The organism is Acidiplasma sp. (assembly GCF_038728925.1).
In the GTDB taxonomy this organism is placed as follows: domain Archaea; phylum Thermoplasmatota; class Thermoplasmata; order Thermoplasmatales; family Thermoplasmataceae; genus Acidiplasma; species Acidiplasma aeolicum.
Genome location: NZ_JAVYSZ010000011.1, coordinates 1 through 47,463 on the forward strand (window position 1 = coordinate 1; position 47,463 = coordinate 47,463).

Annotated in this window: 43 protein-coding genes, 1 other RNA gene and 1 riboswitch; of the genes, 27 read left to right on the forward strand and 17 right to left on the reverse strand. The window is 32.9% G+C overall.

Annotation, left to right across the window (positions count from 1 at the left end; all coding sequences use genetic code 11):
• Positions 1–1,428 (reverse strand): hypothetical protein (locus QXW15_RS05310; protein ID WP_342790088.1); only part of this gene is annotated, 1,428 nt, incomplete at its 3' end.
• A gap of 125 nt (positions 1,429–1,553) precedes the next feature.
• On the opposite strand from QXW15_RS05310, the gene QXW15_RS05315 reads away from it, so the two are divergent.
• From QXW15_RS05315 to thrC, 4 genes are all read left to right on the forward strand, one after another.
• Positions 1,554–2,432, forward strand: coding sequence for a DMT family transporter (locus tag QXW15_RS05315; RefSeq protein ID WP_048101140.1), 879 nt, complete (start codon positions 1,554–1,556; stop codon positions 2,430–2,432).
• A gap of 61 nt (positions 2,433–2,493) precedes the next feature.
• Positions 2,494–3,468, forward strand: coding sequence for a mevalonate-3-kinase (locus QXW15_RS05320; protein WP_048101139.1), 975 nt, complete (start codon positions 2,494–2,496; stop codon positions 3,466–3,468).
• A gap of 54 nt (positions 3,469–3,522) precedes the next feature.
• Entirely contained in the window at positions 3,523–3,690 is a 168-nt protein-coding gene (locus QXW15_RS05325) for a preprotein translocase subunit Sec61beta (protein ID WP_048101138.1), read from the forward strand.
• A gap of 216 nt (positions 3,691–3,906) precedes the next feature.
• A complete protein-coding gene (gene thrC, locus QXW15_RS05330) occupies positions 3,907–4,938 on the forward strand; it encodes a threonine synthase (RefSeq protein ID WP_309221629.1) in 1,032 nt (343 codons plus the stop codon).
• A gap of 5 nt (positions 4,939–4,943) precedes the next feature.
• On the opposite strand, the gene QXW15_RS05335 is transcribed toward thrC, so the two are convergent.
• Together QXW15_RS05335 and QXW15_RS05340 are read right to left on the reverse strand one after the other, a co-directional pair.
• Positions 4,944–6,287 carry a cobyrinate a,c-diamide synthase gene (locus tag QXW15_RS05335; RefSeq protein ID WP_048101136.1) on the reverse strand — a complete coding sequence of 448 codons (1,344 nt, stop codon included), beginning with the start codon at positions 6,285–6,287 and terminating at the stop codon, positions 4,944–4,946.
• Positions 6,274–7,266, reverse strand: coding sequence for a cobalt-precorrin 5A hydrolase (locus tag QXW15_RS05340; RefSeq protein ID WP_048101135.1), 993 nt, complete (start codon positions 7,264–7,266; stop codon positions 6,274–6,276). Before QXW15_RS05340 ends, QXW15_RS05335 begins: the two co-directional genes overlap by 14 nt.
• Positions 7,267–7,348: 82 nt before the next feature.
• On the opposite strand from QXW15_RS05340, the gene QXW15_RS05345 reads away from it, so the two are divergent.
• From QXW15_RS05345 to QXW15_RS05360, 4 genes are all read left to right on the forward strand, one after another.
• Positions 7,349–8,086 carry an enoyl-CoA hydratase/isomerase family protein gene (locus QXW15_RS05345; RefSeq protein ID WP_048101134.1) on the forward strand — a complete coding sequence of 246 codons (738 nt, stop codon included), beginning with the start codon at positions 7,349–7,351 and terminating at the stop codon, positions 8,084–8,086.
• A gap of 80 nt (positions 8,087–8,166) precedes the next feature.
• Positions 8,167–8,268: riboswitch (TPP riboswitch) on the forward strand.
• A 22-nt stretch (positions 8,269–8,290) separates the two neighbouring features.
• Positions 8,291–9,508, forward strand: coding sequence for an MFS transporter (locus QXW15_RS05350; RefSeq protein ID WP_048101360.1), 1,218 nt, complete (start codon positions 8,291–8,293; stop codon positions 9,506–9,508).
• An 87-nt stretch (positions 9,509–9,595) separates the two neighbouring features.
• Complete coding sequence (gene proS / locus QXW15_RS05355; RefSeq protein WP_048101133.1) at positions 9,596–10,987, forward strand: proline--tRNA ligase; 1,392 nt, start codon at positions 9,596–9,598, stop codon at positions 10,985–10,987.
• Position 10,988: 1 nt separating this feature from the next.
• A complete protein-coding gene (locus QXW15_RS05360; protein ID WP_054963887.1) occupies positions 10,989–11,621 on the forward strand; it encodes an HAD-IB family phosphatase in 633 nt (210 codons plus the stop codon).
• A gap of 15 nt (positions 11,622–11,636) precedes the next feature.
• Here the strand turns inward: QXW15_RS05360 and asd are convergent, their stop codons facing one another.
• From asd to QXW15_RS05375, 3 genes are all read right to left on the reverse strand, one after another.
• Positions 11,637–12,662 (reverse strand): aspartate-semialdehyde dehydrogenase, encoded by a 1,026-nt coding sequence (asd, locus tag QXW15_RS05365; RefSeq protein WP_048101132.1) that lies wholly within the window; start codon positions 12,660–12,662, stop codon positions 11,637–11,639.
• Positions 12,647–13,696, reverse strand: a complete 1,050-nt coding sequence (locus QXW15_RS05370; RefSeq protein WP_052656682.1) for an aspartate kinase — start codon at positions 13,694–13,696, stop codon at positions 12,647–12,649. The genes asd and QXW15_RS05370 overlap by 16 nt, the downstream gene beginning before the upstream one ends.
• Positions 13,697–13,842: 146 nt before the next feature.
• Positions 13,843–14,328, reverse strand: coding sequence for a hypothetical protein (locus tag QXW15_RS05375; RefSeq protein WP_048101131.1), 486 nt, complete (start codon positions 14,326–14,328; stop codon positions 13,843–13,845).
• Positions 14,329–14,420: 92 nt separating this feature from the next.
• Between QXW15_RS05375 and QXW15_RS05380 the strand changes: the two genes are divergently transcribed.
• Positions 14,421–15,149, forward strand: coding sequence for a carotenoid biosynthesis protein (locus QXW15_RS05380; RefSeq protein ID WP_342790089.1), 729 nt, complete (start codon positions 14,421–14,423; stop codon positions 15,147–15,149).
• Between the two features lie 161 nt (positions 15,150–15,310).
• The gene (locus QXW15_RS05385; protein ID WP_048101129.1) at positions 15,311–16,789 is read left to right on the forward strand and encodes an MFS transporter; all 1,479 of its coding nucleotides are present in this window, start codon (positions 15,311–15,313) and stop codon (positions 16,787–16,789) included.
• Positions 16,790–17,124: 335 nt separating this feature from the next.
• Here QXW15_RS05385 and QXW15_RS05390 read toward each other — a convergent pair whose 3' ends face one another.
• Complete coding sequence (locus tag QXW15_RS05390) at positions 17,125–17,628, reverse strand: glycosyltransferase family A protein (RefSeq protein ID WP_342790090.1); 504 nt, start codon at positions 17,626–17,628, stop codon at positions 17,125–17,127.
• Between the two features lie 59 nt (positions 17,629–17,687).
• Complete coding sequence (locus tag QXW15_RS05395) at positions 17,688–18,686, reverse strand: NAD(P)/FAD-dependent oxidoreductase (RefSeq protein WP_048101127.1); 999 nt, start codon at positions 18,684–18,686, stop codon at positions 17,688–17,690.
• Between the two features lie 100 nt (positions 18,687–18,786).
• Here QXW15_RS05395 and QXW15_RS05400 point away from each other — a divergent pair, with 100 nt between their 5' ends.
• The 3 genes from QXW15_RS05400 (at position 18,787) to QXW15_RS05410 (ending at position 20,780) form a co-directional block, all read left to right on the forward strand.
• On the forward strand, positions 18,787–19,296 hold the full coding sequence (locus QXW15_RS05400) for an NTP transferase domain-containing protein (RefSeq protein WP_048101126.1): 510 nt from the start codon (positions 18,787–18,789) through the stop codon (positions 19,294–19,296).
• 39 nt (positions 19,297–19,335) lie between these two features.
• Positions 19,336–19,638: signal recognition particle sRNA (gene ffs, locus QXW15_RS05405), an RNA gene on the forward strand.
• A complete protein-coding gene (locus tag QXW15_RS05410) occupies positions 19,629–20,780 on the forward strand; it encodes an HD domain-containing protein (protein ID WP_055032648.1) in 1,152 nt (383 codons plus the stop codon). The genes ffs and QXW15_RS05410 overlap by 10 nt, the downstream gene beginning before the upstream one ends.
• Here QXW15_RS05410 and rimI read toward each other — a convergent pair.
• The 3 genes from rimI to QXW15_RS05425 are packed head-to-tail and all read right to left on the reverse strand — an operon-like array spanning position 20,767 to position 22,752.
• On the reverse strand, positions 20,767–21,216 hold the full coding sequence (gene rimI, locus QXW15_RS05415; RefSeq protein WP_052656681.1) for a ribosomal protein S18-alanine N-acetyltransferase: 450 nt from the start codon (positions 21,214–21,216) through the stop codon (positions 20,767–20,769). The genes QXW15_RS05410 and rimI overlap by 14 nt on opposite strands.
• 58 nt (positions 21,217–21,274) lie before the next feature.
• Positions 21,275–22,036 (reverse strand): L-rhamnose 1-dehydrogenase, encoded by a 762-nt coding sequence (rhaD, locus tag QXW15_RS05420; protein ID WP_048101124.1) that lies wholly within the window; start codon positions 22,034–22,036, stop codon positions 21,275–21,277.
• 5 nt (positions 22,037–22,041) lie between these two features.
• Positions 22,042–22,752, reverse strand: a complete 711-nt coding sequence (locus QXW15_RS05425; protein WP_048101123.1) for a helix-turn-helix domain-containing protein — start codon at positions 22,750–22,752, stop codon at positions 22,042–22,044.
• Positions 22,753–22,971: 219 nt separating this feature from the next.
• Here QXW15_RS05425 and QXW15_RS05430 point away from each other — a divergent pair, with 219 nt between their 5' ends.
• The 5 genes from QXW15_RS05430 to QXW15_RS05450 all read left to right on the forward strand — a co-directional run bounded on the left by QXW15_RS05430 (position 22,972) and on the right by QXW15_RS05450 (position 28,666).
• Positions 22,972–24,120: an enolase C-terminal domain-like protein gene (locus tag QXW15_RS05430; RefSeq protein WP_048101122.1), complete on the forward strand. Its 1,149-nt coding sequence runs from the start codon at positions 22,972–22,974 to the stop codon at positions 24,118–24,120.
• A gap of 146 nt (positions 24,121–24,266) precedes the next feature.
• Positions 24,267–25,022 (forward strand): hypothetical protein, encoded by a 756-nt coding sequence (locus QXW15_RS05435; RefSeq protein ID WP_048101121.1) that lies wholly within the window; start codon positions 24,267–24,269, stop codon positions 25,020–25,022.
• A gap of 189 nt (positions 25,023–25,211) precedes the next feature.
• Positions 25,212–26,588 (forward strand): MFS transporter, encoded by a 1,377-nt coding sequence (locus QXW15_RS05440; RefSeq protein ID WP_048101120.1) that lies wholly within the window; start codon positions 25,212–25,214, stop codon positions 26,586–26,588.
• A 58-nt stretch (positions 26,589–26,646) separates the two neighbouring features.
• Positions 26,647–27,102 (forward strand): HAD-IIIA family hydrolase, encoded by a 456-nt coding sequence (locus tag QXW15_RS05445; RefSeq protein WP_048101119.1) that lies wholly within the window; start codon positions 26,647–26,649, stop codon positions 27,100–27,102.
• A 124-nt stretch (positions 27,103–27,226) separates the two neighbouring features.
• Positions 27,227–28,666 (forward strand): cytosine permease, encoded by a 1,440-nt coding sequence (locus QXW15_RS05450; protein ID WP_342790094.1) that lies wholly within the window; start codon positions 27,227–27,229, stop codon positions 28,664–28,666.
• Positions 28,667–28,717: 51 nt separating this feature from the next.
• Here QXW15_RS05450 and QXW15_RS05455 read toward each other — a convergent pair whose 3' ends face one another.
• The gene (locus tag QXW15_RS05455) at positions 28,718–30,109 is read right to left on the reverse strand and encodes an APC family permease (RefSeq protein ID WP_048101118.1); all 1,392 of its coding nucleotides are present in this window, start codon (positions 30,107–30,109) and stop codon (positions 28,718–28,720) included.
• Positions 30,110–30,470: 361 nt separating this feature from the next.
• Here QXW15_RS05455 and QXW15_RS05460 point away from each other — a divergent pair, with 361 nt between their 5' ends.
• The 4 genes from QXW15_RS05460 to QXW15_RS05475 are packed head-to-tail and all read left to right on the forward strand — an operon-like array spanning position 30,471 to position 35,783.
• Positions 30,471–31,766, forward strand: a complete 1,296-nt coding sequence (locus QXW15_RS05460; protein WP_048101117.1) for an MFS transporter — start codon at positions 30,471–30,473, stop codon at positions 31,764–31,766.
• Positions 31,767–31,820: 54 nt separating this feature from the next.
• The gene (locus tag QXW15_RS05465) at positions 31,821–32,606 is read left to right on the forward strand and encodes a glycosyltransferase family A protein (RefSeq protein ID WP_287950417.1); all 786 of its coding nucleotides are present in this window, start codon (positions 31,821–31,823) and stop codon (positions 32,604–32,606) included.
• Between the two features lie 49 nt (positions 32,607–32,655).
• On the forward strand, positions 32,656–33,990 hold the full coding sequence (locus tag QXW15_RS05470; protein ID WP_342790095.1) for an MFS transporter: 1,335 nt from the start codon (positions 32,656–32,658) through the stop codon (positions 33,988–33,990).
• Positions 33,991–34,019: 29 nt separating this feature from the next.
• Positions 34,020–35,783 carry a S9 family peptidase gene (locus QXW15_RS05475; protein ID WP_342790096.1) on the forward strand — a complete coding sequence of 588 codons (1,764 nt, stop codon included), beginning with the start codon at positions 34,020–34,022 and terminating at the stop codon, positions 35,781–35,783.
• A gap of 1 nt (position 35,784) precedes the next feature.
• Here the strand turns inward: QXW15_RS05475 and QXW15_RS05480 are convergent, their stop codons facing one another.
• On the reverse strand, positions 35,785–37,113 hold the full coding sequence (locus tag QXW15_RS05480; RefSeq protein WP_048101113.1) for an MFS transporter: 1,329 nt from the start codon (positions 37,111–37,113) through the stop codon (positions 35,785–35,787).
• A 522-nt stretch (positions 37,114–37,635) separates the two neighbouring features.
• On the opposite strand from QXW15_RS05480, the gene QXW15_RS05485 reads away from it, so the two are divergent.
• The gene (locus QXW15_RS05485; RefSeq protein WP_048101112.1) at positions 37,636–39,132 is read left to right on the forward strand and encodes a sugar porter family MFS transporter; all 1,497 of its coding nucleotides are present in this window, start codon (positions 37,636–37,638) and stop codon (positions 39,130–39,132) included.
• 454 nt (positions 39,133–39,586) lie between these two features.
• Positions 39,587–39,946, forward strand: a complete 360-nt coding sequence (locus tag QXW15_RS05490) for a hypothetical protein (protein WP_156318705.1) — start codon at positions 39,587–39,589, stop codon at positions 39,944–39,946.
• Positions 39,947–39,956: 10 nt separating this feature from the next.
• On the opposite strand, the gene QXW15_RS05495 is transcribed toward QXW15_RS05490, so the two are convergent.
• Genes QXW15_RS05495 through lysA form a run of 3 tightly spaced genes read right to left on the reverse strand, consistent with a single transcriptional unit; the run spans position 39,957 to position 43,422 of the window.
• A complete protein-coding gene (locus tag QXW15_RS05495; protein WP_055040734.1) occupies positions 39,957–40,301 on the reverse strand; it encodes a Rieske (2Fe-2S) protein in 345 nt (114 codons plus the stop codon).
• Positions 40,302–40,342: 41 nt separating this feature from the next.
• Positions 40,343–42,130: an APC family permease gene (locus tag QXW15_RS05500; RefSeq protein ID WP_055040969.1), complete on the reverse strand. Its 1,788-nt coding sequence runs from the start codon at positions 42,128–42,130 to the stop codon at positions 40,343–40,345.
• A 44-nt stretch (positions 42,131–42,174) separates the two neighbouring features.
• On the reverse strand, positions 42,175–43,422 hold the full coding sequence (lysA, locus tag QXW15_RS05505; RefSeq protein WP_054963861.1) for a diaminopimelate decarboxylase: 1,248 nt from the start codon (positions 43,420–43,422) through the stop codon (positions 42,175–42,177).
• Positions 43,423–43,550: 128 nt separating this feature from the next.
• Here lysA and QXW15_RS05510 point away from each other — a divergent pair, with 128 nt between their 5' ends.
• Positions 43,551–45,299, forward strand: coding sequence for a molybdopterin molybdotransferase MoeA (locus QXW15_RS05510; RefSeq protein ID WP_055040812.1), 1,749 nt, complete (start codon positions 43,551–43,553; stop codon positions 45,297–45,299).
• 10 nt (positions 45,300–45,309) lie between these two features.
• On the opposite strand, the gene QXW15_RS05515 is transcribed toward QXW15_RS05510, so the two are convergent.
• The gene (locus QXW15_RS05515; RefSeq protein ID WP_054964567.1) at positions 45,310–45,885 is read right to left on the reverse strand and encodes a winged helix-turn-helix domain-containing protein; all 576 of its coding nucleotides are present in this window, start codon (positions 45,883–45,885) and stop codon (positions 45,310–45,312) included.
• Between the two features lie 50 nt (positions 45,886–45,935).
• Here QXW15_RS05515 and QXW15_RS05520 point away from each other — a divergent pair, with 50 nt between their 5' ends.
• Positions 45,936–47,144 carry an MFS transporter gene (locus QXW15_RS05520; protein ID WP_055032555.1) on the forward strand — a complete coding sequence of 403 codons (1,209 nt, stop codon included), beginning with the start codon at positions 45,936–45,938 and terminating at the stop codon, positions 47,142–47,144.
• A gap of 66 nt (positions 47,145–47,210) precedes the next feature.
• Positions 47,211–47,463: hypothetical protein (locus QXW15_RS05525; RefSeq protein WP_342790097.1), on the forward strand; the 253-nt coding region annotated here is incomplete at its 3' end.

The window sequence follows — 47,463 nt, forward strand, 5'->3', positions numbered from 1 at the left end:
ACCAATGGCAGATACAGTCCCATTAAAATTAATTGTGGAATTATAACCAATTATATCTGACATATTTATTTTATGATATTTACCGGAGGAATGGAATACACTGGGATTTTCAAATAGTCCGGCCAAAAACCTTTCATTATCACTGGTTTTATTCCCACCCAAAAGTAGGGAATAATTGCCATAACCATATATCAAGGCTGATGACCTGAAATTTTCTGAATCATATTTTTTTATTATATTATACATTGATAAATTAGAATTGTAGTTATTAATAACATTTTTAATATATTTTGATTCATTGATATCCTGACCATAAACATATAATTTATATTTTGAATAATTGTATGCAAGCAGTAACTGCGGATTGATAATTCCAGAGTTTTTTAGGATCCCTGAGGTTCCATCAGAGCCTAAAGTATAATTATTTTTGGAAACAACAACAAAAAGCCCTGATGGTACCATTGATAATAATTTTTTAAGGTTCCCTGATATTGGCAGATGTACTATAGAATTTGAGATGTATGTAAGATTATTGCTTAATATGGATGCTGCAAGAATAATATTTGAATTAATATTAGTACTGTTCTGGGCAAGAATCACCGTGTTTATTAATGATCCATTCTCTGTAATAATGTTAATAGATGCCTGAATACCCACATTATTTAGATTATTAGCCGAATTTGCCTCTGTATTTGCATGGTTTATACCGGCAGGAATTACAAAAAATGATGAGATAACAATTAATGTTATAATTACCACAATTATGGCCTCAGCCCTGGCCATCCCTTTATGCCTTTTTTTAAACAGTGAGGCGATAACACCTGAAACCAGAATAACAATTGCCAGGTTCTCTATAATATTAATTATAATAGGATATACAAGTGAGTAGTTAAAAATGCCTGAGGAACCATAAATGCTTGTTTCTGGATTTAAAGCCACAGCATTATTTTTTCCTATTGCTGCAATAATTATGCTGTAAATTGTTGAAATTAGGGGTTCATTCTTTATATCTATTAAATTAACATTGTATGGAATCATATTTGGTAATATGGATAATATTCTCTCCACCCTGCCTGTTATATCAGGAATTGCAGAGGTATATGATGTTATGTCAAGAACTGATATAAGCACAAGGATCATAAAGGAAAATGTTAAAGAATACAATAAAATGGATGTGCCCATGGCCCTGAGCCCTTTTCTTGTGCTGATTCCAACAATAATGCCTATTATAATCCAGCTTATCATTATTGCATAATAATGTATGGGATTTCCTGCGAGGAGACCAATGATGCCCAATAATAGTGGGAGACCATATCCAAGATATGGACCCAGAAGGTTTATCAGTGGTGAGTAAAGCGGTGATACCATATAATATGAAAGCATGACCACACCGATACCACCGGCGATTAAGCCCAAAAGTTTTCCCATAAATATAAAACTTATATCTTTATATAAATATTTGTTTTAAAAATTATAATAATTTCTGTAAATATTAAAAAAATAATGAACATGGACATAATAATAGTTTTTATATATTGTTGAAATTGACCGGTATGTCCAGCAAAACTGGGAAATGGTTTCTTTACGCATTGGTTGGATCCTCTTTCTGGGGATTCTCGGGCACGGCCTCATCTGCATTATTCATAAGGTACCATTTCAGCGCCATATTATTGTCATCGCTACGCATGTTAATAGGTGGCATTTTTATTATAATAATATTCAGGGCAGGGATACCAAGGAAGGATGTAAAAAATTTTCTGGTATTTACCTTCGCCGGTCTTATGCCCGTACAGATTTCATATATTGAAACAATAAAATATACAAATGCAGCAACAGCAACGCTTATACAGTACCTTTTTCTGCCAATTATTTTCATTTATGAAATTTTTAAAAAAATTATTCGGGTTGATAGATATATAATTATTTCGACGGCCTTTGCAATATTTGGTTTAATTGAACTTATTTCTGGTTTTCCATTTAGCGATAAAAATATTTTAATTAATATTTACGGTATTATTTTTGGAATGATCTCAGCTGTAACTGCTGCAGCATACATAATAATGTCCGGTAATGTAATCTCAAAAAATGGTAGCAGCTCATCAATAGGCTATGCACTTTTAATTGGTGGAATAGTGACGCTTCCATTTTCATTAAATAAAATGTATTTGTTCGATTCGTATATAAAAGCGGAATTTATTGGTGTTATTTCACTTATTCTCTTTATTGGGATTATTGGCACTGCACTTTCTTTCTGGCTGGTAATTTCATCCAGAGAAAAAATAAGCTCCACAAAAACATCCATCGCTGCGACGATGGAGCCATTTATGGCCGCCATTACATCATCAGCGTTTTTAGATATTTTTTTAAAACCTGTTCAGTACATTGGCTTTGCATTAATCATAATATCAGTAATAATTTCAACAAAGAACTGATTTAAATAAAATTTAAAAATATATTACGAAAATACTTTAAATTTGAAGACAATTAGGTCGCATGGATACAAAATATGTTGAGGCAAGGGCATATCCAACAATAGGCATAATACTTCTGGGTGGCGTTTCAGATGAAATAAACAGACTGCCATTGCATACTACAGCCGGAATAGCCTATACCGGACTAAATAATGAAATATATGTTAAAACTGATTTATATATATCAAAAAATAAAAAGGGAATCGTAAATGGCAAGGATATTGATGTGAATTCTGAAAGATCACCATTTAGGGTAATAGATAAGTACAAACATGAGATTTTAATGCGTGCCGGTGAGGATGATGATATGAATATATCATTTATATCAGAGAATGTTAATGTTCTGAGTGGGAGTTCGGATGCCGGCGCTGCGGCCATAGGTATATGCATAGAATCCATTTTTGAATACAATATAAACATATTTACATTCGAAAATGATCTGCAAAAAATATCAGAAAGTGCAGGCAGAAGCCTATATGGAGGACTAACAATTAATCATGCAAATGGAAAGGAATCACTCACAGACCATATTCTGGATGCAGATGCATTTGATGATTATGTTATTGTGGGATGCCACTTCAGTGATAATAGGCAACCGTCGGATGTTATACATAAAAATATAATTAAACATCCAGAATACCCGGAGAGGGTAAAAAATTCTGAAAAAAAGGCAAAGGAACTTGAGAAATTGGCTCAGGAAAGGGATATAAAAAAGATCTTTGAACTGGCAGAGAATGATACTAATGATTACCACAGACTTTTAAACGATGTTGGTGTCCATATTATAACAGGAGAAATGAAAAATTTCATTGAACGTGTAAAGGAGCTGAAGAATAACTTCTGGAACGCATATATAGTAACCGGTGGTACCAATGTATTTGTGGCTGTTGAAAAGAAAAATATGAATAAGGTGGCTGATGAGGCGAAAAACTTTAATGCAAACCCCGTGTTTCTAAAAGTTGCAGGTCCACCCGAGGTAATTTCAAGGAATTTTTGAAACACTAAAAATTAAATTAGAAAAATTTAAATCCCATCAATTACTTATAAAACTATGGCTAAGGATAACCAGAATGAAAATTTTCAGTCTGGGGCAGGTTTAATACGTTACTTTAATGAGGAGGAGATTAAGGGTCCAGCTCTTGATCCAAAGCTTATAATATACATAGCAATTGCCATGGCAGTTATAGTTGAGCTTGCAAGGGTATTCTGGCCCGTTTAAATTTGAATATTTTAAGCATTTAAATAGATAATATTAATAGCAATGCAAAACTATTTTATATTTATAAATATTAACCCTTAGATGCCATATTCTATATTAAAATGCCCTGTTTGCGGCAGTGAGTATCAAATTGATAGAAATAGCTATATTTGTGATAAATGTGGTAATATTCTAGATGTTATCCAGAGAGATATTACAAATTTTAAAATAACGTCCATGAAAGGTGTCTGGAAATATAAAGAAATTGTTCACCCCGGGCTTAATAACAATCAAATTATTACAAAAATGGAGGGCGATACAAATATCTATCACCATCTGAAATTATCCGAATACTCGGGAATTAAAAATATTTATATGAAACATGAGGGTGAAAATCCAACAGGTTCATTTAAGGACCGTGGTATGACAGTTGCAGTTTCTGAGGCAATAAGGCAGGGCTTTAAAAAAACATTATGCGCCTCAACAGGCAATACATCCGCATCTGCAGCAAGCTACAGCGCATATGCCGGAATAGACAGCTATGTGTTTATACCAAGCAAAAAGATATCAAAAAATAAACTGCTTCAGGCATATTCTTATGGTGCAAACATAGTAAACATAGATGGTGATTTTGATACTGCCATGTCCAACCTCCGGGAAACACTAAAAAAAAGATCTGATTTTTATGTTTTGAACTCCCTTAATCCATGGAGAATTGAGGGCCAGAAGACAATCATATATGAAATAATGGAAAAAATGAGGCCTGATTTTATATCATTTCCTGCAGGAAATCTTGGGAACACATCAGCATTTGGGAAGGCACTCATAGAAATGAGGGAAATGGATATGATAGATTATGTTCCAAGGCTTATAGCGGTGCAGGCCGAGGGGGCAAGCCCGTTCTACAATTACATAAACAACCATGAGGAAACACTTCACCCCGTAAGGGCGGAAACGGTTGCAAGTGCCATAAAAATAGGAAATCCGGTGAATTATATTAAGGCAAAAAGGTCCATAGAATTCTCACATGGCATTGTTGAAAGGGTAAGCGATGCTGAAATACTTGAGGCAAAGAAAATTATAGACCGTGCGGGTATTGGCTGCGAATCAGCATCGGCAACATCACTTGCAGGTGTTAAAAAACTTCGGGAAAAGGGGTTTCTTGACGCATCAGATACTGTTGTGGGCATACTTACAGGGAATCTGCTTAAAGAATTAAATACGGACGTTCAAATTAACATGCTTACAATAGATCAGGTAATGTCCTGATCTTATTACCTTTTATGATATTTATGGCACGATGATACAAATCTTTCAGGAATTTTTTTATTTGACGGGAAGTAAAGGTGTGAATATCCTGCCAGAATATTTTCGGTATAAAAGCCATCCGGACCTGAACTGGTATTATAGGCATAATTATTTTCCACATTGTATTTTATTTTTGAATAGTGGAATTCATGACCCCGTATTTTATAACCCTTTTTAAAGAGTATGTTGTCCGATAATGATTCAACAGTGCGGTATCCAAGAACAAGTTTATCCATATAAATATCAGAGTCTATTATGCCGGCCATGAAATGCCTCTGATTATTATATTCTATTGACTTTGATAAATACATGTAGCCTCCACATTCTGCAAAAATTGGCATGCCATCATTACCAAGCTTTTTAATTTCCTTTAATACAGTTTTATTTTTTTCCAGATCGCTGGCATAAACCTCAGGGAATCCGCCGCCTATGTAAATACCATCCACGTCTGGGATATTTTCTGACTCCATGGGGCTAAAATATTTTATTTCTGCACCATAATGCTCAAGCAGTTTTAGATTTTCATCATAATAAAAATTAAACGCGCGGTCATATGCCACGCCTATGGAGACTTTAATATTTCTGTTCTTTCTTTCTTTTACATTATAATTACCTGAATGAGATTTTTTAGATATTGAAAGAACAGAATTTAAATCCACAGATTTTATAATTTCATTGCCAAGTGATTCCAGATAATCCTTATTCCTGTAACCCTCTATATATGGAATAAGCCCCAGATGCCTTGAACTTAAACTTAAATCATTATTTTTTTTAATACATCCAAGAACCTTTACATTTGATAATGACTCTATTGCCTTTTTAACAATTAAGCAGTGATAATCACTTCCCGCCCTGTTTAAGATTACCCCGGCTATCCTGAAACCCCTGGCCTGGGATTTAAGTCCGTTTATGATTGACGCTGCAGTTCTGGCCATTGATGATATATCTATAACAATAATAACAGGAATTTTTAGTATTGAAGCTATTTCGGCTGTGCTGCCACGTATTGAATTATAATCCTTGCCATCATAGAGCCCCATGACGCCCTCTATTATGGAAATATCATAACCCTGTGATTTCCTGAAAAAAATGTCCCTTACAATGGATCTTGATCCCATCCATGAATCCAGATTATCTGATGGATTTCCTGAAACAAATGACTGGTATCCGGAATCAATATAATCCGGGCCAATTTTAAATGCCTTTACGCTGTATCCCAGTTTTTTAAGTGCGTATATTAATCCCATTGAAACGGTTGTTTTACCAGACCCACTGGATGGTGCAGCCACAATAATGCTATTTATTTTCATATTCAAACACCGATATTACAGCATCCTTAAACTTTTCTGCACGTATAATCTCATTGCCATTATTTGATGCCGCCCTTGCGGCGGCATTGGCAACAGAATAGGCACCGGTATACTTATAAACTGTTTCAGACCTGTAGGAAGAATATTTATTTAATGTATTATTATCAAAGAAGAAAATTCTGGCATTAAGCCATTTTGCAATTTTTTTAATATCATCGTTATCTGACTTTATATCTATTGTTGCAATGGCATAAACCGATGAAATATAAAATCCTTTTTGCTTAAAAACAAATTTAATATGGTCCTTAAGTGAATTAAAATTTGCATACGTTGAGAAGCCTATTCCTATTACAAGAACTTTTGGAACCATAACGACAAAATTTGTGCTTTTCTCCTTAATATATGTGATTATAATCCCGTAATTTTTCCCCCCAGACCCAGAAATGTTTATATGGATGCCTGTTCTGTTTATTAGCCTAAAACCGCCATTATTTATTATTTCAGAGGTTACATATTTAATTCTTGATTTATTCATTATTTTCATTCCGTATTTATATGCAATAACCTCCGGAGACATTACACCGGAAATCTCTGATGCTGTTGTAATTACTGCCTCACCTCCAAGCAGGCCGGAAACATATAATGCAAGGTCATTTGCGCCGCGATGTCCGGATATCATGCTGATTGAAAATTTTCCATTATCATCCACAGATATGATTCTTGGATCGTTAAACTTACTCCTTAAAAATGGCGCAATAATTCTTATGGCAGCACCAAGTGCCATAACCATAATAATGCAATCATAATTATTGAATATGGATTTTATTTCCTTTTTAATATCATCATAACAATGAAAATCCCCAGGATATTTTAACCTGCATGGAACATAAACGTTAGCATGCATGTGATTATTAATTATATCTGCAACCCTAATACCGCTTATTGATGCACATACAATAGCCGTTTTACTGCAATCCACATGCGATTATTAATATCTGGTTAATATGCATTTTTATTGACCTGATAAAAAAATATATAAGTAACTCTTGCTATAAATATTCATGTATAACAACATAGATTTGGTATCAGGCGATGTTTCCATAATTTATTTTAAACGTGAGGAAAAGCTTAATACCCTTACCTTGGACATGGTCAATGATATAAAAAATGCCATGGAGGAGGTAAAGGATACCGCAAGGTGTGTTATAATTGAGGGTAAAAGGAATTTTTCAGCTGGTGCAGATATAAAACAGTTCAGGGATTTAAACCCAATTGATGCATATTCCTTCCATAGAAAATTAAACGAACTTGCATTTTATTTTAGAGATTATAATGTTCCTGTTATATCTGTTTTAAATGGCTATGTGCTTGGTGGCGGCCTTGAACTTTCATTATCCACTGATATAAGGGTGTGCAGTAAAAATGCCCAGCTGGGCCAGCCTGAAATAAACATCGGTGTAAACGCAGGTGCCGGTGGCAATGTAATACTTCCCCATGTCATAGGCAGAAACCGGGCACTTTACATGATACTGACCGGAGAGAAAATAGATGCACAGACAGCTTATAATTTTGGCCTTGTTGACATTATATCAGATGATGCACACAATGAGGCGTTAAGGATTGCCAGCATGATTGCCAAAAAACCTATAGAAACTGTTATATTTGCAAAAAGGGCTGTAAATAAATCATTTATGAATTCAATTAACATTGACATGGATTACGAGGCATCATTATTTGGCCTCCTATTTTCGTCTGGAGAGACAAGAAAAAAAATTAATGAATTTTTCAATAAAAAATAATTACAATTTTAAAATCCCTGAATTAAGGGGTATGGCATAATTAATTAATATTGGAAACATTTATATATTATATATATATTTATTTTTTACCGGGGAGCCATTAAATTGGCTGAGAGGATTGGGATCGACCCGTGGAACCTGATCCGGTCAGAACCGGCGGAGGGAGATGGCTATGGTTGTGTATTTTAAAAAATGGTGGAATTTATGTTAACCCAGAAGCAGAAATACATGCTTCTTTCCAGCTCGTCTGGGTTAACATTTTGGGGGATTGTCGGCACATTAGGACCACTGGCAGCCTCAGGGTCAATCATTGGTGTTCTTCCAAAATCGCTTAAGGTATTCGTGCTTTTGATTGGGCCAATATTTGTTCCATTCGGCAACTTCTTAATGGGGATTCTGTCGGACATACTTGGAAGGAAAAAAATATTCATAATAACAATGGTACTATACAGTGCTGGAATAGTAATAATTTCATTAAGCTATACATTTATTCCACTTGCCATAGGTTTAATGATAGCCGAGTTTGGAGTTGGTGGTGAGGAAATACCTTCATTATCCCTTATATCTGAGGATTCCCCTGTATCACAACGTGCCAAATGGCTTACAATAATAGCTGATTTTGACAATATTGGAAGCGCATTAATTGCGGGTATGTTCCTGATAACCTCAAATACTTTATATGACAGGATTATTTTATTAAGCTCCGCAGCAGTCTTAATAATAATAATGGTTTTCGCAAGAATAAGGCTTCCAGAATCATATAAATGGCTTGAATCCCGTGGCATGGAAAGGGAATCCGAAATGCAGAAATCGGAGCTTTATATAGATACTGAAGGGATAAAACAGAAAAAACCATCCTACAGGTTAAGCTTTTTTGTTCTATTATCCATTGCAATATCCCAATATACCACATTTGGACTTATGGCGTATATTATTGGCCCATATGAATTCCCGGGGGCATACACCGATAACATGATTATTTTTGTTGCACTTGTTGGTGCCTCTGCAGCCGGATTTATAGCAGCACCACTGATTTCATCTGGAAGGAAATTTTTTACACTTTACTCATATTCTATTGGCTTTGCAAGCACAGTTTTAATATACATCCTTGTGCCATATCTTAGGAATTTATATGTATTCTTTCCGTTACTGTTCATAAATATGATGATGAGCGAGTTTGGATGGGCTTCCAGAACCACCCTTGAACCTGAATTATTTCCAACAAAAATGCGCGGAACCTTTATAGGCACGGTAAGGCTTGGCCCAATGATTGTTTATCCAATTCTTGTTTATGCCACAAGTTCCTTCAGCCTTTCACAGTTTATACTCCTGAATGTATTCCTCTGGGGTCTTGGTGCTGTAGGTGCGGCAACGTGGTATGTGCATGGCATAGAAACAAAGAATGTTGATATAAATTATTAACATAAATATTTTTTATTTACCATTTTTATAATAACAGGATTAAAACTGCACAAAAACAATATATAATCATAAATTATAACAGGTAAAATGGAAAACAAAAAAGAGAATTTCAGTGAATGGTACAATGAAATTATTGAGCTCGCCGGGCTTACCGATAAAAGGTATGAAATTAAGGGAATGAATATATGGATGCCCTATGGGCTAAAAATAATGCATTTAATTGATGATATCATTAGAAAATATTCAGATGAAAAAAAATTCCAGGAGGTAAGCTTTCCAGTACTTATATCCAGAAAGCAGCTTGAGGTTGAATTCGAGCATGTTAAGGGATTTGAAAATGAAATTTACTGGGTTACAAAGGGTGGTAAGGACACACTTGATGTGGATCTGGCCCTGAGACCAACCAGTGAATCCGCAATGTATACAATGTTTCCTTTATGGATAAGGTCACATACTGATTTGCCATTTAAAATTTATCAGATAGTTAGTGTTTACAGGTATGAAACAAAGCACACAAGGGCATTTATACGTGTCAGGGAAATACATTTTTATGAGGCACATACCGCGCATAAAGATTATAATGATGCTGAAAAACAGATGAATGAATATCTTGATATATGGAAAAAAATTGCATCAGAACTATGCCTTGAATATTCACTGGATGTAAGGCCTGAATGGGATAAATTTCCCGGTGCAAAATATTCAATAGCCTTTGATACGCCAATGCCGGGATACAGGTCCTTGCAGGTTGGCACAATTCACGAGTATGGCGAAAACTTTGCCAGAAATTACAATATTAAATATCTTGATGAGAATGGCGATCTTAAATATGTTTCACAGACAACGTTCGGACTTAGTGAAAGATTGCTTGCAGCAGTTATTGGAATTCACGGTGACGATAAGGGTTTAATACTTCCATACAGGATTGCACCTGTTCAGATAATTATAGTGCCAATTCCCGGTGAAATATATGATAAAATCCTTGAATACTCCAGAACAATAATGGATGACCTGAAGAATATGGGTTACAGGGTTGATATTGATGAACGCGATTATACACCTGGATACAAGTATAATGATTGGGAAATGAAGGGCGTTCCACTAAGAATTGAGATTGGCAGCAGGGAATATAATGAAAATATGATAACATTATCACTTAGAACACAGAAGAAGAAGATTAAGATATCAAGACAGAACCTTAGGGATGTTGAAAATTATCTTAAAACAGTAAATGATGATATTAAGAGTCATTCATTAAAATTTTTTAATGATAACATCCACATGGCAAAATCCATTGATGACATGAAAAATGAATATATGGTTAGGGCCTACTGGTGCGGATCAAAAGAATGCTCTGATAAGATAGAGGCGCTTACCGAAAAGGCTGCACTTGGCAATATTTACAATGATAAAACATCAGGAAAATGCATAGTATGCGGAAGGGATGGAAAATTATCAATGTTTTCAAGGACATATTAGTATGAAAACAAAAATGGTATTTTTTGATATGGATGGTGTGATTACAAGGGAGAAGAGCAGCTGGCATTATGTGCATTCCAGGCTTGGTGTTGACAATTCCCAGAATTATAAAATGTACATGGATGGAAAAATTTCATATGATGAGTTCTTCGAGCTGGATATTAAAATGTGGATGGCAAAGTTTGGTAAAATTAAAAAATCGACCATAATAAACATACTTGATGAGATAAAAATAAGGAATTGCTTTGACAATGTAATGTCATCCTTAAGGAAGATGTCTGTAAAAACAGCAATAGTGTCCGGTGGAATTTCATGGCTTGCTGAAAAAATAGGGGCAAAATATGGAATTAATTATATATATGCAAATGAAATACTAACTGATGATAATGGATATATAATCCCTGCCGGAAGGATTAGTGTAATCCCGGACAGAAAGGATATAGTTATAAATAAAATTATAAGGGCCAGTGGAATAGATAAAAAGGAAACTTTGTCAGTTGGTGATTCTGCCGGTGATTACTCAATGCTTGTCTCCACTGATAGATTTCTTTCAATTAATTCTGATGATAAAATATTAAATGAAAATGCCTTTGCTGTGATAAATAACCTTGGAGAATTATTAAATTATTTATAAAATTTTTATTAAATTTTATGCAACACCCATTTCATTCATTGTTTCAAGTGTGAGCACCGTTATACCTGCTGCACCCCTGACAAGATTATCACCGAGTATTACCATGCGCAGGTTTTTATTTTTATATTCCAGCCTGCCAACATGTATTTCCATACCATTGCTTAGATCCATCTTATGCTGCGGCCTGTTTTCCTCATCATGTATAATAACAGGGTTTTTGGGTGCAGTGTAAAGATTTTTAAATTTTTTTAGTGGTGTGAAATTCCTTAATGAATTTTTAAAGTTTTCAATATCAATATCATCGTTAAATTCAATATTCATTATGCCCATATGCCCAACCTTAACAGGCACCCTAACAGATGTTACATACATGTTAAGTTCCCTGTTTATTATTTTATTATTGCTTACAAAGCCAAACATTTTTGATATTTCTGCAGGTATTTTTTCCTCCTCCCCATGTATATACGGTATTATATTATCATCTATGGACATATATGAAAGGCCGGTGAATCCGGCACCGCTGACTGCCTGAAGTGTCGACAGTGTAATTTTTTTGTAATCATGCCTTAAAACCTCAACCATGGGCATGGACATTATAGTGGATGTGCAGTTTGGGTTTTTCACAAATTTTGTATCCATTTTTTCAAGCAGTTCCAGATGCTGATAATTTAATTCAGGATTAATTAATGGTATGTTCTCTGCCATTCTAAATGGAGACGCATTTGATATTACATTAATTCCGTTTTTTATCAATTTTATCTCTATATCCTCTGCAACCTCAGGCGGGAGTGCTGATAAAACATAATCCACATTTTTATGGTCCTCCGGGTCTGTTGAAACCATTTTCATATCCCTGAACCTTTCTGGTATATCCCCGGGTTCAACCCATGCCACTGATTCTGAATATTTTTTTCCGATCTTTGATCTTGATGCCGAGAGGTTAACAACATCTATGTATGGGTGATTTTCAAGTATTCTTAACATTTTCTGACCAACAACACCGGTTGATCCAAGTATTGATACCTTTATTTTGTCCATAATGGAACCTCTGAAAGATATCTTTTATTTTTCTCAAGATCCTCATCCATTATTACTGATAATGATGTGTCGTCAAGGTGATATAAATGGGTTTTACCTATGGCATTTAATATCTGCGAGCTTGTGTCAACCTCAGAAAGGCCATGGCCTATAAATACCAGCATATTTTTATTCCCGTATGTACCTGTTAATGCTATGCATTTTATTGTTTTTATTTCATTATGTGTTATTACTGTTTTACCCTCCTCATAAAGGCTTTCTATTGTTATCTCTATATCTGAATCTATTGCAGGACTGAATGTTTTATAATTAAAATTTTTAACCCCCACATAGGACATTTTTATGGCCTCTTTAATTGACACCTCTGGCAATGTTCTTGCGTCGGGAAAGACCTTGGGGTCATATGTCATTATGCCTGGAACATCAGTTATTAATCTGACACTGCAATGTAGAAATCTGCCAAGCAATACAGCAGTGTAATCACTGCCACCCCGGCCAAGGGTTGTAACCTTTCCTGAAAGGGTTTTTCCGGTAAATCCAGGTACTATAGTTATTTTATGTTTAAACTCCATGTTTTTTAAATTTTCCTCCGTATATTTATAAAGACATGAGGCATCACCAAAATTATCATCTGTTACTATAAATGGCTCTATATAATAATCAACATCAAGGCCGTGGTGCTTTAGATATGAATATAATACCATAACGGCCATTTTTTCTCCGTATGACAGGATTAAATCACGGTTTTCAGGCGTATCAGGACGCAAGAGATTGTTAAGCACATCATTCTTAAATGCTAATAAATTGAAATATGAATCTTTATCATAGAAGTTATTCATAAGCTCCATATGCCTTGTAAAAATTGTGTCAATAATACCTGTGTTCCTTGTATTAATAGCTTCTATTAGATTATTCGTCACGTTCCGCATGGCGGAAGTGACAATAATGCATTTTTCACAGGCCTCTATTTTGTTTCTTATAAGGGCCAGATCATCACTGCCCTTAAGTATTGAGCCACCAACTTTTACAACGTGCATATTATCACTTTCATAACTGTATATGCATGTAATATTTAATATTTAGGAAATACCTTTATATTCAAATGATTGTGAGTAATTATTTATTTAAAATTGTTAATTTTTAATCCAATAAAATGGCCTCCCAGGGGATGGTTTTAAAAAAATTATTGCCCCCCATTTAAATCCCTGTTTGAATTTAAAAATTCCCGGTACCTGCTGTACAATGTTAATGATTCGCCTATTATAAGTCCAAGTGTAAATGCCAGTATTAAATCGATAATAAATCCTGCAAGGATATTTAATGGATATAACAGGAAAAGAAATATTCTGGCAATAAATGATGCAAGCCAGAATGCCATTATTGCCTGCGACCTTTTATAATACAATCTGTTATTTCTATAAAAAAATTCAATGTTATCTCCAAGCCTCAGGCCAAATAGTATTCCTGGAAATATTAGGACAAGAACAAGAATTGTGTAATCTAAATTTGAATAAATTCCCTCAAGTGAGAATAGAAGCAAAATTGCATAAATTAATGGTAGGGAAAAAATCCTTGATGCCCTGAATTTTCTGCCATTTAAGCCGGAATACATTCTTCTTATGGCTATAAATAAAACGAATATTATAATTATTAAATATGATAGATTCATTTAAACACCTTAGAATATATTTTTATAAAAATATTATGATTTAAATATTGAATTAAAAAAATATTAAAATTCTATTCTGCCATTATAAAATAATGGAAAGATGCTGGAAGGCTGTATATACATATCTAATTTTCGGCATTATTATGCTTTTAATATACGAGTATTCCCATATTTATGAACTTGCAATTATATATGAAATCATTTTTATATTTATATATATTTACCATTCATTAAATTATCTTGGTTCAAAAAACACAATTAAATTTATTTTTTTGGGTTACTTTACATCATTATTAATAGAAATAATAGGAGTTAATTCGGGTTATCCCTTTGGAAGATACTATTATACATCATTGCTTGGGCCCAGGATATATGGAGTTCCATATGCAATACCTCTTTTTTGGGTTTCAATTATTTATTTTGCAGGAATTGCAGGTAATTTTAGACTGTATTCGGTACCATTTTTAATGGTTATATTGGACCTATCATTCGATCCACGGTTTTCACTGCATTTATGGCACTGGATAAAACCCGGCATATATTTTGGCGTTCCCTTATCAAATTTTGCCGGATGGTTTGCTGCCTCATTAATAATTATGGCGGTTATTGGAATTTTCATAAAATTTAATAAATACAGGATAAGCATCAATGGCATGTTATTTTATGTATTATTTGGATATTTTCAGGCTCTTGAGGATACAGTATCTGGGCTTTTAAAGCTGGCAGTAGTATCAACAATTATGTTCACCATAATTTTAATAATATTCTTAATTATACAGTTCTCTATAAATAAAAAAATATTGATGTCTCAAAAGATGTAATTTTTATATCGTATCTTTCAAGTAAATAATTTAAAGTTTTTGTTCGAATAATATAAGGTTTATTTATTATATTAATATATTTATAAATATTTTTATACAAACAACTTGAAAATACACATTGTAAAGTAATATTTAAATATAGATTGTATATAAAGATTTTTATGAAAAATTTGCTACATGATTTAGATAAAGAGAATCCAGAACTAAAAAGTTTCTATTTAAGCCTTGTGCTAATGGCAACCCTTGGTGGTTTTCTGTATGGCTATGATCAATCAGATATAGGATCTGTATTAATTTATATACCCTATTATAATCCACACGCCTCTGCCTTTGTTGTTGGATACATAGCCTCGGGGGCGCTGCTTGGCGCTGCCATAGGTGCAATTACCGCAGCATTTCTTACAGACAGGTATGGCAGGAAGTTTTTCTTAATTGCAGATATAGCTGTTTATGCTCTTGGTATATTTTTATCAATTATCACCATAAACGTTGTTATGCTCATGATTGCCAGAACCGTCGTTGGTTTTGCCATAGGTGCTGATTCTGCCGTTGCAACAGCTTACATAAGTGAATTCACACCAAAATCTAGGAGGGGCAGGTCAGGTGCCATGCAGCAGTATATGATAATACTCGGGATATTTCTGTCCTTTCTGGTTGCAATGATTATATTTCTGGAAATACCAGCATTGGCCCATACTGTTGACTGGAGAATTATACTGGGACTTGCCATTATACCCGCGATAATTGCACTAATAATCAGGGTGAAAATGCCGGAATCACCCAGATGGTTAATTCTGAACAGGAAATTTGACAAGGCTGGAGAAACCTTAAAGAAATTTGGTATTGACGTCAATGATCAGGATCTTAATTATACATTTGAGAGACTTCAGGCACAGGAAAAAAGATCAAGAAAGGTAGACTCTGGGGCGAAGAGAGCACTTTTAATTTCAGGTCTATTTATGATATTTTATATAGCCAACGGTGTTAATATACCATTAATTTACGGGCCTTACATAATATCCGGGCTTCCCATATTCCCATCCGTAACAAATAAGGTTATATCGGATGCATATTCAATTGGCGCAACAGCCATACTTGTGGCAATAATGCTGGTGGCAACATATTATGGCATGGCTGCAATAGACAGGGTTGGCAGGCGCAAACTTGCATTAATAGGATTTATAGGCATGGGTGCAAGTGATTTCATTGGTGGTATATTATACTTAATGCATGTTGATATAGGCTTATTATTCGGCCTTGCAGGTTATTTAATATTCTTTGGAATAGGTGGTGGAGTTGTTGCATGGCTGATTCAGGGGGAATATTTTCCAACTGCATCAAGAGGGTTTTTTGCCGCCATTGTTGCATTAATAGACTGGACCACAAGTTTTGTTGTTGATGAGATATTTCCTTACATGAAATCCGTACTCGGCCTTGGCTATTCTGTTATAATTTTTGCTTTTGTTTCTGTAATTGCAGTTGTAACTTTATTTTACATTATGCCTGAGACCAAAAACCTCTCAGTTGAGGAAATATCATCAATGTTCAGGCACACAAATCTATTTGAATTAAGGCACTATAAACCTGAAATAAAAAAGGAGGATGAAAATGTCCCTGAACCAGCCGCTGGGCAAAAATAAATTTTTATTATTTTATTGTAAGTTTAAAATATTTTAAAAATGATCTTAAAACAAGTAGGGGTCTAACAGAATAAAACCCAAAAAATAAAAGGTAAATCCAGTATATAAACTCCGGTGGGGTCTTATCGAAACCTCTGGAAAATATAGTAAATCGGGTTATTACATATATCCTCTTTAAATGCTTTTTAGGTCTTCTGGAATCAAAAATATTTTGAAAATACACAATATTATTGAGATATAATTTTAACCATGAACAGTAATTATTTCTTGAGGTATTTTTCTGATGCTCCCTGTAATATGTGAGCACGGTACTGGTGTTCAAAATATTGCACGAATTATCTAATGCACATAAATAAATAAAAGTGTCCGGTGCAGCTGAAACTTTTTTTTATTTGTTCAAGATATCTCATTAATATGTTCTTATTTACAGAAATTGATGACATATTAAAATCTGGTTTTCTTCCCAGCTGCCTGTAAGATGCATTTTTAATGTTGCCGGAAAAAAACAATGAATTATTGTGGATATACCCAATATTTTTGCTGGAAAATTCATTATAAATAAATTCAAGCTTTTCAGGAAGGAATATGTCATCATCGTGCATGAAAACAATAATATCCGAACCTGCATTTTTAATTCCCAGGTAAATGTAATTTCCAATTATTCCATCTGTAATAATTTGTCTGACATTTAAATTAGTATAATTGCTTAAATCAAAACTAAAGTTTGATATTAAAATAACCTCAAAATCTTTAAATTTTTGTGATGCAAGAGAATTAAGTGAATCTTTTAAAAAATCCTTTCTATTATATGCAAAAAGCAGTACTGAAATGGATGGCATAAGATAATAAGTATAATTTAATTATAACTTTTTCTTTTTTCCTTATTAATAAATAAAAATTAATTATTGTTTAATTTTTTAATTGTTTTGTCTGTTTTTTTGTTTACATAATTCTTGATAATTTTTATAATACCATTTTTCTGGAATTTATTGGATTTTATAAGCAATAATTCACCACCTATGTTTATGATATTCCCGGATGCTGTATATTTAAACTCCAGATCATTTCCCATGGCATTTTTCATGGAAATCTCACCAGATTTTCTGGCCATAAACGCTGTCAGTGGTACGTTTAAATTCATTATTTTCATTGAATCCCCGCAGGCATAAACATCATCATATTCAACAGACCTTAGTTTATTATTAACAATAATTCTTGAATTTTCCTGTTTTATATCAAAAGTTTTTATGATTTTATTTCCGGTTATTCCACCAGCATAAATAACAGTGTCTGCCAAAATTTCAGAATTATTAGTAATAACCCTATCTCTGGTAACATGCATCACCCTTTCATTCATAATAATGTTTACACCCATATTTTCAAGTTTGCTTTTTATATAATTGGAGGCATTTATGTTAATACCATTGAGAAGATGTTTTCCGGAATTTATCAGGTTTATTTTTTTACCCTTGATGATGCCAGCAAGTTCAACGCCAAGATAACCACCACCTATTATTACAACGTTATTACTATTTTCAAGTCTATTTTTTAATAAATCTGCATCCTTGGAGGATTCAAGTTTAATCATGTTCTCATATCCATCAATATTTTCATAGGCCTGTGAGTGCCCAAGTGCAATTATTAATTTGTCATACGTGTATGTTTTATTTAATCCCTTAATTTCCCTGTTTTTAAAATCAACATTTTTTATATCATCCAGTATATCAACCCGCCTTTCTTTTCGTGCATAATCATTTTCATATCCATTTAAAATATATATGTACCTTGTTGGTATATCAATAAACCTACTTTTATCAATAGAAATGGCTGATTTATTTGCCATTTTCGCATAAATTCCGGAAAGGCCCATGCCAAGAATGTAAATTCCATTGCCCATGTTATTGCATAAAAAAATTATATATTATATTATTGCAAAGGTCAATGCATATTTTTCTTAAATTTAAAAAGTTTATTATCGGATAAAAATATGTGACCCTATGGAAGCGCTGATAATGGCTGGTGGTATGGGAAAAAGAATTGGTAATCCTAAAAAAATGCTTCTTATGATCAATGGAGAGGCCATTATCATTAGATTATTAAAAATTATTAAATCCCTTGGTCTAAATATAAATGTATGTACCGGGCCGGAAACGGTTTTTTTAAATGAAATTGGGGATATAAATATAATAAATGGAACCGGTGATTATGCCATGGATCTTAAAACCTCAATAAATTCATTAAAACTGCCCGTCATTGTTCTTCCTGCAGATATTTTAATAGATAAGGAACTTTTGAAATCCTTTATTGAAAAATCAAAAAATTATAAGACCGGAATATTGAATATGCTAATAAATAATGAGCTTTCAGGCATTTCCATTTTTTATGAATATTTAAATGATGCAGAGCTGGCATATGAGAATATAAATTTTAATTCCAACTCATTTTTTAATATTAATACAGAATATGATTATAAAATGGCCAAAGAATATTATAAAAATATGCATTGAAATAGCATAAATTTTTTTAACATGATATAATTATCTTATCGCTGGACTTGACCGGGGAGCCAGGCACTCCCTGTGACCCGTGCCTAAATGCGGGGGCGACTGCCCGGTGAGGGCAACCAGGCCTTTGGCAGTCTCCATGGAATCGTTGAATCTCTGTCCTTTTGGATCGGGGGTTTATACATGCATACTCAAAGGAGAATGCATGTATAATTTGCTGAAAAAACCCGCCAGGCCCGGAAGGGAGCAACGGTATTTCAGACCGCCGATGCTGAGAGGGTGCGGGGAGGAGAGGAAGTGGAGGGCACTACCAAAACACCTGGTCTGATCCGGGTGTGTCCAGCATTGATGATAAAATGTATAAAATAATTCAGGATCCTTTAAACGGGCCGGTGAAGGTAAGCGGGATTTTTCTTGACATTATAAATTCAATATATTTTCAAAGATTAAGATATATAAAGCAGCTCGGGCTCTGCAACCTGGTTTTTCCAGGGGCAAACCATACAAGATTTGAACATTCCATAGGGACAATGTTTCTTGCCAGTGAGATCAAAAATTATATAGGGATTAATGATGAAAGACTTGAAATTGCTGCATTGCTGCACGATATTGGGCATACACCATTCAGCCATTCCATAGAGGATAAATTTTTTGAAAATTTTGGATTAATCCATGAGGATTTAACATCTGACATTATTACAGGTAAGGGGATATATGGAGATAGCGTTATCCCTGAAATACTAAATAAATATGGATATAACCCTGAGGAAATAGCTGACCTTGCCACAGGAAGAAATAAAAAAACGGTTTTATCTAAAATAATAAGTGGGTCACTTGATGTTGATGAGCTTGATTATTTAAGGAGGGATTCATTTTACTGTGGTGTTAATCTTGGAAATATCGATTATAAAAGGATATTTAATACCATAAAAATATCTGAAAATGACATAGTTGGTGAGGAAAAGTCAATACCGACAATAGAATCGGCAATAATAGGCAGGGTTTTAATGTATAGCTCTGTTTATTTTCATAAAACATGCAGGATAGCACAGAAAATGCTGGGCATTGCCTATGAACTTTATAATGGAAAGGATAAAAATGATCTAAGAATGAACGATTACGAGTTTATTTATGCCCTGGAAAATGATAAAAAATCCTCTGAAATTATAAAAAAGATTAAATCCAGAAATTTGTATAAAATAATATACAGGAGTAGTTACAGTGAGGATGCCTTAAATAATATAAGGGAAAAAATGTCCGTGTTTGATAGTGATTTATATATAATAGATGTAAACCCACCACTTTATTTTAATGAAAAGTCCAGGTTAAAAACGGATTTTACAGTATATTATAAGGATAAAAAATATGAAATTAATAAGATATCATATATAGTAAACGCGCTCAATGAAAACATAAAACGCAGGGATATTATAGTCTCTGCTGATGAGAGCATTCTTACCAAGGCAGCTTCCATTATAAAGACTTAACCATTCTGAATGCATTTTTGCTTCCCTTATATGGTATGCAGTAATAATTTTTTAAAAACTCTGATTTTACATAACCGTGCTTTAAATAAAAATTAATGGCAACATAATTTTTTTCCCGTACCTCAAGCACTGATTTTTTATATCCTTTTTTCTTTATTATCTCCTCTATGGAATCAAGTAATGAATCCCCAAGATGCCTCCCCTGATACTTCGGGATAACCGCTATACTTTCAATATCAACCTCATATTCATTTAATGGAACTGCGGTAACGTATCCTATATATTCATCAGAATCTGTTGCAACAAGGGTAAATGCATCCTTTGAAAAAACCATTTCAATTATTTCATCTATATTATATGGACCAACATCAAATGCACTGTGCTCAATTTCATAGATGCCTTTAAGATCATCCGAAACAAAAGATCTTATATTCACAGGATATTATTTAATACTAATATTTTATATATTTTATTCTAAAAAAATTTAATTAAATTTACTGTAAATTAACTAACATTCCCCCATCTGCTAGGAGCTCTGCACCATTAACATAAGTATTTTCGTCTGATAAAAGGAATAATGCTGGACCAACCATATCCTCTGGAGTACCCAACCTGCCAAGTGGTATCCTTTTTTCCATGTATCTTCTTTTCTCAGGATCTGAAAGATCATCTGCATTAATATCGGTTAAAATAGTTCCAGGTTCAAGTGAATTTACCAAAATTCCATACTTACCAAGGATTATTGCAAGTGAATGCATCATTCCATTAATACCCGACTTTGTCGTTGTATAGTGAGCTTGGTATTCTCCACCAACTATTGCACTTATTGAACTTATAAATAATATTCTACCCTTGATATGATTTTGTATCATTAACTGAGATATTTTTTGTGTTATGAAAAAATGACTTTCCACATTTAAAGTCCAGACATCATTAAAAAGGCCTACATCTATATCAAAATAATTTTTAAATGGGCATATACCTGCATTGTTAACAAGTATGTCAACATGGTCAAAAGTTTTCTTAACAAAATTTATAAATGCTGGAATTTCATTAATTTTTCTCTGATCTATTTTATAACCATATGCTTTAACGCCAAGATTTTTCATATATCCTTCAGCTTCTACTGCGGCGTTTACATCATGTGCATATGTAAATATAATATTCGCCCCTTCCCTTGCAAGACCTTTGGCTATTGCATTTCCTATTCCTTTATTTCCACCAGTAATAACGGCATTTTTATTATCAAAACGCATTGAAATCACCTATCTTTTGAGTATAATATAGGTATATTACTATTAATCCAGTTATGTATAATTTTTTCTGTTCCCTTCCTTATATATTCCTCTAGTGCTGATTTTGAGATGCCTGTCATTTTTTCAAGATCTTTAAGATAGAGCCTTCTAGGCATACTATAATAACCATTCATAAATGCTGTATATATTATGGTTCTTTCCTGTTCAGTAAGTTCAAAAAAATCACTGTAGTATTCATGGTAATTAATTTCAGAAAGCGTAAATTTTTTAATTTCCCCAATTTTTGAAAGTTCACTTTTTAAATCCTTTGCAGACTGATTTCTAATTAAGGCATTAACAGTCTCAACATTGTTCTCAATGTAATCATTTTGATATATTACACCATTCTCATAAAGTATTGAACTTATCATCCCATCATACTTTTCCTTAAAGAATATCTGGTATATTTTTTTATTAACATTTATAGGTAAAATATTGTATATTTCCTTAATTGCATTTGAATTTTTAAATTTGTGTAAAAATTCATGTATAATATTAGCTGTGGGTGCTTTTACCTCAATAGAGCCAAAAATATATCCTCTATCACGGTACACATTATGTGCTAGAGTATGTACCTTTACAGGCATATTTTCAGTTATATTGGTCCAGCAATTTTCATGATTCATTTTAAAATTTACCCTTATAATGTTTTCTTCCGATAATGAATGGGTATTCATAATTTATTTAATTGTTATTTATATATAAGTTTTTCTTATACTTGTTATATAAATCAATGCTGATATTATTATAAAATACTACTGACTATAAAAATTATTCCGATTTTGGAATATTCCGGATATGTGTTTATCTTGAATTAAATACGATATACAGAGTTTATTAGCAACTTCGGAAATTTCCGGATAATATTTTAATAAAAACCCAGATATTTATAGAATATGAAAATAGAATCATTGAGAGTTATAAATATAATGGAAGTTAAGCAACCTCTGTTCCCATATGTAAAACCTACAGATTATTACATAGATTTCATTGGTGATGAATCCCCGACAGATGCTGCTATGATAAATAAAATATATACACTTGAAATGAAATCTGGAGATATAATTTCATATTACAATACTACAGAGATCGTTGCAGATTTCATTAAGGCGATAGAATCCAAAATTATTGGGCTTGATCTTGAGGATATTTCCATGGCATGGGATTACATGTACAGATACACACTGCCGGTTGGACGCGGAGGTATTGCAATGCATGCAATAAGTGCAATTAACTTGTTAATGTACGATATATATGCAAAATCTCTTGGCATTCCTGTGTACAGACTTATTGGCGGAAAGACAAGAAAAAAAATTGTGGCATACGCCAGCCATCTTCATCCAACAGATGTAAAAAATCTGCAGGATGAGGCCATATCTTATGTAAATGAGGGGTATAAAACCATGAAAATGAGGTTTCTGTATGGCCCATCCAAAATAGATGGTGTTGAAAAAAATATTGAGTTAGTTAAAATTATTAGAGATGCTGTTGGCTATAATGTTTCATTAGCTTGTGATTCCTGGATGTCGTGGAATTATAATTTTGCATTAAAAATGGCACAATCTCTAGAAAAATATGAAATAGCGTGGATGGAGGAACCGTTTCTCCCAGATGATTTTGAATCAATGAAATTATTATCAAAGAAAACTGATATACCAATATCAGAAGGAGAACATCATTATTATATATATGATGTAAAACACCTTCTAGATGCGGGTATAAGGATTATACAATGCGATACTGTTTGGGCAGGTGGAATTACTGCAATGAAAAAAATCGCTGCATTGGCAGAGGCATATGGTGCAGTAGTTATACCCCATACAGGAAATGTTTACAATCTTCACTTTATTGCTTCTGAACCTGAAAGCATCACACCTATGGCGGAATTTCTCACAAAATACAGGGAATGGATGGAACAGAACATTTCCGGGATTCCTTTTCCAAAAAATGGTTACTTTGAGCTAAACGAAAAGGCGGGATTTGGTATTGAATACTTACCAAAAAATCAAGTTAAATATGGAAAAAGTAAAGAAAATAAAAGTTGATAAATATCATATTTTATATTTTAAATTCATTTTTTAATAAATTATTTCGATTAGTTAAAAAATTAATAAAAATCACTTTTATATTAAACACATTGGAAATGTCAGGAATTAATTTTAATTTCTATAATTAAATATAAGTTATAAATATGAATGATGTATTTAATGTAATTATATTGAAAATTGGAGAATCTGAAGTTCCTGGGCCAGAAGTTTACAGGATGACTGAATGGAGGAAATGGGAAAGGCTTACTTTTCACATGGTTATTGCTTATAATGATGAAACAAATGTACTTATAAATACAGGAATGCCACTGGACTTAACCGAAAGGAACCATGAAATGGAAAAATTTGCGGGAGAAAGAGCATTATTTAAATCATACGATTCAATAAAAATTTTGGATTCAAGTAAATTCAAAACTGAAGATATTAAAAATATAGCATTTACACCCATGCAGGATTATACAACTGGAAGACTAGATGAATTTAAGAATGCTAGATATTTCATTTCTAGAAAGGGTTGGATTGAAGATATAATAACTCCTGGATATCACAATATAAAAAGGAATTTATTTATACCAGAAAAACAACTTAAATATCTTATATTTGATGCTTATTCTAGGATTCAATTTTATGAATCTGACATACCAGTAGAATTAATTCCAGGAATAACAGCAGTTTGGGTAGGCTGCCATCATAGATCATCCCAAGCGTTTATAATTAATACTAAAAAAGGTAAAATAGTATTTACAGATGCATCATTTAAGCCAAGAAATGTAAATGAAAATCTGCCAATAGGTATAGCAGAAAACATATTTGAATGCCATAAAGCATATAATTATTTAAGGAGATATAAAAACGTATTATCAGCTTATGACCCAGGAATAAGCGATAAAAAATTTTAATAAATTTATTTGTTTGTATTTAATTCATTTAGATAAATACCGTAAATTCCGTTTAATCATATTTTCTATATAATTACATTATAAGAAAAACCATTAATTTAAATAATATCATATATTATTTTTTATAGTATATGGAAAAGTTGGGAAATGAATATTTATATATATTGGAAATAAAACTTTAGTGAGTGTATGCCAGATATAAAAGATTTTGATAATGCAAGTTTAACTTCAACGCATAAACAGTGGACATTAATTGCATCTCTAGGTGATTTTCTTGATGCAGGAATGTTTGCGGGAACAGGAATTACGCTTGCAGCTATAGCAACATTGTTACATTTTAACACTATAGAAGAAGGACTGCCTGCATTTATAACATTAATAGCATGTGCTTTAGGAGCCTTATTTTTTGGGAGACTCGGTGATAAGTTTGGTAGAAAATATATTTATCAGGTGGACATGATAATATATGGTGTCTCATCAATACTTTTGTCTCTTACTGGTGTATTTCCGTCAAATTCCTTTAATATTATATGGGCCATGATTTTTTATGCTCTTGTAGGTCTAGCTGTAGGTGCTGATGTCCCAACGTCCTGGTCATTAATCTCAGAATTTTCTCCAAAAAATTACAGAGGCAGACTTATGAGTGTAACTACCGTAATGTGGTACGTCGGTGTTCTTGTTGAATTAGGATTTGCAATTGCACTTGTAAATTCTGGTATGATTCTATTTAGAACCATCTGGATAATGCTTGGACTTGTAGCCTTTCTTGCGTGGGCACTAAGAAGGCGTTTAACCGAATCTCCTAGGTTCGATATTTTAAAAGGAAGAACTGCAGATATAAATGAATCTGCAAAAAAATTAAATGTTAAAAGTAGATCTGATACAAAGGAAGAATACTCATCAAGAAAATATGCAGAATTATTCAAAAAATATGGTCCCTTTTTACTATTTTCCTGGTTTTTATATTTAATTTGGGGAATTCCAGCATCCACATACGGGGAATTCTTTCCGTATATATTTGATTCACTTCATCTTGTTAGTGCTAGAGTAACATTTGCATTTGAGGCCATATACTTTGCCAGTGCTATAGTCCCTGGCGTGCTAATATTTTATTATTTATCAGATAAACTCGGACGTGTACCATTATATCTTATAAGTGCTATTATGTCATCTATATCATTCTTTATGCTTGTCTATCCGCCATTTCTGAAAAATGTAGGGGTCCTCCTTTTGTCTTTTTTGTTATTTGGTATTGGTCAAGGGCTTGGAGTTTGGCCAACAACAAGATTACTTTCAATAGAACATTTCCCAACAAGCTTAAGAAATTCAGGACAGGGGTTTGTATGGTTTACAATGAGATTTGAAGCAGGAATTTTCGGCCTCTTTACACCTTTAATAGTTGGTACCTCTGGAATTCATGTAGATTATATTGGATATATAGGGGGTATTTTCTTCCTATTAGCCTTCATAATAGTTCTAATTCTTTATAGATTCCATCCTGAATATGTAAAAACAGAAAGAAAATCCTTGGATGAAACATCATATGATAATCCCATTGAGATTTAAATTTATTATATTTTTTTAAAAACAAAAATTTTTAACCATCTTCATATTCATATTTATTATGAAACCTGCAATATTCCTTGATAGGGACGGTACTATTAACTACGATGCAGGGTATACATATAAATTAGAAGATCTTAAAATATATGATGACATAATTCCAATACTTAAAAAGTATTATGATAGTGGCTATATAATAATTGTTATTTCAAATCAATCCGGTATTAACCGGGGATATTTCACAGTGAATGATATGAAAAAATTTAATGATGGAATAAAAAGAATTTTTATGGAGCATGGAATTGTTATATCGGATTTCTATTTTTGCCCCCACAAACCAGAAGAAAACTGTGAATGCAGAAAACCTAAAACAGGAATGGTGGAACAGGCTGTAAAAAAATACGGTATAGATCTTAAAAATTCTATTGTTATAGGTGATAGGGATGATATTGATGGTGAGCTTGCAAGGAATCTTGGAATAAAGTTTATAAAGGTTCATGGGTACAGTGCACCCTGATTTAATATATAATTTTAATGTAAAAATAATTTTGGTTTATTATATACTATATAGTATTTAATTAATATTATTATAATATTTAAAAATAATCTATGCTTAAATATTTTGGCTTACTATGGATTTTATGCCAAAACATTCTGATAATACAGTGGTTGAGGATGGTTTTGAGGTAATAGGTGTAAATCCCATACCAAAAAATGAGAGAAATATGTCACCGTGGAAATTTTTTATATTTTGGGCAATGGCAAGTGGTGCCGCACTTGTTCCAATTGCTGGTAAGGAATTATATAATATGGGCCTTATTTATGCAATTATTGCAATTGTTATTGCCCTTCTTATAGGACTCATACCTGCGGGTTTGATCTCAGATATGGGCCGGCAGATACCGGTACCATCTCTTGTTGTTGCAAGAAAGACCTACGGGTATATGACCTCTGGAGCATATTCACTAATATTCACATTTTTAAATCTTGGTTATTTTGGCCTTAATGATAGTGTTGGTGCCGTAATATTAAGCAGCCTTACACATTCTCCAATTTTATACTGGTACATTATTATGGGGGCAATACAGATATTACTGGTACTTCTTGGTGCAAAATGGCTTGAATATTTCTTTAGGTACACAGCACCGCTTCTTGTAATTAGCTTTGGTATTTTAACATATTTTCTATTCACAACGTATACAATCAATGTTTCTAATCTTTTAAATCCTATCGGTAAGTATACATGGGGAGGTGCGCTGGATTTTCTACTGGGATTTTCAATACTTGCATGGACATATAAGATCTCGACACAATCAAGATTTGGCAGGCCATTTTCTGGTAAAGAAAACAAAAAAACAAGGGCTGGATATTTTGTTGCGAGCCCCCTGGGAATTATGCTACCTGTTTTGCTGATGGGCATTGTTGGATTTTTTGGCAATAGTTTAAATCCTGGAAGTGGATGGAATATTGCAGTACTATCTTTTCCCGGTGTATCCGGAACAGACAGAATTATAATAATCATCGCGGCCATTCTTCTGGCATTATCATTGATACACCCAAATGCAATGAATCTTTATCCCGCAACTGCTGATTTATTAACATCAATACAGCCATTATTTGGTAAGAGTGTGCATGAAAAATGGGCACAGCCTGTCGCAACACTGCTCCTTGGAATTGGCGGTATAATACTGGCCATAGAGGGCATCCTCGCCCGTATATCCGGATTCATAGACATTCTCGAGGCAATTATATTTCCATTTACATTCATACTCATTTTTGACTGGTTCAAAAATTTAAGGCATACAACAAGAATAGGTGACTATTATAAAATACCAAGAAATATAAAAAATAATATTAAATTTGCGTCCCTTATACCAGCATTTATAGGCACTGTGATAGCCATATTTGGAATAGGCCCCTATGATTACATATTTGCCTATTTCCCAAAGGCACTCTTTGGATCGTTTATTGGACTTTTATTGTATATTGTCATATATTACATTAGACCAGAGAGGGTTCAATTGTCTGAAAAACAGAATGACTATGATAGATTTAATATGGAGGCTGAGGATTCACAGTAATTTTTAAAAATAAATAAAAATAATCTTTTGATTTTTTTAATTAATAATTTTTTATTTAACCTCTGCAACCTTTTCAATTTTCTGGGATGAAAATTTTTTAAGTATTATTATTAATATAAGGCCAATTAAAATCCATACACCAACCATATATGCAGGAAGGTTTAATGGAAATGCAGGAACAGGATATACAGTGCTGAATATTGCAAATCCAATAAATATTATTGCTATTGCCGGAATAATTAAATCAGCAAATATATGGAATTCCTTCTCCCTTTTGGTGTATACAGGAAGGCTCAATGTTGCTATTGCATGCTGTAACATGAATGCTATTGATGCCGCACCCTCTATGACCAGTGCACCTATAAATGGTCCAAATATTAATCCGGAAATAAGTGCAATAATAAATGAAAAAACTGCAGTTGTAAGTATTGCCTTATAAGGCGTACCATATTTTTTATGCGTTTCACTTAGATATGATGGTAATATATTGCTATCCCTGGATAAATAATAGAGCATCCTTGTTAAAGAATTATTAATGGCTATGCCAAAATCAAGAAAACTGTTTAATACTATTGCGGCAAAGAGCCATCCACCAAAGGGCCCCAGAAATGTAAAATATTCTATAAGGCCTGGATCAGGCGATGACCCAAAGGATGATATATTATTTAATCCCCACCCAACAGTTAGTGCATATGCATTAAGCGCCAGTGGGATAACAACAATTAGCCATCCATATAGAATTGCCTTTTTAATCAATCTTTTAGGCTCCCTGGATTCCTCACCAAGGGCAATAACAGACCCGCTGCCACCGTATGAATAAAGACCAAATAATAATCCAAGACCTATAATAGAAAAATCATTTCCCACAGGTTTTGCTGTGAACACGGTTAATGTGTTTCCAGTACCAACCTTTATTATTATAATTATTGCACCTATGGTCAAAACAAGTGTCTCAATAATTCCCGTGTACACAGCATAATTTAATGATACCCTCACACCACGATAAACAAATACAGTTGTAAATATTAGGGGTATTAGCATAATTGGTATCCATATATATGTAATTGACGAAATTTTTGGGGATATTAGAAAAATAAATGCAGCAAATGATAAAAGAGCAAATCCGGTATATGTCAAGAACTCATTAAAGAAGAACAACCATCCAGTTAAATCTCCGGCCGTTTTGCCAAGACCTGCCCTGGAAAATGCAGAATATCCGCCGGAGCTGGAGATTTTACCAGAAAACTGATAATTTGTGTTTAACCATAAGAGCACTATTAATGGTGCGAGCAAAAAAACCAGCGGTGTGCTGCCCTCTGCAACCAGTGCGGTTCCTGTTATAAGTATTGCAACCTCTGCGGCCGGGGCAACATGGCTGAAACTCTGGAAAATATCGTGCCACAATCCCACCTGATCCGGTTTTAAACTTCTGTCAGAATTCATGGCAGAATAAATATTTTGGTATAATAAACCTTTCCAGCTGTTTATATTACAAAATTTGACTTTTTATAAACATAATATTTTATTTTGTCGTAAAATAATTAAAATTTTACACAAAAATTCAGGGATATTTGGTTTGATTCCAGATTTATGATAATTATTTATAAAAAATATTTTAGGCAGGCCTTATTTTAGGCATTTTTTATTGCCATATGATCTCTAAAATTTATCGTCAATTGCTTAATTTTCATTTTTTTCCAGGCACTTAATTTTATATATGATTAAAAATTACGTTTAATATATAATTAAGGGCTTTTTTGTACTTTAAATCCTCGTATGGATTTAAAAATTTGGAGGTGTGAGAATGGCTTTTGATGCAATCGACAATTCGAGGATTAATAAGAATGGAATTAAATTATTTGCCCTGGCATCCACAGGTCTGTTTCTTGACGGTTATGACCTGTCCATAATTACCATGGCTGCCCTTGTTTTACCGGCACAGCTTCATCTCAGTGAACTTGAGTACATACTAATAGACATATCATCCTTTGCCGGAATGCTGGCTGGTGCACCGCTGCTAGGCATTTTATCAGACCGTATTGGAAGAAAAAAGATATTTGGCATAGACCTTATATTCTTTGTATTATTTGCAATTACAGCGGGGCTCTCAACAAATTTTATTGAGTTGTTTTTATCAAGGCTTCTTATGGGATTCGGCATTGGGGGTGATTATCCAATAAGCTCCACAATGATGTCTGAATTTTCACCAAAAAAAACCAGGGGAAAGCTTCTAATAACAATGGTTGGAATGTACTGGGTTGGGGCATTTGTTTCAGCAGCCGCCAATTACTTCTTCGTAATTTACTACGATTTCTGGAGATATACATTTATTCTGGGTGGATTAATGGCAGTGCCAATAATACTATTAAGGCTAAGTGTACCTGAATCACCAAGGTGGCTGGCATCTCACGGAAAAATAGAGGATGCGGAATATTCTGAGATTGAAATAGCCGGCAGATCGGATAATCTTAAAAATTCGGAATATAAAATAAAAACAAAATACGGCAAAACCTTTATTTTTGTAATACTTGCATGGTTTATATTTGATGTTGCTGCATATGGCATAGGATTTTATTATCCAGTAATATTCAGCACACTGGGATTTAAGCATCAGTTTAGATCAATAGCAGAGGCAAGCATGCTGATATCAATTGGTGGCATACTGGGATATATAATAGCAATGCCACTTGCAGACCGGCTTGGAAGAAGATTCCTTACAATTTCAGGTTTTTTCATAATGTCATTGCTTTTAATTCTTGGGAGCATCATTAAAATTTCAGGCCTTTATACAGTACCCTTCTTTTTCATATTTGTACTATTTGAGCAGTGGGTTGGGGCTGTAACATTATTTTATCCCACAGAATTATTTGATACTACTGTTAGGTCAACCATACAGGGCATTGCAACAGCAGTGTCAAGAGTTGGTGCCATAATGGGTATTGTCCTATTTCCATTATTTCCTGTATTCCATTCATTGTCAATATTTGCCGGATTTTCAGTTTTTGGGCTGATAATAGCAATCATTATGGCACCAGAAACAAATAAGAATTCCCTTGAAAAAAACGTTGAAACCTATACCGCTGCAAATATAAATAAATAACTATATTTTTTTAGTATTACAGAATTTTAAAATAATAATCATTTATTTATGTTCATGCTCTATATCTATGGAACTGTCTTTAATAATGCATCCATTGTTGAAAGTTCCTTAAAATCTCTTGATAAAATTAAATGCAGGAAAAAATTTTTGATAGTTGATAATTTTTCAACAGATAATACTTATGAAATACTTATAAGACTTAAAAATATTTATGATATTGAAATTAGGAGGGTCAAATGCTCCAGGGGGATGGGAAGACAGCTTGCCATGGAAATGGCATATAATGAATCAGATGATATGGATATTTTTATGCAAGTTGACCTGGATACAATTTACAATGATAAATTTATAAGTCTTTTTAACAGTTTCCTTATAAATATTGATGATAATTCTGTTGCATTTAATTTTATTTGCAGAAAACGGGTTAATTTCAGCGTTCCATGGAGAGACCTTAATTACGGTGAGGATTTTGAAAGAATGGCAAGGTTCTTAAAAAATGGATACATTGTTTATAAGGTTCCAGAATATAATAAAATAGCAAATAACCAGCACGCAATTAAACGGGAAAGACGCTATGCTTCAGGATTAAAATATTTAAAAAGAATTTTTCATAATAATATTGATCTAATTAGAGGCTATGGTGTATCAAATTATAAACTCTTTAAGAAATTTTTTAAATCTGCAGGGTTTAAAAAAAGATCTTATATTTTTGTGTTCCTAATTTATTTATTTGTAAAAATCAGTGGACTTAAAATATATAATTATGGAGATTTCCTAAATAATGAGTATGTTAACAGCAACTCCCTGAATATATGCTCATATTTTAATTTTAAATTATAATTATAATGTTTTAAAAAAATTTATAATTTAATATAATATATCATTTTCAATGGAGAACAATGAGGTTTCACGTTACATATTAACCCATGATAATATAAAAAGCCTTTATATGGTCTTTATAGTTTCTGCAAGTGTTTTCCTTGATGTATGGGATCTCACCGCATTTTCATTTGTTTTAACCTTTTTTAAGGATACATTCCTGCCGTCCGGCATACTTCTTGGGCTTTCCGTCGCCGGAGCAAATATTGGAGCAATAATAGGTGCCATATTTGGTGGGTATTTAACTGATTATCTGGGCAGAAAAAAAATGCTTATTTATAATATGCTGGTTTTTATTATTTTTGCCATTCTTATAGCCGTTTCCACCAACTTGGTTGAGTTTATAGCATTCAGGATTATTATGGGATTCTCCATAGGGGCTGATGTGGCCACAGGCTTTTCATACATTTATGAATATATAAGCATGAAACAGAGAAATAAATTTTATTCGCTTTGGGCATATGCATTTTCAGTCGTTGCCCTTGTTGCGGTACTAACAGTATACCTGCTCTATACATATATAAACTCCAATATTATATGGAGATATATTTTCATAATGGGTGGTGTATTCGCCGCAATTATTTTGGTATTAAGAACATATTTAATGGAAACACCCTTATGGCTTTATTACAGCGGTAAAAATACCGATGCTGAAAAGGTTATTAAAAATGTTTATGGTGATGATATAAAGATAAAATCAACAGAAAAATTGCACAGGTCACTTAAGGATATAATCAAATTTTACAGGTCAGGAATCAACAGGGAAATAATATTCACATATTCCCTAAACTGCATAGTTGGTTTTATAGGCTGGGGGTTTTCATTTTATGTAACATACATGCTTGTAATATTGAGGATATACACATTTACATATATACTTGGCATTGATGGATTAATATATGCTGCCGGCTTTGCAGGCGCATTAATCTCACCATTTGTATCATCAAGATTTGGCATATATAAAAGCAGTGTCATACCATCATCGTTTGCAGGATTGTTACTGTTTATGCTTTTCATTGTTTTTTCTGGAAGGCTATACAGTATTCTTATAGTACCGTTTACCATGGGCATTATATTCCTTGATTACATGGGGCCAATGGCATATAATGCGGTGTTAAATTCATTTGTACCCTCAAAGATAAGGGGGATTGCCAATGGCCAGAATTACATGGTAAATAAAATAGTTGAGGCTGTAAGTGGATTTACATCAGGAATTCTTCTTGTGTATCTGGGATTAGGATACAATACACTGGTACTGGCATTGATTGTAACAGTTCTTATTGTTATAGCCATAATAACTGGAAAAACAGGCCATTTCATGGATAAAAATGCGGGATATAATTAAGATTTTATATTTTATAATTATCTCAGATAATGGAAGATTACAGCATTGAGAGACTTTTAAAATACAGGTTTATTTCAAATGTCAGAATATCCCCAAATGGGGATGAAATTGCATGTATTGCAACAAAAAGTTACAGGGAATATAAAAAAAAGAACCCTGAATCCACATTATTTATTTTTAAAAAAAATATGGAAATTAAAAGAAAAATAGATGGGCATGGCATTAAATCCTTTGAATATGCCAGTTCAGGCAGATCACTTTATGTTTGCGGGAATAATATTATTGTTCTGGATAACAATGGAATGGATATAAGTCTGAATTTTCCCGGGGAGATAGATACTGCAAAATGGTATGACGATTCCAGAATTATATTTACTGCAAAGGAAAAAAAGGTGAATGGTGAGGATGATGCATATTTCTTTGAAGACTCGGATTCATTTAATTCACTATATATTATTGACATGAATTCGGGAATAAAAAAAATAACAGAAAAACTAAACATCTGGGAATTTTCAGTTGACGGGAAAAATATCTATGCTATTGCCTCTGAATGCCCGCAGGAGAGCTGCTGGTATGCATCCAAGGTATATAAAATAGGTATTGATAGGGATATAAAAATTATTTATGATCCAGAATACAGACAGATAGGTAAAATTAGGGCATTCAATGACAATGTTGCATTTCTTGAATCTGTAATGAGTGACAGGGGTGTTGTATCAGGCGATATTATATTAATATCAGGAAATAAAACAAAAAATCTGACTGAAGATAGCGATTCAAGCTACTCACATATAGAATTTTTCAATAACAATATTTATGCCATGGAAAATCACATGTCAGAATTCAGGATAAAAAATATCGATACTGGAAGTATTTTATGGAGGGGCACCGGCATAGTTTATCCTGTTGTCTCACCGGAATTTTCAATATCATTAAATAAAATTGCACTGGTTTTTTCAGATACTGAAAATCCAGGAGAACTTTTATTTATCAATGGAGATGAAATCATTAAGTCTGAAATAAATAAAGAATTAAGGAATTCACCAAAATACGCAAATGAGCTTATTGAATGGGATTCAAATGGCATGAGGATATATGGATTTTTAAGATCACTCGGACCTGAAAAACCCTTAATAGTTTATATACATGGGGGTCCCACATCATTTTCATATCCTGCAATGATCGACCGCACAACAATGTACCTTGACAATGGATACTCTGTTTTCCTTCCAAATTACCGCGGAAGCATAGGCCTTGGAAGAAAGTATGCTGAGTCAAATCTTGGAGACCTTGGCGGGAATGATTTTGAGGACATAATAAATGGAATAAATTTCCTAAAATCCACCGGAAAAATTAAAACTGACAGAATATATATAACAGGAGGGTCATATGGAGGTTACATGTCTGCACTTGCCGTTGCAAAATCAAATATTTTTAGGGCATCTGTATCCCTGTATGGAATATCTGACTGGGTAAGCTTCCACGGAACATCAAACCTGCATCTATGGGATCAGATACACATGCATGAAGACCCTTATAAGTTCAATAAATACGATAAGTTCTCGGTTATAAGAATGAACAGTGATATAAAAACACCCATACTTTTAATGCATGGCATTGAGGATCCATATGTACCATATGGCCAGTACCTTGAATTTTACAGGTATTTAAAGGATAAAAACAAAAAAGTAAGGCTGCTGCTGTTTCCAAGGGAGGGCCATGGCTTCGGTGAAAAAATGCACATGATTCAGCAGTACAGGGAAACTTTAAAATTCTTTGATGAAAATATATAATTTAATTTTTAATGAATCTTTTATCTATATCCTCTAAAACCATCTTATTTGTTTCTGCCTTCCTGCCAAGCCAGAAAACAATAACAATAATTGCCAGAAAGCATATAACGGCGTATCCTATTAAAATTCCGGCTATTTTATAATATGTTAACAGAAGTGAACCACCAAATGTACCTATGATGCCAGCAAGCCTTATTCCGGCAATACTTATACCCTGGCCCAGGCCCCTAATCTTTGTTGGATATAACTCCGTGGAGAGTGAGTAAATTACTGGAATATAAAACGATTGCAGTATTCCACCAGAGGCCATTGCAGCTAGCATTAAATCGACATTGAAATAATATGATGAAAATACATACATGGCTATTAATGCAATCCCAAGACCTAGGGAACCTATTATAAGCATTTTTATCCTACCAAGCAAATCCATTAATTTAAATGCTATAATATTTCCTATTACAACTGGTGTGACCCAGGCAAATGAGGTAAATAACAGTGAATCACTTTTTGATATTTTTAAAGTACTTAACATAAGTGGCGTTAATTCCAGCATTCCACTTGGGGGTATATTTAAAAGCATGATTAGAAACAGCGGTATCGTTATTCCTAAAATATATGGTTTAAATAATTTTTCATCGCTTAAATTATACTTTTCATAATTATTTACATTATCCTCACTTAAACCTATTTCTTTTAGGGAGTTTTTGGCATCCTCTATTTTTCCCTTAATGGCAAAAAACCTTGGTGTTTCTGGAATTCTCGATCTTATCAATAATCCCAATAAAGGCGGTATTATCCCTATTATAAATAAAATTCTCCACTGAAGATCGCCAAGTGGAACCAGTAGGAATGCAACAAGATAGGATGCAAGAGCACCCAGATTTGCCAGTATCCAGAAAAAATCAAATGAAGACCCTCTTTTCCCGGGTTCCACAAACTCAGAGAGCAGGGTTATGGCCGGAACATAATCAGCACCAATTGCAAAGCCCACAACAAAACGGAATACCAAAAGATATATATAATTAGGTGCCAGACCTGATAAAAATTCAAAAACTATGAAAAGTATTAATGTTATTATAAATGTTTTTTTCCTTCCAAAGGCATCAGATAGGTATCCAAAAGATAGTGCACCAAAGAGACCACCAATAAATGTCATTGAACCGAGGAACCCAAATTCGGGTTTTGTTATATTCAGTGATGTGATTATGCTTGCAGATGTGCCACCGACGACACTAGTATCAAAAATGTCTGTAAACGCCCCAATTGCTGTTGCAACATATAAAAGCCTTAAAAATTTTGAGAATTTTTCACTATCAATGATTTTATCCATGATGGTGTATATCAATTATATATATAATACTAATTTAAGTATAAATATGATTTAATTTCATGAATATTTAAATACTATTTAAAAAAAATAAATAAGTTTATTAATAAATATTATACCATTTAAATAATTACTCCTGGTAACAAAACCATATTTAAATTCTATTAAAAAATACTGTATTAAAAGCATAAATATTATTATAAGAGTGATAACAAAGACTCCGGGTAATCCAGGAGCAAAAAATTATAGTTAATAAAATTCAGATTTTAAGTATATATGGATAAAATGTTGTTTTCCAAATTTTTCTTTCATATCATTTCTCTTAAAATTTATTAATGTAAAATAAAATAATATATTCACATTATAATGCTGTGATAGGATTCTCGAAATTATAGCAGGATAATTTATTAATTTTTAATAAATATTATGAAATGATTTTATACTAATAAAATTATTTGCTAATAAATTAAGTAAATATTTACATGTAAATTTTATATTTTATATACTTATGTATATTTAAACATTATGCAAGCACACAATGGTGAGATAAATCCGGTAATTGAGCAATTAAATAGACCTAGCCATCTGAACAAGTTTTATTGGACACTTGTTTTAATGGCCACTATAGGAGGGTTTTTATATGGGTATGATCAATCTGATATAGGTTCTGTTCTAATATTTATTCCATATTATATTCATGCATCTCCTTTCGTTGTTGGTTATATTGCCTCTGGGGCATTATTAGGTGCCGCATTTGGAGCATTAATAGCATCCTTCATTACAGATAAACTTGGTAGAAAATTTCTGCTATTAACTGATATAGTAATTTATATAGTTGGTGCTCTTCTATCAGCACTAACAATAAACGTTATAATGCTTATGGTTGCAAGAACATTCATCGGTATTGCTATCGGTGCCGATTCTGCAGTTGCAACTGCATATATAGCTGAATTTGCTCCCAGAAAACATCGTGGTAAGCTTGGAATCATGCAACAATATATGATAGTTATAGGAATTTTTGCATCGTTTATTGTTGCAATGCTCATGTTTCTATACCTACCAAAATTAGCTTATAATGTGGATTGGAGAATTATACTCAGCCTTGCTATAATTCCGGCATTAATAGCCTTAATTTTCAGATTTAAAATACCGGAATCACCAAGATGGCTAATATTAAAGAAAAAATATGAAAAGGTAAAGAAAGATCTTTTAAAATTTGGGATACAGGCAACAGATTCGGATTTAAACGAGGCATATAATTACCTGTATAGTTTAACGAAAAATAGAAATAAGGAAACAAAAGGCGTCAAGAGAGCCTTTTTTGTTAGTGCGTTGATGGGATTATTTATTATAGCCAATGGTGTGAATATACCATTAATTTATGGCCCTTACATAATTTCAAGCCTTCACATATTCCCCTCAGTAAGCAATAAAGCTATAGCAAATGCCTATGCTATAGGAGCAACTGCGATACTGAGTGCAGTTATGGTTGCCTCAACATTTCTTGGTTTTAAATTTATAGATATTGCTGGAAGAAGATTTTTAGCATTATTAGGATTTGCAGGTATGGCTGTATCTGATATAGTTGGTGGAATATTATACATAGAAAATTATCCAATAGGTCTATTAATGGGGCTTGCATTTTATCTCATATTTTTTGGCATAGGCGGTGGTGGAATAGCGTTTTTAATACAGGGAGAATATTTCCCAACACATAAGAGGGTCAAATTTGCAGCGCTGGCTGTTTTTGTGGAATGGATGACCAGTTTTACAGTTGATGAAATTTTTCCATATATGGACTCAGTTTTACATCTGGGGTATTCCGTTATAGTCTTTGGAATAATATCTATTATTGCCTATACAATATTTTATTTCACTATGCCAGAAACTAAAAATATAACAGTTGAAAAAATAGTAGAAATATTTGAAAATAATACATTAATAAATCTGGGAAAAATTAGAAGTTACAATAAACACGGCGAGGAACTTAAAGATAATGAAAGCATGGAGGTGGAAGAATAAAAAAGAGTTATATGTCTTTAAATTTTTATCTTATTGTAAATATAATATTTTATATATAATATTGTAAACAACACTAAAATTGTATTAATGGATATCAACACTTAAATATTTAAAAATATAAAAGTTAGGTGGATATATTTAATACCTAAATATTTAGAAGATTAAAAACAATGTAAGATATTTAATAAAAATAGCTTAATTTCATTCATTATATTTTTAACTGCAAATATTTATCTAACGATTTTTATCAGATATATATTGTTTAAAGAAATTATTAAATAGAAATTAAATGTTTTATTTATATAAAAAGGTCTAAAAATATTTTGATGCCATTAATAATTTTTATTTAATATTGGATTCACATAAATCGACTATTTTAATTAAAGTTACCAATTTTGAAATAAATAAGTCTTTTAGATGAAAAATAATATATGTGTTTTGCATTATTTTAGTTATGGCAGATGAAGATAGTATGGCACGGCTTGAATCTGAGGCCGCATTGATCTATTCATCACTATTTTTAGTTGTGCTTATCCTGATGCTTTATGGCATATTTGTGGGTACACTATTTAAAACCATATTTATGTCTTCCATGGGACATGTATTTATAATTATAATGCTGATTATGACGTTAATAACTGCACTTGAAATAATACATATTTATAGAATATATAAATGCATAAGATGTTATGATATACAACGGGCCAAAAAATTGAATTCAACAATTTTCGCCATTACCGGGATGATATTTTCAGGTTTAATTACCGGTATTATATTGATGCTGCTTAATGATTCACTGAAGTTAAATAATTAAAATTTATGTGTTATAAGTCTATCTTTATTTTCCCATCCTCTATTTTAACGTTATAAGATTTAAGGTCAGAGGCTTCCTTTCTTGTCATGGCTCTTACAAACCCGCCGACATTTTTTACAACCTTACCGGTTTTTAGATCAAACTGTGCATGATGCTTTGGGCATATGACAATGCCATTTTCTTTTTTACCTTTAGAAAGGTCACCGCCCATGTGCGTGCATATTGAATCTATTGAATAAATATTTCCATCCACATTTGATATTAACATTTTCTTTCCATTTACCTCAAATGCCTTTGATTCCCCAGCCTTCAATTCACTTTCATCTGCAACTTCAGTCCATGCCATTTTAATCATAAGTATAAATAAATTTATATTTATAAAATTTTTTATAATATTTATTCATCGGTTGCACCATTAGCAGCCTGGTAGTCCTTTAGTTTTTGGGTATGATATCCTGTATTTGTTGCAACAAAATATATGGCAAGGCTTAATATTGCAAATATTATATAGTCATAAGGATATATTATATAATTTATGCCAAGTGAACCATAGTATGACATTATCCCAAGTATTATATTATATGATACAACCCATATTGATGCTTTTAATGCGCGATGTGCAGTTTTACCTGAAATTATGTAGAGACTAAGTGGTGTTAATATTGTAACAATTGCATAAATTGAAAAGTACATATAGAATGGTAACAGTGAAAGCGCATAAATGACTCCTATGAAGATAAAAATTATCCAGTATATAATAGAGTAAACAATTGCAGTTTTAAGTGATATACTGAATGTCCGTCTGCCATATGGGCTTAAAAGGAATAATGGTAATCCACCGCTAACTATTAAAAGCAGCAAGCTTACTATGCTCCATCCTGAAAAATAAACAAGGAGTGAGGCTATGACAAATCCTATTGGTGCCATAATGCCCAGGAAAGGTGTTTTGAATTCTCTGTGTATCTCTGGTGCAGTCTTTCTTAGGGATGTGTTTGTTATGCCTGCAGCAAGATAGGCATAAACTGTAAATGAAGAATTTATTCCAACAAGTGCATACCAGCTTGGGAACGGCAGCAAAAATAATGCACCGATAATAAATGTTATAAGTAATGATACCCAAGGTGTTCTAAATTTTGGATGCAATCTTCCGAAGATATTTGGAAAATAATCAATTTTATTCATACCGTATAATGACCTTGCGGATGAACCAACATAAACTCCAAGTGTGGACGCAGATGATATTACTGCCACTATAATTAGGAATATTGAGAATCCAACAAGGAAATAAACACCTGTTGAATTAAATGCATAATAGAATGGATTTGCAGACCATGTTGATGTCAGCAGCTGGCTCCAGTCACCAGGTGGTACTCCTGCGGCTGACCAGTTTATGGATGCAATAAAAACAATCTGAAGTAATATATATGTGGCCATTGCGGCAAGCATTGCGGAAATCATGCCAATTGGCACGGATTTCCTAGGATTCTTTGTTTCCCCAGCGTAATCAAGACCCTGCCTGAAACCCTCATATGAAAATATTACGCCTGCAGGAACCATTGCAGCAAATATGGATGAACTGCCATATGGCAAAAATCCATGTGGCATATTAAAGAAGTTTTTTGGGTGGAATATAAATGCCACAATCATTATTATTGTTAATATAATAGCTGCCATTTTAAACCATGTCATTACAGCATTGGATTTACCAAAAACATTTACACCTATATACTGTATTAATATAAATATGCCAAGTAACGCCAGTGCAAAAATAACACCAAGCGGGGTTAACAGGGAAATAGATGAATTATAAAGATCCGGAACATAACTGCTGATAAAACTTGTTAGTGCGGCGGCCTCAACAGGAGGCGTGGCTATGGCTCCAATTGTATAGGCCCAGCCAAGGTAAAAATTGCTTACAGGGCCATGGGAAAATTCATTGAATCTTACAAGCGAGCCGGTATATGGAAACATTGTACCAAGCTCACTGAATACCAGGGCAAGGACAATAAAAAAGAGTCCTGCAACAACCCATGTTATTATGGATGCAGGACCCGCGTATGCTGGGCCGGCCAGTACTCCAAGCAACCAGCCTGATCCAACCATGCCAGTGAAACTTATTAAAAATATATCAACTGATGATAGCGATTTTCGTAATTTGGGTGCATTTTTCATATTAGAATTCATTATTGGTTAACTCTCCATGATATTTATATTTTTTTTGAAGCGTGCTATGGATAAAAAGTTTTTAGCATATCATCAACCGACTCTCTTTTTTTAATAAGCCTTAAATTTCCATCTAAAATAATGGCCTCGGCAGGTCTGGCCAGAAGATTATAGTTGGATGCCATGGACATTATATATGCACCTGCATTGGAAATTATAACAATATCCCCATCATTTACACTGGGAATTTTTATGTTCCTTGCAATATAATCAGTGTTTTCACATGCCTGCCCAACAATATCTGCACTGATTAATTTGCCGTCGCTGCATTTTCCGGCAATGTATATTTTATGGTATGCACCATATAAGGGTATTCTTATAAGTGTATTCATGCTTGCATCAGTGCCTATTATTGTATGCCCATAATTTTTTATTGATGTTATTCTTGAAATTAATATAGCGGAATCCGCAATTATATAGCGGCCGGGCTCTATAATAAGGTCTGAATTATTAAATATACAATTAAAATTCTCAAAATTTTCCAAAATATATCCAGCAGCTGCTTTTATATCAAAATCTGGATCATTATCACGGTATGGCACACCAAAACCACCGCCAAGGTCAAGATAATCAAATGAAATATCAAGTTTTTTTGAAATATTCGCTGCAATATTAAAAAAAATTCTACTGGATTCCTTAAAAAATTTGGCTGAGAGAACGTTGGAACCGGTCATCATATGTATGCCAAATCTTTTTGCCCCGTGATCCCGGGCATATTTATATGATTTTAATGCCTCATCGTATGATATGCCAAATTTTACATTTTCACCGGCGGTTGTTATCTCCTTAAATTCTCCCATCCCAATCCCCGGATTGATTCTAAATGAGACAAATTCCGGATTTAAATCCTGCACAAGTTTATACTGGCCAAGATGGTCATAATTTATTTTAATGCCATTATTTATTAAAAAGGCCAGACCTTCCCTATCAAGATTATTTGGGGTTGACACAACATCATTATTATTAAATCCCAGTTTTAATGCAAGCATGGCCTCATTTTGATTTGCTGCATCGATGCCACAGCCAAGGCTTTTTAACAAATTTAAAATGTATGGATTATAATTAGCCTTCATGGCAAAATGTATTGAAATATTATATGGCATAAAAGCATTTATTATTCTTTTAACATTTTCTCTTATTCTTTTTTCTGAATAAAGTATTAACGGTGTTCCAAAATCATTAACAGCATTATAAATATTAATACCGGAAAACTCTGTGCAGTTTTTTTCCAAACTAAAATCTGAATAAAGCATTATAACCAGTATTTTATCTCTTTAATTATTTTTTTGCATATAATTATGTTTTTAATATCATTTTTTCTGATACATTTAATAGTAAATATAATTTATGATAAAATTATACATTAAAACTGGTGATTTTTATGACATACATGTTTGATAATATTAAGGCCTTTGACGATGCATATGAAATAATCAAAAATAATATAAGAAAAATAAATGATTTTGAGTACGTATCTATATATGATGCCTTTGGAAGGATATGCCATGATGACATATACAGTGTAAATAATCTACCATTATTTTCAAGGTCACAGGTTGATGGTTATGCAGTAATAACATCTGACCTACAGAATGCAGACCGGGAGCACCCAGTAACACTTGAGCTTGCAGGTCAAACATATATCGGCAACCCGCCTGTAAATCATCCCGGAAATGGTAAATGCATGAAGGTCCCAACCGGAGCGGCAATACCAGTGGGCGCTGATGCCATGGTTCCCTTTGAGGATGCAGCAATAAATGGTAATATGGTAACTTTTAATGCACCCGTGGATAAATTTAATGAGATTTCCAATGCGGGACTGGATGTTATGAGGGGTGAGAGGCTTGCAGAAAAATTTAAGATGCTTGATGAACGGGATATTTCTGTAATAGCTGCAACAGGCCAGAATGTTATAAAGGTGTTCCGAAAAATAAACATAGGGATAATACCAACTGGAGATGAACTTATTAGACCTGGAGAAAATTATGTTGAGGGGAAAATTTTTGAATCCAATTCAATTGCAATTTATCAGGCATTAAAAAAATATAATTCATTTAACGTTAAAATTTATGATATTGTCAGGGATTCATATGAAGAACTTAAAAAGGTAATTAATGCATCAGTTACAGAAAATGATGTAACCATTACCATTGGAAGCACATCTGCAGGTGAAATGGACTATGTTTATAAAATTATAGGTGAATACAAGCCCGGAATTTTATTTCATGGCGTTAGGGTAAAGCCAGGAAAACCGGTTTTATTTGCCAAGGCAGGTGAAAGGGATATTTTTGGCCTGCCGGGATTTCCCGTCTCGTCCATAATGCTTCTTTATACAATGGTGCTGCCAAACATATTTTCAATGGTTAATTATAATTTTAAAAATTATAGCGTTAATGCCATTGCAGGAGAACCATTTGATCTTCATAGGGGAAATACAGATATATTACTTTTAAAACTGGTGAGACATAAGGGCTCATATTTTGCATACCAGGTCAGGGGCAATTCAGGGTCAATATCAAGAATAATGAGGGCAAATGGTTTTTCCACACATAATTCGGTTACCGGCACATTGCAGAAGGGAGATGGGATAAATGTAAATTTATTTGACCCGCACATACCTGAAATACTTATTGCAGGGCAGTATCTTCCAGATATGGAATTTATGCCATATGACTTAAAAATAAATTCAATCTTTGCTGAATTTACATACAATGATATAAGGGAATCAATGCTGAATAATGAGGCGGATGTGTATATTTCAAATTATAATGAGGACCTTTATAATGAAAATTATGATAAAATTACATTTTTAAAGAATTACGGTCTTTATTTTAATAAAAAGGATTATAAATATCTGGCTGTGCTTTATAAGGACTCTGGATTGTTTAATATATGCCATGATTACATTGAGGGCTCAAATATTATATTACTGGATAGGCCAGGGATGATACCGGACTATGTTTTTAATAAGAGATGCGATGCCGGAATTTCATACTCAGATTACTCTGAGATGTACAAAATACCATTTGAACCGCTGGGCAGGATAAGGTTTAATGTATATATAAATAAGACAGGCAACTATTATAAAATTCTTTTTGATTTTTTTAATTCAATTAAGGATAAAAATTAAATTTTTTATTTTATTTTAAAATATATTTACCCAGATTTGTGCTGGCAAATGGAAATATCAGAAAAAGAAAAATATTTTGCTCATCTCCATCAGGCAGTTCTCCAAGTATTTCTGTTATTTTTTCTGCCAGGATTTTGGCATTTTCATTTGAAAGGGACCCAAAGGTTGTTAGTATACTGTCAAAATTATTTTTAATATTTGTTATATCTTCATCAGTATAGGAATCTATTTCCACGGCAAGCACATTTAATAAAAGCGCCTGGGCCATAAAAAATGACTTTAGCATATCCTTAATTTCTTTATTTCCTAGCCTTAAAAGTTCTTCCACCATAATTTTTTGTGATACATTAAAAGCTTCTGTGTTTAATCTGTAATATTTTTCAACATAATTTTTTTTTACAATTACCTCCGGTGGCAGAACAAGATTTTCCTTTAGCATTTCTGAAATATTCTGATATAAATTTGACCTTGTTGTATTAATGTATCTGGCCATTTGTGTTACTGTCATTTTTTGATATTTAATAAGCAGCGTGATAATTTTTGTTTTAATTTCGCTCCTGAATGTATTTAATAGTTTATTGTACATAAACATAAATTTATATATAAGATATAAATTTACGTATAAGGATAATTTATATGTTACAAAATGATTTTTATCAAATTAATTATAAAAATTACATAAAATACCTAATTTCAAGAAATATTTCAAGATATTCAAATATAGCCTATTATATATATTTCATGTGGGAAATAGTTGATGAATATAAATCTATTTTTCTTGTTAGCCTTATACCTGCCTTCTCCTTTCTTGGATATATTATAATATCACTTCCAGAGGGACACATAATTGATAAATATGACAGAAAAAAAATTTTTATAATAACCAACATTTTAATGGTCTTTGTTTATTTATTGCTTTTAATCAATAAATCATTATTTTTTATATACGCTGTGGATTTCCTTTCATCACTCTTAATGTGGGTAATATCCGATGATTTTCGCGGTATCACAAAGGAGATAATTCCAGAAAATAGCATGGTAAAGGCGCAATCTCTTGATCAAACATCCTCAGGGCTGTTTACACTTGCCGGAACACTGTCCGGTGGTTTTTTCATATTTTTAGAAAGGCGCTATTTTTATTTATTCCTCATTGTTATTTCAGTTGTGGCTGTAATCATGATTTTGGGGAATCACCCTGCAAAAATATACAGTAATATTTCCATAAGTAATGGTTTTAATTACACCTTTAAGATCATTAAAAGTATTATTCCATTTCTATTATTTACAATGCTTTTAAATGGACTATTTGTTTCACTTGATGTATTTTCCTCAGCACTAATATATATAATATTGAGGGCACCTCCCATATATTATACTTTTTTCATAGCCGGCTTTCCCATGGGAATGCTTATTGGCGGAATAATTGCAATGAAAAAATTTACTGAAAAATCCGGTTTGCTTAAATTATTTGTTTTTGGCATAGGAGCAATATTTATTTTTATTGCATTAAACAGAATAGCAATACTTGACTCTGTTTTGGCAGTATTTCTTGGTATTATAATAGCATTTTTAAACGTCTATATTGAAACATTAATAATAAACAGTGTTCCAAATAGCATAACAGGAAAATTTAATTCCATAACAACTGTATTTTCCGGCGGTTCATCACCGGTAATGGCCGTTATTTTTGGTATTTTATCCGAATTTATTTTCTTTCCCTATATTATAATAATAACAGGTTTAATAATGATGGCATCCTCGTTCATGGTTAACAGAATATTCAACGGTTTTAAGGATAGAATGGATGGTATGAAAATCATTTATCCGGAATTGTTCAGGAATTAAAAAATATTTAACAAAATAATAAATGCAAAACCATAATTTATTAACATGTTTTTTATAATATGGTTAATGGCAGAGGACTTAATAGAGATCATATTAACGGCTGAAAAACCATCATGTGGTGTTTTAAAAAAACTTTCAACTGTTAATTTAAATGCAAGAATATTTCAGATAAATCCGGGAATAGAATGTACAAACCACCTAATGGGCATTGACCAGTATTCCAAAAATATGGAAAAACTTAGGGACGATAACATAACTGTTTATAAAAATCAAAAGGATAAAACATGGATGGAAACGCGAAGCTGCGAAATCTGCAGGT

Excerpts from the sequence above, each read along its gene's own strand:
- QXW15_RS05500 (WP_055040969.1), bottom strand. The coding sequence starts at position 42,130 with ATGAATTCTAATATGAAAAATGCACCCAAATTACGAAAATCGCTATCA.
- QXW15_RS05465 (WP_287950417.1), top strand. The coding sequence starts at position 31,821 with ATGCTCTATATCTATGGAACTGTCTTTAATAATGCATCCATTGTTGAA.
- QXW15_RS05320 (WP_048101139.1), top strand. The coding sequence starts at position 2,494 with ATGGATACAAAATATGTTGAGGCAAGGGCATATCCAACAATAGGCATA.
- QXW15_RS05445 (WP_048101119.1), top strand. The coding sequence starts at position 26,647 with ATGAAACCTGCAATATTCCTTGATAGGGACGGTACTATTAACTACGAT.
- QXW15_RS05360 (WP_054963887.1), top strand. The coding sequence starts at position 10,989 with ATGAAAACAAAAATGGTATTTTTTGATATGGATGGTGTGATTACAAGG.
- QXW15_RS05380 (WP_342790089.1), top strand. The coding sequence starts at position 14,421 with ATGGAAAGATGCTGGAAGGCTGTATATACATATCTAATTTTCGGCATT.
- QXW15_RS05315 (WP_048101140.1), top strand. The coding sequence starts at position 1,554 with ATGTCCAGCAAAACTGGGAAATGGTTTCTTTACGCATTGGTTGGATCC.
- QXW15_RS05370 (WP_052656682.1), bottom strand. The coding sequence starts at position 13,696 with ATGCACGTTGTAAAAGTTGGTGGCTCAATACTTAAGGGCAGTGATGAT.
- QXW15_RS05440 (WP_048101120.1), top strand. The coding sequence starts at position 25,212 with ATGCCAGATATAAAAGATTTTGATAATGCAAGTTTAACTTCAACGCAT.
- lysA (WP_054963861.1), bottom strand. The coding sequence starts at position 43,422 with ATGCTTTATTCAGATTTTAGTTTGGAAAAAAACTGCACAGAGTTTTCC.
- proS (WP_048101133.1), top strand. The coding sequence starts at position 9,596 with ATGGAAAACAAAAAAGAGAATTTCAGTGAATGGTACAATGAAATTATT.
- QXW15_RS05485 (WP_048101112.1), top strand. The coding sequence starts at position 37,636 with ATGCAAGCACACAATGGTGAGATAAATCCGGTAATTGAGCAATTAAAT.
- QXW15_RS05475 (WP_342790096.1), top strand. The coding sequence starts at position 34,020 with ATGGAAGATTACAGCATTGAGAGACTTTTAAAATACAGGTTTATTTCA.
- QXW15_RS05490 (WP_156318705.1), top strand. The coding sequence starts at position 39,587 with ATGGCAGATGAAGATAGTATGGCACGGCTTGAATCTGAGGCCGCATTG.
- QXW15_RS05350 (WP_048101360.1), top strand. The coding sequence starts at position 8,291 with ATGTTAACCCAGAAGCAGAAATACATGCTTCTTTCCAGCTCGTCTGGG.
- rhaD (WP_048101124.1), bottom strand. The coding sequence starts at position 22,036 with ATGCGTTTTGATAATAAAAATGCCGTTATTACTGGTGGAAATAAAGGA.
- QXW15_RS05520 (WP_055032555.1), top strand. The coding sequence starts at position 45,936 with ATGTTACAAAATGATTTTTATCAAATTAATTATAAAAATTACATAAAA.
- QXW15_RS05395 (WP_048101127.1), bottom strand. The coding sequence starts at position 18,686 with ATGGGCAATGGAATTTACATTCTTGGCATGGGCCTTTCCGGAATTTAT.
- QXW15_RS05390 (WP_342790090.1), bottom strand. The coding sequence starts at position 17,628 with ATGCCATCCATTTCAGTACTGCTTTTTGCATATAATAGAAAGGATTTT.
- QXW15_RS05455 (WP_048101118.1), bottom strand. The coding sequence starts at position 30,109 with ATGAATTCTGACAGAAGTTTAAAACCGGATCAGGTGGGATTGTGGCAC.
- QXW15_RS05495 (WP_055040734.1), bottom strand. The coding sequence starts at position 40,301 with ATGATTAAAATGGCATGGACTGAAGTTGCAGATGAAAGTGAATTGAAG.
- QXW15_RS05515 (WP_054964567.1), bottom strand. The coding sequence starts at position 45,885 with ATGTACAATAAACTATTAAATACATTCAGGAGCGAAATTAAAACAAAA.
- QXW15_RS05480 (WP_048101113.1), bottom strand. The coding sequence starts at position 37,113 with ATGGATAAAATCATTGATAGTGAAAAATTCTCAAAATTTTTAAGGCTT.
- QXW15_RS05510 (WP_055040812.1), top strand. The coding sequence starts at position 43,551 with ATGACATACATGTTTGATAATATTAAGGCCTTTGACGATGCATATGAA.
- QXW15_RS05345 (WP_048101134.1), top strand. The coding sequence starts at position 7,349 with ATGTATAACAACATAGATTTGGTATCAGGCGATGTTTCCATAATTTAT.
- QXW15_RS05385 (WP_048101129.1), top strand. The coding sequence starts at position 15,311 with ATGAAAAATTTGCTACATGATTTAGATAAAGAGAATCCAGAACTAAAA.
- QXW15_RS05470 (WP_342790095.1), top strand. The coding sequence starts at position 32,656 with ATGGAGAACAATGAGGTTTCACGTTACATATTAACCCATGATAATATA.
- QXW15_RS05400 (WP_048101126.1), top strand. The coding sequence starts at position 18,787 with ATGGAAGCGCTGATAATGGCTGGTGGTATGGGAAAAAGAATTGGTAAT.
- QXW15_RS05375 (WP_048101131.1), bottom strand. The coding sequence starts at position 14,328 with ATGAATCTATCATATTTAATAATTATAATATTCGTTTTATTTATAGCC.
- QXW15_RS05430 (WP_048101122.1), top strand. The coding sequence starts at position 22,972 with ATGAAAATAGAATCATTGAGAGTTATAAATATAATGGAAGTTAAGCAA.
- QXW15_RS05435 (WP_048101121.1), top strand. The coding sequence starts at position 24,267 with ATGAATGATGTATTTAATGTAATTATATTGAAAATTGGAGAATCTGAA.
- QXW15_RS05450 (WP_342790094.1), top strand. The coding sequence starts at position 27,227 with ATGCCAAAACATTCTGATAATACAGTGGTTGAGGATGGTTTTGAGGTA.
- QXW15_RS05335 (WP_048101136.1), bottom strand. The coding sequence starts at position 6,287 with ATGAAAATAAATAGCATTATTGTGGCTGCACCATCCAGTGGGTCTGGT.
- QXW15_RS05325 (WP_048101138.1), top strand. The coding sequence starts at position 3,523 with ATGGCTAAGGATAACCAGAATGAAAATTTTCAGTCTGGGGCAGGTTTA.
- QXW15_RS05460 (WP_048101117.1), top strand. The coding sequence starts at position 30,471 with ATGGCTTTTGATGCAATCGACAATTCGAGGATTAATAAGAATGGAATT.
- QXW15_RS05425 (WP_048101123.1), bottom strand. The coding sequence starts at position 22,752 with ATGAATACCCATTCATTATCGGAAGAAAACATTATAAGGGTAAATTTT.
- thrC (WP_309221629.1), top strand. The coding sequence starts at position 3,907 with ATGAAAGGTGTCTGGAAATATAAAGAAATTGTTCACCCCGGGCTTAAT.